Source organism: Mycobacterium sp. NGS18, from assembly GCF_059813185.1.
Genome location: NZ_JCALEC010000002.1, coordinates 230,187 through 287,857, shown reverse-complemented (window position 1 = coordinate 287,857; position 57,671 = coordinate 230,187). Strand labels below are relative to the sequence as shown.

Here is a 57,671-nt window from a genome sequence, read left to right as displayed (position 1 = left end):
AGGCCAAAGAGGTGCTGGAGCTGGTGTGCGACCTGTACGCACTGAGCGTCGTCGAAGACGACAAGGCGTGGTACATCGAGCACCGGTATCTGTCCACCGACCGGGCCAAGGCTGTCACCCGCGGCATCAATGACCGGTGCCGGAAGTTGCGGCCGCACGCCCAAACCCTGGTCGATGGATTCGGCATCCCCGAACAGCTGCGCTACGCCGAGATGCTGCATCCCGAACACTTGGACTAACCGCCGGGTCTCATTCGGCTAACCGCCGGTTGGTCCTGTCACAGGCCGGCTTTATAGGCTGTCCGCATCCACCCCGAACGAAGGAGCATCACTCATGGCGTGGTTCCTCGCGCTGAACGCCACCCCGACCAAGGGTGGCCAGTCGCCGACCTATGAGCTGCAGGAATCCGCTGACATCGAGCGGATCACCGAGGAGATGGCCACCTACGCCGCCGCCGATCGGGCGGTGGCGGTTCCCGCCGTCTTCAACAACGGCCGCCAGCAGGTCACGCTGTATGTGCGCCCGGCCGCGTGGGGCGCGTGGGCGATCTATGAGCTGAGCGAGGAAGAGCGCCGCGAATTAATGGCCGCCAGCCCGCTGGTCAACGCGATCGCTCAGGCCCGCGCCGCCAAACAGCAGCAGGGGACTCAGCAGCAGCAACAGCAGCAGATGTTCGCACCGCCGGCGCAGCCTCAGCAGTCCGGTCCTTCGGTGATTCCCAGGCTGGACTGACGCGGGTAAAACGTGGCTCCCCCGGGTGGACTCGAACCACCAACCCTCCGGTTAACAGCCGAATGCTCTGCCAATTGAGCTACAGGGGACTGCTGTCCGCGTGGACGTGCACGACTCTAGCGCATCCCGACAGCACCCCCGTTCCACGGGGGTCGCAGCGAATAGCCCCACCCGCGGATGGGGCAGGATGGAAGCACCGCACCGCCTGTTAGAGGGAGCAGCATTGATCGGGTACGTCGTCGTGATGGGCGTCGGCTACGTCATGGGGACGAAAGCCGGCCGCCGACGCTACGAGCAGATCGTCGGCACCTACCACGCGCTCACCAGCAGCCCGATGGCCAAAGCGGTGATCGACAAGGGACGGCGCAGTATCGCCAACCGGATCCATCCCGAGCCGACGATGGTGACACTGACCGAACTCGAGGACGGAACCACAGTGGTGCGGCCGCAAGACCCGGACGAACCCGACCTCTAGCTTGCGATCAGGCGGTCACCTCGTCGCCGCTGGCCTGCTCCAGCAGGCTGCGCCGATAAGCCTCCATCGCGACCAGGTCGCCGAAGAGCGCGTGGTATTCGTCGCTGTTGTCCACCGGTGACATGCGCTGCAGTTTGGACTTGACCTCGGCGATCTGCCGGCCCACCCATACCTCCTGCAGCCGGGCCAGCACCCCGCCGATATAGCGCGGCACCTTGTCGTCGTCGACGCGGATGGCCTCCACGCTCAACTCGTGGATGAGCCCGACGGTCAGCGGCGAGGTGGTCTGCTCCCGCACCGTTTCGATCCACTGAGCACCGGCGGCCGCGGCGGCGGTGCCGCCGGTCCCCCCGGCCGCGTCGATCGCCGAGCGCACCGCCGCGTAGCCGGGATGGGTGAAACTCTCCACCGTCAGACTGTCGAACACCGGCCCGGCCAGCGCCGGAAACTGCAGTGCCGCCTTGAGCGCCTCGCGCTGCGGCCACAGCGTCGGATCGGTCGGGTTGGGCCGCGCCACCGGCGCTTGCGGGGCCGCGGTGGCGGTCGCGGTGGGCACCCGGGTGGCGCCGCCCCGCGGGTCCTTGGCCTCTTTCTTGGCCGCAGCGCGCACCCGGCCGATCACCTGCCCGACGTCATCCCAGCCCACCCAGCCGGCCAGCTGGCGCGCGTATTCGTCGCGCAGCGTGCCGTCCTTGATCTGGGCGACCATCGGCACACAGCGCCGCAACGCCGCAACCCGGCCTTCGGCGGTGTCCAGGTCCATTTCGGCCAGCGCGGTGCGAACCGCGAACTCGAACAACGGAGTTCGTCGTGCCACCAGATCGCGCAGCGCCTCGTCGCCGTGTGCCAGCCGCAGGTCGCAAGGGTCCATGCCGTCGGCGGCCACCGCGACGAACGACTGTCCGGCCAGCTGCTGCTCGCCGTCTAGAGCTTTAAGCGCGGCCTTTCGTCCGGCCGCGTCGCCGTCGAAGACATAGATCAACTCACCCCGAAAGAACTTGTCGTCCATCATCAGTCGGCGCAGCATCGCCAGGTGCTCGTCGCCGAAGGCGGTTCCGCACGACGCGACCGCGGTGGTCACCCCGGCCAGGTGCATCGCCATCACGTCGGTGTAGCCCTCGACCACGATCGCCTGGTGCCCGCGGGCGATGTCGCGCTTGGCCAGGTCCAGACCGAACAGCACGTTGGACTTCTTGTACAGCGTGGTTTCGGGGGTGTTGACGTACTTGGCCTCCATCGGGTCGTCGTCGAACAACCGGCGCGCCCCGAACCCGATCACCTCCCCCGCCGAGGACCGGATCGGCCACAGCAGCCGGCGGTGGAACCGGTCCATCGGACCGCGCCGCCCCTCCCTGGACAGGCCCGCGGCTTCCAGTTCCTTGAACTCGAAACCCTTGCGCAGCAGGTGTTTTGTCAAGCTGTCCCAGCCGGACGGGGCGAACCCGCAACCGAACCGCTGCGCGGCGGCGGCATCGAAGTTGCGTTCGGTCAGGTATTTGCGCGCCGGTGCGGCCTCGGCGGTGCCCAGCGCCGCGACGTAGAACTCGGCGGCCGCCGCGTTGGCCGCGATCAGCCGGCTGCGGCCGCCGCGCTCGCGCTGGATATTGGTGGCCGATGCCCCGGTGTAGGTGATGGTGTGCCCGACCCGGTCGGCCAGCAACTCGACCGCCTCGACGAAACTGGCGTGCTCGATCTTCTGCACGAAGGCGTAGACGTCGCCGCCTTCCCCGCAACCGAAGCAGTGGAACAGGCCGTGGTTGGGCCGGACGTGAAACGACGGCGACTTCTCGTTGTGAAACGGGCACAGGCCCTTGAGCGAGTCGGCCCCGGCACGTCTGAGCTGCACGTAATCGCCCACGACGTCCTCGATGCGGACACGTTCGCGGATGGCGGCGATGTCGCGATCGGAGATACGGCCGGGCACCGGCTCAGTCTAGAGCGCACAGCGAGTCTCAAGCCGCCATGTTTTAAGCTCGGTTCGTCAACGTCGACGTCAGGGAGCGCGCATGAGTCAGTCCGAGCAGCCACCGGGGGCGAAATCCAGACGACCTCGGCTCCTGCTCGTGCTGGCCGTCGTCGCCCTGACGGTGCTGGGCGTGGTGACCTGGATGAGCCTGCCCGACCGGTCACGCGGCGCCTCCGGCATCACCGGCGAGACCGTCAAGCAGGTTCTGCTCGACGGCGCCGAACTGTCGAAGATGCTGGATCAGCCCTTCACCACCGTCACCGGTCCGCCGGCCTACGGCGACCTGGATGCGATGGAGGACTCGTCATCGCCCGGCGAATGTGTCGGCGTCGTCGACGTCGCACCCAAGAGCGTGTACGCCTCGGCCGACGTACAGAGCTACGCCCGTGAGACCTGGATCGACTCCGAGCCCAACCGGGACGGCTATAAGCCGCTCACCACCCGGGTGATGTTCGTCAAGGAGGCCGTGGTCGCGCTGCCCAGCGCGGCGGACGCCCAAGCGCTGTTCGCCGAGTTCACCGAGCAGTGGAAACGCTGCGACGGACGTCCGGTCAACGCCGACTCGAATTCGGGCGGGCAGCCGCACCTGCAGGGCACCGAAATGCACATCACCGGCGTCCGGGTCACCGATGACGTGTTGGCGGCCTCCATCGTGCTCGACAAGAGCCCCAAGGCCCCGGACACCCGCGCCGTCGGCGTGCGGGGCAACTGCATCGTCGGGGTGCTGATCGCGTTCACCGGCACCGAGAACGCCACCGGCTCCGGCGATCCTCAGACCAGCAGCATCCAGGCCGTGCAGGCGATGATGGACAAGGTCACCAAGCTCGGCTGAGTCACTCGACGAGGCGCTCCAGCCGGCCCTCGGTGAACGACGCGATCTGGTCGATGACAATTCGCAGCCGCACGCCGTCATCGGCTGCAGCGGCGAACGCCGGGACGAAGATCGGATCCAGGGTTTCCGGTGCCCCGGCGAGCAGCCGCTCGGCCACCGCGTGCACCCGCTCACGTTGGGCGGCCTGAATCTTGCGGTGCTGATCTTCGGACATGATGAACTGCACCGCAAGGGTTTTCAGCACGGCGACCTCGGCCCGCACCAGCTCCGGCACTTCCAGGTCGGCCTCGTAGCGACTCAGCGGCCGGCGGCCGGCGACGGCATGGGTGGCGGTGATCGCCGCGGAGGCAAACCGGCCGACCAGTTCGCTGGTCAGGCGCTTCAGCGCAACCGATGCCGACAGCGTCGCGTCGTAGGCGGCGACGGCGGCCACCACCGGCAGTTCGGTGAGTCGATGAGCGGCCGCCGCCAGATCGTGGACCCCGTCGGGATCGCCGAGGCGCGCCAGTTCGGCCACCGTCGAAGCATCGCCGAGCACCCGCAGGTCGATACGGCCCGCGACGACACCGTCTTCGACATCGTGCACCGAGTAGGCGACGTCGTCGGCCCAGTCCATGATCTGCGCTTCCAGGCAGACCCGGCCCTCCGGCGCTCCCCGACGCATCCATTCGGCAGCGGCCCGGTCCTCGTCGTAGAAGCCGAACTTGGTCCGGGCCGGGCCGGTTCCCGACAGCCGGGGCCACGGATATTTGGTGACCGCGTCCAGCGCCGCCCGGGTCAGATTCAGTCCTGCGCTTGCCCCGTGCGGCCCCACAACCTTGGGTTCCAGGCTGGTAAGGAGGCGGAAATTCTGCGCATTGCCTTCGAATCCCCCGCACTGCGAGGCGATTTCGTTGAGCGCCTGTTCGCCGTTGTGCCCATACGGCGGGTGTCCGATGTCGTGGGCCAGCCCGGCCAGGTCGACCAAGTCGGGATCGCAGCCCAGCCCGATCGCCATCCCCCGCCCGATCTGCGCCACCTCCAGCGAGTGGGTCAGCCGGGTGCGCGGGGTGTCGCCGTCGCGAGGGCCGACGACCTGGGTCTTGTCGGCCAACCGCCGCAGGGCGGCACTGTGCAGCACCCGGGCCCGGTCGCGGGCGAAGTCGGTGCGGTGCTGACCGCCGGTCCCGGGCAGGCCGGCCGTTTTCGACGACTCCCCCACGAGACGGTCGCGGTCGTGCGCGCCGTAGTTGTCGTACTCGTTGATGGCCACCGCCGCCAGTCTATTTTGACCCTGTGCGCATGGGCGGTACCGGCCGCAGGATTCCGGCGATCAGCCGCCGAACGCATATACATTGGCGAGCATGCGAATCACTCGCCTGATCAGCGCCGCCCTGGCGATTCTGGCCGCCGTGCTGCTGGTGGCGCCGGGCGCCGCGGCGCAACCCCCGCTGCGGCTGCCCAGCTCGATCACCGACAGCGCCGGGGTGCTCTCGCCCTCCGATCGCGCCGGAGTGCAGGCCGCGCTCGACAAGCTCTACGCCGATCGGCACGTCCGGCTGTGGGTGGTCTACGTCGACGTCTTCTCCGGGCAGACCGCCGACGACTGGGGCCGCAGCACGGCCCGGCTCAGCGACCTCGGCAGCAACGACGCGATGCTGGCGGTGGCCACCGCCGACCGCAGCTACGCGTTCCTGGTGTCCAGCGGCATCTCCGAGATCAGCACTGGCAAGGTTGATGCACTGCGCCGCAACCAGATCGAGCCGGCCCTGCACCGGGGCGATTGGGCCGGAGCGGCCACCGTCGCCGCCAGCGGACTGGACGCTGCGGCAGCACCGGCGGAGGTGAGTTGGGGGCCGATCCTGATCGCGCTGGGCGCGGTGGCCGCCGCCGGCGTGGTGGTGCTGTTGGTTGCACGTCACCTGCGGCGGCGCCGGCACAACGCGGCGCTGGTCGCGGCCCGGCGGGTCGATTCGACCGATCCGAATGCGCTGGCCGACGTGCCGGTGTTCGCCCTGGATGCGCTGTCCGGGGAGAAGGTGGTCCAGGTCGACAACGCGGTCCGCACCAGCACCAACGAGTTGCAGCTGGCGCTCGAGGAATTCGGCGAGGAACGCACCCGGCCGTTCGCGCAGGCGGTCGCCAGCGCCAAGTCCGCCATGGAGCACGCCTTCACGGTGCGCCAGCAACTCGACGACGACATCCCCGAGACACCGGCCCAGCAGCGCGAGCTGCTGACCGGGGTCATCGTCACCGCCTCGAAGGCCGACCGCGAATTGGAGACCCAGCGCGCGTCGTTCGAGCAGTTGCGCGACCTGGTCCTCAACGCACCGGCGCGCCTCGACGATCTGACCCGGCAGCTCGTGGAGCTGACCGGGCGCATTCCGGCCTCCGAGCAGCACCTGGTCGAGTTGCACCGCGAATTCGACGCCACGGCACTCAGTTCGGTGGCCGGCAACGTCAAGACCGCGCAGGACCGGGTGGCCTTCGCCGAACGCAACATCACCCGGGCCCGCGGGCTGGCCGACCACCCGGTGACCGGCGGGCAGAGCGAACTGGTCGACGTGCTACGGGCCGCCGAGTCGGGGTTGGGTCAGGGCCGGGCCCTGCTCGACGCGGTGGACAACGCCGCCCGCGACATCCGCCACGCGGTGGCCACGCTGCCGGAGGCCATCACCGACGCCGAGACCGGTATCGAGCAGGCCAACACGCAACTGCGGCGCGGGGCGGGCGCACACCGCGCCGAGCTGACCGCAGCCCGCGACGCCGCGGTCAAGGCCGTCGCCGCCGCCCGGGCCAGCGGTGACCCGCTGGGGACGTTCACCGCGTTGACCAAGGCCGACTCCGACTTGGACCGGCTGTTGGACACTGTGGCCGAAGAACGCGCGGCTGCCGAGCGATTGGCCCGAACCCTGGAACAGGCGTTGTTCACCGCGTCGTCGCGGATCCGCGCGGTGTCGGATTACATCGACACGCGCCGCGGCAGCGTCGGCCCGGAGGCGCGCACCCGGCTCGCCGAGGCCCGCCGCCGGCTGGACGCCGCACAGGACATGCGCGGCACCGACGTCGCCGGCGCCATCAGCCAGGCCAACGGCGCGGCCACGCTGGCGGCCGCGGCGCAGTCCCTGGCCAAGGCGGACGTGCAAGCTGCCCAGCGAGCGTATTACGGGCGCTACGGCGGCCCCGGCGGTGGCAACGACACCGGCGCCATGCTCGGCGGCATCATCATCGGCAACATCCTCAGCGGCGGCCGGATGGGCGGCGGCGGCTTCGGTGGCGGCGGAGGCGGGTGGAGTCCCACCTCGTTCGGCGGCTCCTCCGGTGGCGGCGGCTTCTTCGGCGGCGGTGGCCGCTTCTAGCCGCGCACGGTTCAGCGCCGGACGAACGCCACAACGGAAAGTGCCCGCACGCCGAAGCGTGCGGGCACTTTTACTCCGAGGCGGGTCAGGGAGTGGTGCTGGTCGGTCCGTCCGCGCCCTCCTGGCCGGTCTCCCCGGGCTTACCGGCCGTACCGTTGATCTCGGTGCTGCCGTTGCCGGTCGCAGACGCGGTGCCGCCAGCGCCGGGCGCGCCGCCCGGGCCGCCGGCCCCGCCGGCAGCGCCGGCGCCCCCGGTGCCGCCGTTGCCGCCCGCGCCACCGTCGCCGCCATTACCGGCGGTCGAGACGCCCCCGGAACCCTTGGTGGTGGCGTCGCCACCGGCCCCGCCGTTGCCGCCGGCACCGCCGGTCCCGCCGGGCTGGCCGGCCGCACCGGTGGCACCCTGGGCACCGACACCACCGGCGCCACCAGCACCAGCGGTCGCGATGCCGCCGGAGCCGTTGGACCGGGCGTCGCCGCCTGCGCCGCCGTCACCACCGGTGCCGGCGATGAGGCCCTGGCCGCCAGTGCCACCGGTCCCGCCGTCACCGGCGGTCGCGACACCGAGGTGACCGTTGGACCGGGCGTCGCCGCCGGCTCCGCCGTCCCCGCCGGTGCCACCGTGTCCGTTCTCGGCGGTACCGCCGGTACCACCCGTACCGCCGTCGCCGCCGGTCGAGTTGCCCTCGGAGCCGTTGGCGGTGCCGTCGCCGCCGCCACCGCCAGCGCCACCGGCACCGCCTTCACCGCCATTGCCGATGGGGGCGAACGAGTTCCCGCCGGTGCCACCGGCACCACCGTTGCCGCCGACGTCGGTGCCGCCCGCGCCGTTGGCGGTGGCGTCGCCGCCGTTACCGCCCGCACCACCGGCCCCGCCGTTGCCGAAGATCAAGCTGGCGGCATCGCTGGTGTTGCCACCGTCACCGCCGGCGCCACCGTTGGAGCCGGTCGTGACGCCGCCAGCGCCGTTGGCCGTACCGCCGTACCCGTCACCACCGGTACCGCCGACTCCGCCGTCGCCCATGATCGTGCCGCCGGTACCGCCGTTGCCGCCGGCGCCACCGTCGATCCCGGCCTCGGTGGAGTCCCAACCGTCGCCGCCGTCGCCGCCGTTACCGAAGAACCCGGCAGCACCACCGTCACCACCGACCTCACCCTGAATGGTGGAGTCCCAGCCGTCGCCGCCGTCGCCGAACCACAACCCGCCGGCGCCGCCGTCCGGGTTCTCCGCGGTGCCGTCGACACCGTTGCAGATCAGGCCGCACGCGCCATCGAGGCTCTCCAAGCCGTTCATCTGGATGTAGGCGGTGTTGATGGCATTGTCGATCTGCTGGCCGAAGTCACTGGTGATCCAGGCCTCCATGGCCGTGTGCCACGGGTCATACATCCACGAGTCGATCACGCTCGCCGGGTCAAGACTCGGGTTGGCCAGCAGCAGTTGGTCCCAGAACGGCGAGTCGCCGAACACGTCGTCCACCCCGGTGGTGTCCGCGGCCGAGCCGGCGACCATGCCGGGGTCGAATAGGTCCATCAGCCACTCGAGACCGTCGGCGTGTGCGTCGGGCGCGGTGGCCAATGGGGCCATCCCGAACGCCAAGAATGCGGCTGCGGTGCTTGAAACCCCGATCACGCGACTGCGGCGGCGTGCCCCCACGGCACGCGAATCATGCGGTTTCCCTACGTACTTACTGTTGGCCATCTGCCACCCTCCCTTGTTCAACCCAATTCTGCGGCGTAAGAATCTGTCTCGTTTCTTAGCTATCGTTGAGCCAACCGGGACGCGGCGCGGCTGTCAACCTGACCCGCAACAGTCTCAGGAATGCCTGCCCGTCCTGTTGCCCTTGCAGGACAACAGGTTACGGAATCACTCCTACAGTCGACATTTTGAGCCGCATAACCCGTTGGAGCGCACTCGGTTTTGACCGCTGGGTCGTTCAGCAGCCCTTGAGGCGCACGGCCAGATAGTCGGCCACCGCGTCGATGGCCACCCGCTCCTGGGCCATGCTGTCGCGTTCGCGCACCGTGACGGCGTGGTCTTCGAGGGAGTCGAAGTCGACCGTGATGCAGAACGGGGTGCCGATCTCGTCCTGGCGCCGGTAGCGCCGGCCCACCGCCCCTGCGTCGTCGAACTCGACGTTCCAGGATTGCCGCAGCTCGGCGGCCAGATCCCGGGCCTTGGGCGAAAGGTCGGCGTTGCGGCTCAGCGGCAGCACAGCAGCCTTGACCGGCGCCAGTCGCGGGTCCAGCCGCAGCACGGTGCGCTTGTCCACCCCGCCCTTGGCGTTGGGGGCCTCGTCCTCCTGGTAGGAGTCGACCAGGAAGGCCATCAGCGAGCGGGTCAGGCCGGCTGCCGGTTCGATCACGTACGGCACGTAGCGGGTGTCGGATGCCTGGTCGTAGAACGACAGGTCCACACCGGAATGCTCTGAGTGCGTGGTCAGATCGAAGTTGGTGCGGTTGGCGATGCCTTCCAGCTCACCCCACGGGTTCCCGGCGAAACCGAACTTGTACTCGATGTCGGTGGTGCCGGCGGAGTAGTGCGACAGCTTCTCGAGCGGGTGTTCGTAGAGGCGCAGGTTCTCACGCTTGATACCCAGGTCGACGTACCACTGCAGGCGCGCGTCGATCCAGTACTGGTGCCACTCGGGCGCGGTGGACGGCTCGACGAAGAACTCCATCTCCATCTGCTCGAACTCACGGGTCCGGAAGATGAAGTTGCCGGGGGTGATCTCGTTGCGGAAGCTCTTGCCGATCTGGCCGATTCCGAACGGCGGCTTGCGACGTGCCGTGGTCACCACGTTGGCGAAGTTGACGAAGATGCCCTGCGCCGTTTCGGGCCGCAGGTAGTGCAGGCCCTCTTCAGACTCGATCGGGCCCAGGAAGGTCTTGAGCATCATGTTGAAGTCACGGGGCTCGGTCCACTCGCCCTTGGTGCCGCAGTCCGGGCAGGAAATCTCGCTCATCGGCACGTCGTCGGGGTTACCACCCTTTTTCAGTGCCACCGCTTCCTGCATGTGGTCCTGGCGGTGCCGCTTGTGGCAGTTGAGGCACTCCACCAGCGGATCGTTGAACACCGCGACGTGACCGGAGGCGACCCACACCTGCCGCGGCAGGATGATCGCACTGTCCAAGCCGACGACATCGTCTCGCGACGTCACGACCGAGCGCCACCACTGACGCTTGATGTTCTCCTTGAGCTCCACCCCGAGTGGCCCGTAATCCCACGCCGACTTTGTGCCGCCGTAGATCTCGCCCGACTGGAAGACCAGGCCACGTCGCTTGGCGAGGTTGGCAACGGTGTCGATGATGGACGCCACGAGGGGGTGCTCTCCTGTCTTGACGGGACGCGCCGGCAACGCCGACACACAAAATCTCAGTCATCGTATCGACACCGCCGAGGTTCTTTGACATGCGTCATTACGCATGGAACAGTGGAGCCAGCTGAAAACGATTTCCAACATGGGCGGAGGTGGTGGTATGTCGCCCACAGCATCGGGGCTGGTAGCCGACGACCACCAGCACCACGGCCCCGCCTTCCCCGCCACGCCGCCGCGGGAGATCCTCGACGCCGCCGGCGAATTGCTGCGGGCGCTGGCCGCTCCGGTGCGCATCGCGATCGTCCTGCAGCTGCAGGAATCGCACCGCTGCGTGCACGAGCTCGTCGACGCGCTCGGGGTGCCCCAGCCGCTGGTCAGCCAGCACCTGAAGATCCTCAAATCCGCCGGGGTGGTCACCGGGGAACGGTCGGGCCGCGAAGTGCTCTACCGGTTGGCCGACCACCACCTGGCGCACATCGTCATCGACGCGGTGGCCCACGCCGGTGAGGACCGTTGACCGCCCCGGGAGTGCGCTCCACCCGGCAGCGCGCAGCGATCTCGGCGCTGCTGGAGACCGTCGACGATTTCCGTTCGGCCCAGGAACTGCACGACGCGCTGCGTGAGCGCGGGGAGAACATCGGACTGACGACGGTCTATCGCACGCTGCAGGCGATGGCGTCGGCCGGACAGGTCGACACGTTGCGCGCCGACACCGGCGAGTCGGTGTACCGGCGCTGCTCGGAGCACCATCACCACCATCTGGTCTGCCGCCACTGCGGTGCCACCGTCGAGGTGGGCGATCACGAGGTCGAGGAGTGGGCGGCCCAGATCGCCGCCGAGCACGGCTTCTCCGACGTCAGCCACACCATCGAGATCTTCGGTACCTGCGCCGACTGCAGGCAGTAAGTAAGCCCGCCGGTCGGATCAGCCCGGCGAGCCGTTGCTGGCGCCGCTACCTCCTTCGCCACCTTCACCGCCCCGGCCCAGGTTGCCGCCGTTGCCACCGTTACCGCCGTTGCCGCCGGAGGCGCCGGTGTTGGTCCCCGACGGGTCGTAACCGTCGCCGCCGTCGCCACCGTTGCCGGCCGGCAGTGGCGCCGGGTTGCTACCGGCCGCTCCGGATGTGCCGGCCGTTCCCCCGCCACCGGCGCCACCGCTACCGGCGTCGCCGCCGGAGCCCCCGGCGCCCCGCAAACTGGTGGTACCGCCATTGCCGCCGTTGCCGCCGGCACCTTCGTTGTCGCCAATCGCCGCGCCGACGCCGCCGCCGGCCACCCCGGCTGCGCCCTGGGCCCCGTTACCGCCATCGCCGGCGAGGGCGCCGTTGCCGCCGGTGCCACCGGCACCACCGTTGCCGTTGGTGCCACCGGCCCCGGCGGTGGTACCGCCGCCGCCACCGTCGCCGCCCTGGCCGCCCCCGCCGGCGGTGCCGGCGTTGCCGCCGGTGCCGCCGCCGCCCTTGGCCGCGCCGGTGTCGCTGCCGCCGGCGATGCCCGACTGGCCGGCGCCGCCGTTGCCGCCTGCTCCGGCGTTGCCACCGGTACCGCCCTGGCCGCCTTGGCCACCGTTGCCGTTGGCGCCGATGGTGCTTCCGGTCCCGCCGTTGCCGCCGGTACCGCCCTGGCCTCCGATGCCGCCGGTGCCGCCCGCGCTTCCGGACTGGCCATTGGCGGTGACGCTCGAGGTGTTGACGCCGTTGCTACCGGTGTATCCGGCGCCGCCGGTGCCGCCCTGTCCACCGGTTCCGCCGGTTCCGGCGTTACCACCGGTGCCGGTGGCCGCCTGGGCACCGGTGCCGCCCAGCAGTTTGCCGCCGGCTCCGCCGTTGCCACCGTTGCCACCGTCACCACCGGCACCGCCGACGCCGCCCTGGGTGCCCGCAACCGTGCTCGAGGTGCCGACCGAGCCGACGGTTCCCATTCCGCCGCCGCCACCGATCGCACCGGTACCGCCGTTGCCGCCGGTCCCAGCTGCCCCGGAGATCGAGCCGCCGTTGCCGCCTTGACCGCCATTACCGCCGGAGCCGCCGTTGCCGCCGTCCAAGCCGGTGGTGTTCGCGGAGTTGTCGGTGCCCGCGGTTCCCGAGCCGCCGGTACCGCCGTTGCCGCCCTTACCGATGTTGCCGCCGTCGCCGCCGGCACCGCCGTTGCCGCCGGAAGTTCCCGCCGGTGCCCCGCCCGCTGACGGGTCATACCCGGCACCACCGGCGCCACCGTTGCCGGCCGGCCCGGCCACGCCTTCGCCGTCGGCAGCCGTATCGCCGGCGCTGCCGGTGCCCGCCGCCCCGCCGGTTCCGGCCGCGCCCGCGGTGCCGGCGGCCCCGCCCTGGGTGGAATCGCCGCCGGCGCCACCGTTGCCGCCACCGCCGGCGCTGCCGTGCATGGTCTGTCCGGCCACCCCGGCTTTACCGGCTCCACCGTCACCACCGGTGGCACCGTTGCCACCGGCTCCGGCGTTGCCGCCATCACCGTTCGCCCCGAGAGCGCCACTCCCACCGGCAGTGCCGCCGCCGTCACCGCCGTGGCCGCCACTGCCACCGGTCCCGACGCCGCCGGCGTCGCCGCCGGCCTGGCCGTCCATATCATTGACGCCGGTCCCGCCGGTGGTACCGGCGAAGCTGTAGCCGGCGCCGGCATTACCGCCGACCGCGCCGTTACCGCCGGCGCCGCCTCTACCGCCGGCGCCGGAGATCGAACCACCGAGTCCGCCGTTGCCGCCCGCGCCGCCCGAGCCGCCGTTGAGGCCGGATCCGCCGTCGACGACGGTCGACGTCCCCGCGGCTCCGTTGCTGCCCGCCGTGCCGGAGCCACCGGCGCCGCCGTCACCGCCCTTGCCGATATTGCCGCCATTGCCCGCGGCGCCACCGTTGCCGCCGTTAGTCCCCGCCGACGCCCCGGAACCCGCCGCTGACGGGTCATAACCGGCACCGCCGTCACCGCCGTTGCCGGCCGGCCCGCTCACCCCGGTGCCCGCATTGCCCTCATTGCCCGGAGTCGTCGTGCCGTCGCCGTTCGTCCCGGCAGCACCACCGGCACCGGCGATCGCCGAATCCCCGCCGTTACCGCCGTGCCCGCCCGAACCGGCGACACCATCGAAACCGGCATCGGTGGCGGTGCCTGCCGCACCCGTGCCGCCGCCACCACCGGCGGCCCCGTCGCCGCCATTCCCGCCGTGCCCGCCGGCACCGTCGGCACCCGCGGCGGTACCGGCCGTCGAGCCACCCGCACCGCCGTTGCCGCCGGCACCGCCGACACCTGCGGTGCCCGCAGCACCACCGTTGCCACCGCCGCCGAGCGCCGCACCGGTGTCACCACCACCGGCGGTTCCCGCCACGCCCAGCGCGCCGGCCCCGCCGGCACCGGCGTTACCACCGGCACCGCCTTGGCCGCCGGAGCCACCCGTGCCGTTGGTGCCCACCGAACCGGCCGCCCCGTTGGTGACGCTGCCCGCCGCACCGCCGTCACCGCCGACGCCACCGTCGCCGCCGCGACCACCTACGCCACCGGCGGTGCCGGCGCCACCGTTGCCGAGCGTCGTCCCGGCAGCACCACCGTTAGCACCCGCGACACCCGCAAGCCCACCACCGCCGCCGCCACCATTGGCGCCGCTACCGGCGTTACCACCGCTACCCGCGGCCCCGGAGGTCGATCCACCATTGCCGCCGTGGCCACCGTTACCACCGGCGCCGCCGGATCCACCGGCCAAACCGTTGACGCCGCCGGCCTGCGCTACCCCGTTGACGTCCGCTCCGCCCTGGGTGGCGGAGTTGTCGGCTCCGGCGATGCCGGAGCCACCGTCGCCGCCCAAACCGCCGGCGCCGATATTGCCGCCGTTACCGCCGTTGCCGCCGTTGCCGCCGTTGGTTCCAGCGGCCGCCCCGGAACCAGCTGCGGTCGGGTCGTAGCCGTTGCCGCCGGCACCGCCGTTGCCGGCCGCTACCGAAAGGCTCTGTCCACCGGTGCCGGAGCCGCCGGCCGTGCCGGCCGTGCCGGTGCCGCCGGTGCCGGCGTTGCCACCGCCGCCGGCGGCCCCGCCTTGGGCTGAGTTGCCGCCGTTCCCGCCGTCGCCGCCGGCGCCGAGTGCTCCGTCCGAGCCGGCTACTCCGGCCAGCCCCTGCGCGCCGACGCCACCGTTGCCGCCGCCGGCCCCGGCGCCGCCGTCACCACCCTTGCCGCCGGAGCCGTTGTTGCCGGCCGTGCCACCGGCGGTCGACCCGCCCCCGCCACCGTCACCGCCGCGACCGCCCGCCCCGGCGGTTCCGGCCGCGCCGCCACTGCCGCCGGCACCTTGGTTGACCGCCAGCGTCGCGTCGCCAGTCGCACCCTCACCGCCGGAGCCGGCGGTACCACCGTTGCCGCCTTGGCCGCCGTTTCCGCCATTGCCGTTGACTCCCACCGTGGCATTGGCGCCGGTGCCGGCGTTGCCGCCGGTGCCGCCTGCGCCACCCTGCCCGCCCTCGCCACCCTGGCCGCCAGCCTGACCGGCGCCGTCGTTGGTGGACAGCACGCCCTGCTGACCGATGTAGCCGACCCCACCCTGGCCGCCCTGGCCGCCCTGGCCGGCGTCGCCACCGTTGCCGGCGGTGCCCGGCGCGCCCGCGTCGAGACTGGACTGGTCGCCGGTCCAGTTGCCACCGGCGCCGCCGTTGCCTCCGGCCCCGCCCGCGCCGCCCTTTCCGCCGGCGGCAATGGAACTGCCCTCCCCGCCGGCACCGCCCTTGCCGCCGCTGCCGCCGGTACCGCCGTTGCCGGCCGCCCAGCCACCGGACCCGCCGGCACCGCCGGCACCCCCGGAACCACCGTTGCCGCCGTCACCGCCGACGCCGGCGTCGAAGGCCGCGCTACCGCCCAACCCGCCGTTGCCACCGGCCAGCCCGGTCCGAGCACCGTCGGACATGAGGGTGGCGGCCTGCCCGGCGAAGCCACCCTGAGCAACTGGCGTCTGGTTGAAGCCGTTGCCGCCGTCGCCCCCGTTGCCGCCCAGCAGTCCCTTAACGCCGTCGGCGCCGTCGGATCCGGCCACGCCGGTGCCGGCCAGCCCGCCGGTCCCGGCGGCACCCCCGAGGCCGCCGGCGCCGGCCACACCGGCATTGGCACCGGCGCCCCCGTTACCGCCGTCGACGTGGCCGGCGGTGCCGTGGGCGGCATCGCCGCCATTGCCACCGGAACCGGCGTCACCGCCGAGGCCGCCGATGCCACCGTCACCGTTGGCCCCGGCGCTGCCGGAACCGCCCGCGGCCACACCGCCACCGGCACCACCGGCACCACCGTTGCCGCCCTGGCCGCCGTTGCCGCCGAGTGCGGCGTCACCGCCGTTGGCGCCACCGGCGGCATGAGCGTCGGTCGCCGCGTCGTAGCCGTCGCCGCCGAGCCCGCCGCGACCGCCGGCGCCACCGACACCTCCGGCGCCGCCTTCGCCGCCGTCACCGGCGATCGATCCGCCCAGCCCGCCGTTGCCGCCGGCCCCGCCGTTGCTGCCGGCGCCGCCGACCTCACCAGCGGTGCTGAGCTGCCCGGCCGATGTCGCTGCTGTGCCGTCGTCGCCCTGGTCGCCGGCTGCTCCGGCGCCGCCGGCGCCACCGTTTCCGCCGTTGCCGTAGCTGCCGCCGTTGCCGCCGGCACCACCGTTTCCGCCGTCGAGGGCGGAAGCGGTCGATGTCCAGCCCGCTCCGCCATCACCCCCGTCACCACCGCTGGTGGCCGTCCGGCCGGCGGCTGCCAGCCCGGTCGCGCCCAGCCCGCCGGCACCGGCCTTGCCGACCTCACCGCCGTTGCCGCCGGCACCACCGTCGGCGTGGTCGGCGGTACCGGCGGCTCCTGCGCCGCCATCCCCGGCGGCACCGGAGTTGCCACCGGACCCGCCGTTGCCGTCGGCCCCAGCCAGGCCCGCACTGCCGAAGTGCGCGCCACCGCCACCGGCGCCGGCTTGGCCGCCGGCGCCACCGACGCCGCCGTTACCGCCGTCGCCACCATCGCCGCCGGCACCAGTCGCATGAGCAGCGAAGTCACCGGTAGCGCCCAGGCCACCGACGCCGCCGTTGCCGCCGGTAGCGCCGTTGCCAGCACTGCCGCCGCGGCCACCGTCACCGAACAGCAGCGACGAACTGGAGCCTCCCGCGCCGCCGTTGCCGCCGGAGCCGCCACCGCCGCCCACGCCGCCCAGCCCGCCGGTACCACCGCCCACCGACCAGATGCCCTGGGCGCCGGCGACTCCCGCGGTGCCCAGGCCGCCGTCACCGCCGAGCCCCCCGGCGCCACCGCTGCCGAATAGCCAGCCCATTCCGGCGCCACCGGCGCCGCCGTTGCCTCCGGTGAATCCCGCGCCCCCGTCGCCGCCGGCGCCACCGCTGCCGCCGACACCCATGAACGACCCACCGTCGCCGCCGGCGCCCCCGACGAAGCCGCCGCCGCTGGCGCCGCCCGCCCCACCGTTACCGAGGAAGCCTGCGACGCCCCCGGCGCCGCCGGCGGTGCCGTCGGCACTGCCGTCGTAGCCGGCACCACCGTCACCGAAGAGCCAGCCGCCGGCCCCGCCGTCCGGGTTGGCCGCGTCGCCGGCGGCGCCGTTGCCGATCGCGAAGGAACCCAGCAGACCGTTGATCGCGGTGTCGACCTGGATGCCGAACGGGCTGTTGATCCAGTCCTGCAGCCCGGCATACAGCGGGGTGTAGATCCACTGGTCGAACAGCGCGGTCCAGTCGGTCGGTGAACCCGAGGCCAGGCCGGGCAGCTGGTCGTCCCAGGCCGCCGGGTTGAACCAGTCCTGCAGGTCATAGGCGCCGGCTGGTGCGCCTGGGTCGACATCGGACAGCGGCGCGGCCCCGAACAGGTCGGTCAGCCAGCTGAAATCCAGGTCCGCGTGCGCCGGCGGTGCGCTGGCCAGTGGTGCCATACCCAACGCGAGGAATGCCCCGACAGCGGTTCCGGCACCCAGTGCGCGGCGATGCTGACGCTTTCCTGTGCGAAGTGCGACCAGCTGTCCCGTGCCACGGCGCCCACCAGACATCGAGAGTCTCCTATCCAGACCCCCAGTCCGGTTTTTTGATTCACTTATTCCTCGCCCAGGCGCGAGTCTATGTTTTTGGAGCAGAATTTCCAAAAGAAATTTGAGAAAGCGCTCATGTTCTTTTCATCTTGGTGGAGCTGTCGCTGATCGAGCAGCCCGGTTCGCTGCATCACGCGACTACTCCACTAGCAGGGTGGTACGCCCGGAGTGCAACCCGTCGCACCGGAAGCGCCCTTCGCGCCTCCCTGCCCGACACCACCTGATCCGCCCGCGGTGCCACCGCCCCCGGTACCGGCGGCGCCACCGGAACCCGCGGTGCCCGCCGCGCCACCGTTCCCGCCGCCGCCTCCGGTGCCCCCTTTGCCTTGCGAATCCAGGCCCAGCAGGTCCCCGGCCAAAGACTGCCCACGGCCGCCATTGCCGCCGCCGCCGCCCGTGCCGCCGACGCCGCCGGTGCCGGCGGTACCCCCGACACCGCCGTTGCCGGCGCTGCCCGCCGCCCCATTCGTCGCCGTGCCCGCGGCCCCGCCCTGCCCGCCTGCTCCGCCAAGCCCGCCGGTGCCGCCCAACCCGCCGGTGCCTCCAATACCGCCGTCACCGCCCCGCGTGGTGCTGGCGGCCAAAACGTTGGCGGCTTGTCCGCCGACGCCGCCGGTGCCGCCCACCAGGCCTGCGGCGCCGGTACCGCCCTTCCCACCGGCACCGCCGAGACCGCCGGCGCCGCCGTCGCCCGAGATCGAACCGCCGGCACCTCCGGCACCGCCGGCACCGCCGACGCCGCCGATGCCCCCGGTGGCGCCGATACCGCCGTTGCCGCCTTGTCCACCGTTTCCGCCGATGGCGCTCGCGATACCCACGCCGACGGTGGCGGCGCCGCCTGTCCCCCCTACCCCGCCGGGCGCGCCGGTTCCGGTCGGCGCGCCCGCGGCGCCGGGGCTGCCGTTGCCGCCAATGCCGCCGTTGCCCCCGCGGTACTCGCCCACGGCGATCACGCCGGTGGAGCTGCCGCCAGTGCCGCCCGTCCCACCGGTCTGGACGCTCGTGGTGCTGCCATTGGTACCGGCACCACCGGTGCCGGCGGGGGTGAATACCCCTTGGGACGAGCCGGCCTTTCCTCCAGCGGCCGTTCCGGTCGGTGTCGGATTCACCCCCGTCGTTCCCTGACCCCCATTTCCGCCGGCGCCGCCCTGACCGCCGTTGCCGATATTGCCGCCGTCGCCGCCGCGGCCGCCCTGTCCTCCGGCGGCACCGCCGATGGGCTGGTTATAGCCGCGTCCGCCGTTGCCGCCGTCGCCGCTGTGCCCGCTCGGCAGCCCGCCGGCGGCGCCGGCGGTCCCGGCAGTGCCTCCGCCTCCCGCGGTGCCGCCGGCCGCACCGCCGTTACCGCCGCCACCACCGGTCCCGACGTCACCGCCACGACCGCCCGCCCCGCCGATGCCGCTGTTGGCCCCAGTGGTGTTGTCAGCACCGGTCCCGCCGTTGCCACCCGCACCGGCGAGGCCCCCGGTACCGCCGGCACCGCCGTTTCCGTTGACGCCGACTGCGCCGGTGGCGAGATTGGTGCCGGCATCACCGCCGCGGCCGCCGGCACCGCCCTGGCCACCGACACCGCCGTTGGTCCCATTACCGCCGACACCGTTGTTGGCGCTCAGCACCCCGGCGGCACCGGCCGCTCCCACGCCGCCGGCGCCGCCCTTGCCGCCGGCACCGCCCTGGCCTCCGGCGCCGATGCCGCCGGCACAGTTGGCGCCGGGCAGATCCAGGCAGTTCCCGCCCGCCCCGCCGGCGCCGCCGTTGCCGCCGCGGCCGCCGGTGCCCGCGGCCCCGGTCAGGCTGCCCGCCCCACCGGTCCCGCCGGCTCCGCCGTCGCCGCCCTTGCCACCGGCTCCGCCCTGATACCCGCCGCTTCCGCCGAGGCCCCCGGCCCCGCCGTTGCCGCCGTCGCCCCCGGCTCCGCCGACCCCGTTGAGCGCGGCGGCGTTGCCGCCGAGGCCACCGGCGCCCCCGGTCGCGGCGCCACCCGAGGCCAGAACGGCGAACCTGGCCACCGAACCCGTCCCCGAATAGTCGTAGCCGCGTCCACCGATACCGCCGTTGCCGCCACCGGTGGCCATCTGCCCGTCGGCACCGGCCGTACCGGCACTACCGCTGCCGGCCAGCCCGCCGCTGCCCGCCGCTCCGGCGGCGCCGCCGGCTCCGACCGCGCCGGGGTCGGCGCCGTCGCCGCCGTTGCCGCCCGCGGTGTGCGCCGCGGTGCCGGCGCCGCCGTTACCGCCGTTGCCCCCGGAACCGGAATTCCCACCGGCTCCGCCGTTTCCGCCATCGCCGTTGGCGCCGGCCAGCCCGTGGGCGGCCGCCCCGCCGTCGCCGCCCCGGCCACCGGACCCGCCGTCACCGCCGGCCCCGCCCAGCCCGGCATTGCCGCCGTTGCCGCCGAATACCCCGTCGCCGCCGTCTGCGCCGACACCGCCGACACCGCCCCGGCCACCGTCACCGCCGCGGCCGCCGGCGCCACCATTGCCCGCGATCGCGCCCCCGGCCCCGCCGGCGCCGCCATCACCGCCGGCACCCCCGGCCTGACCGGCCTGTCCTGCCGCGCCGTCGGCGCCGCCGGTCACGGTGGGTTCGGCATCGGCTCCGTCCGCGCCCCCAGCGCCGTTACCGCCGTTCCCGCCGGCGCCGCCGTCGCCGTGATCGCCGCCGGCACCGCCGGCGCCCCCGTTGCCTCCGGTCGCGCCGTCCACGCCGGCGTCCATGCCGTTGCCGCCGGCGCCGCCGTTACCGCTGATCCCGTCGACCGCATCGCCGGTCGCCCCGCCGGACCCAGTTGCCCCGAACAGACCGGCGATACCGCCGCGCCCGCCGGCGCCGGCCAGCCCGGCATTACCGCCGGCACCGCCCGCCCAGCCATCGAGGTGCCCGTCGGCGCCGTCGGCACCGGTACCACCGCTACCCCCGGTTCCGGCCGCACCACCGGAACCGCCCCGGCCGCCGACGCCGAACACCAGCCCGCCCGCGCCGCCGCGGCCACCGGCGCCACCGTTGCCACCGTCGGCACCGTCGCCGCCGGCGGCATTGATTCCCGCCGCGCCGTCCGCCCCGGCGATTCCGGCGCCACCGTCCCCGCCGTCGCCGCCTCTGCCCAGCAGCCAGCCGCCGGCACCGCCGTCGCCGCCGGCCAAGCCGTCGCTTCCGGCGCCGCCCGCCCCGCCGTTGCCGAACATCCCGGCATCGCCGCCGTTGCCGCCGTCGTACCCGGCACCGCCGTCACCGAGCAGCCAGCCACCGGCGAACCCGTCGAGGTGATCGGCGGTACCGGCCGCGCCGTTGCCGATGGCAAAGCTGCCGAGCACCACGTTGACCGCGTCGGCGATTTGCTGGCCGGCGGCGCTGTCGAGCCACTCCGCCACCCCGGCGTGCAGCGGGGTGTAGAACCACTGGTCGAACAGGTGACTCAGGTCGACGGGGTCGAAGGCGACCGCCGGAGCCGGCTCGGGGGCCAGCAGATCGAGTAGCCAGTCGGTATCGACGACGTCGGCCCGTACCGGCGGGACGGCTGCCGGGGTCATGCCGAATGCCAGCACGGTGCCGACGGCGGTGACCGCGGCCCGGCCGCCGCGATGCTTGGCGATCACGTCGCCCCCAATCTCCCGCCTTTGGGGACAGATCAGCGAACCCTCAGATCACGTTAAGCTAACGCCTCGGAGAGGGGCCGTCAAAGAAGCCCGGGTCAGGACGTGAGCGCCTGGCGGATGTCAACGCCTTTGGCCAGCACCAGCAGCACCAGCGTGCACAGCGCGTCGTCGGTCAGGCCCGAGCCGGGAAAGTTGTAGCGCAGCAACACATCTGCGGTCTTGGTGGTGCCCTTCTCGACCACCGTGACGGTCCCCAGTTGGCTGAGCCGCGCCTGCTCGGCCGCCCGCTCGCGAAGTTTCTTGGTCAGCGCCAGATCCCAGCCCAAGATCTGGGTCAGCGACACCAGCTCCAGCTCGTCGGTGATCGGCACCACCCGCAACGAGGCCAGGGTGCCCTCGTGGTGGACAGTCAACGCGCCGTCGGGCTCGGCATCGGTGGTCAGCACGGTGGCCAGCACCGTGGCGAGGCGGTCGGCCAGCCCTGTCATCACGCCGTCCCGAATCGGCGCTGGCGTGAGGCGTACTGTTCGCACGCCTCCCACAAGTCGCGGCGGTCGTAGTCCGGCCACAGTTTCTCTTGGAAGATGTACTCCGCGTAAGCGGCCTGCCACAGCATGAAGTTGGACGACCGCTGCTCCCCGGAGGTGCGGATCAACAGGTCGACATCAGGCATGTCCGGCCGGTGCAGATGCCGGGCGACGGTGGCCTCGGTGATCCGGTTCGGCTTGAGCTTGCCCGCAACGGCTTCGGCGGCGATCGCCTGCGCGGCTTCGGCGATCTCGGTGCGCCCCCCGTAGTTGACGCAGTAGTTGATGGTGATGACGTCGTTGCCGACGGTCATGTCCTCGGCGATCTCGAATTCCTTGATGACGCTGCGCCACATCTTCGGCCGCGAACCAACCCAGCGCATCCGCACCCCCATCGCGTTGAGGTTCTCCCGGCGGCGGCGCACCACCTCACGGTTGAACCCCATCAGGAAGCGCACCTCTTCGGTGGAGCGCTTCCAGTTCTCCGTGGAGAACGCATACACCGTCAGCCACTTGACGCCGAGTTCGATTGCGCCGCAGGTGATGTCGATCAGCACCGCCTCGCCCATCTTGTGCCCCTCGGTGCGGCTCAGCCCGCGTTGAGTGGCCCAGCGGCCGTTGCCGTCCATCACCACCGCGACGTGGTTGGGCAGCGCCTCGGCCGGGATCTGCGGGGCCACCGCCTTGGAGGTGTGCTGCGGCGGACGGCACGGCCCACCTCCCGGCGGCGCCGGCAACGCCGGAAAGACCACCGGCCAGGTGGACTTGTCCGGGAACACCGGATAGTCGTCGGGGGCCGCGGGAAGCTGCGGGAACGCAGCCTTGCGCCCAGCCCGATTCAACACCATCTGCCCTATCCTGCCCGACCGGTACCGCGCCGCCCGCGGCGATCACGTATTCGCCGCGGCGGCTTACCTGTCAGCGCGACGATCAGGAATCGGCACTGAGGTCCATCGCGACGAAGTCCAGCCGCCACAGCGACTGGAACAGCCTGCGCCCGAACTTCTCCAGGTCCGCCGCGCTCGCCCGCACCGAACCGCCGGCCTGCGCCAGGTTCGCCGCGATCTCCCGGATGCTGCGGCGGCCGTCGATGCTCTGGACGAACGGCAGCTGGGTGGCGTTGAGCGGCATTCGCCAGCCCGGCCGGAAGATCTCGTTGCCGTTGAGGCCGCACTTGAAGCGGTACAGCGGCACGTAGTCGAGGCTGTCGGCCGTGGCGAAGTCGATCACGTAGCTGTTCTTGGGACGCTCGGGGCGGGTGGCAATGAAGAAGTGCCGCGCGTTGAGGGTGTGGATGCGCTCCATCACCGACCAGATCTTGGCCTCCGGCAGCGCATTCACCTTCTCGTAGAAGCCACCGCCCGGCGCGGCCACATCGTGGGCGTAGTACGGCGCCTTGAGCAGCCAGCCCTGGAAGTCGAGTCCGGCCGAATTGGCCAGGTCGATGCAGCCGTCGACGTCGTAGCTCTTGGCCCGACCGTGCAGGAAGGTGTCCACCAGACCCGAATCGGAGGCCAGGTCGCCGGCGATCTTGAGGTACGGCTGGACGGGATGGTCCTGCGACAGCATCCGGATGGCCTGGCGAACGGTCTGGATCGACTCGTCGCTCTGTTCCAACCCGAGGTCCTGGAAGACGCCCTCGAGGATCTCGATGCCGATCCGGCCATAGCGCGCGTAGAGCATGATGCCGGCGACGCCGTCGGGTCGCAGGCAGTCCGCCACCGCCTTCATGCCCACCTTCGGGTCGGCCATGTGGTGCAGCACCCCGGTGGAGACCGCCAGGTCGAAGTCCTGGCCCAGCGTGGACAGCTCCTCGATCGGCAGCTGGTGGAGCTCCAGATTCCACAACCCGTGCTTGTCCTTGAGGTACTGCTGATGCCCCAGCGACGACGCGCTGATGTCGACGGCCACCACCCGGGCCTTGGGGTTGTTGTAGGCGAAGACCGCCGCCTGGTTGGTGCCGCAGCCCGCGATCAAGATGTCGAGGTCGGGCCGGTAGTCCCGGTCCGGCCACAGCACCCGGTGCGCATGGCTCGGGTCGAACCACTCCCAGTTGCCGGCCGACCACGCCTGCAGGTCGTGGATCGGCGGCGGGTACGTCCACCGCTCGTACTGACGGGAGACGACGTCGGCGCGTGGGTTCTCGGTCACTTCGTTGTGGCTCCTTGTTGCGTTGCCCCCGGCGATCGAATCAGACTCTAGCGGGGGTTATTCGGGCCGGCGCGACGGGTGCGGCTCACATCGGAGCGGCGTGCCAGACGCGTCGGTTGATTCTGTTTTGCGATCTCAGCGGGCGTGTCCGGGGTGGCCGGGTTGGCCCGGCTGACCGGGCTGGCCGGGAGTTCCGCCCGGTCCGGCGGCACCGCCCGCGCCACCGGCACCGCCCGCGCCGGGTTTGCCGCCGACACCACCGGCGCCCCCGGCACCGCCGTGTCCGCCGGCGCCGCCCTTGCCACCGTCGCCGCCCTTGCCACCCTGACCGCCTTGGCCGCCCTTACCACCCTGGCCGCCCTTGCCACCTTGGCCGCCCTTGCCACCCTGACCGCCCTTGCCGGCAGCACCCGGGGCGCCGTCAGCACCGTCGGCCCCGTCAGCGCCGTCGGCTCCATCAGCGCCGGGGGCATGCGCCGGCAGTGGGGCCATGATCCCGACACCGGGGACGGCTCCGATGCCCGCCTGCGCGACCGGGACGACCACCGGGACCATTCCCGCGACCAGCAGGGCGCCCGCCGCGGCGCCGAGCCCGGCCACGTAACGCGGCGCAGTGTAGTGCGCCCAGCGCCCCCACCCGGTGTCGTGAATCATTCGGCCTGCCTTCCACATTGAGCGTTCGGATCGTGAAGTCGCATCAGCCTACCGCCGACGCGTGGGCGGTCCACCGAAACGGACACAAATGCCAGGTCGGTCGGGGTGAGTCAGCCGTCGCTGCCGGCCGCCTTGGCGTCCGTATCCGCCGCGGCGCCCTGTCCCGCTGCCCGCTGAACCCGCTCCACCAGGGGCAATGTTCGCAGCCGGCGCTCCAGGTGCCACTGCAGATGGGCGGCCACCAATCCGCTGGCGTGGCTGCGGTGCGCCGAGGTCGAAGCCTGTGCGGCCTCCCAGTCCCCGTCGTGCAGCGCCGACATCAGGTCCAGCACCCCCAACGGCGGGGTGGTCGCGCCGGCCGGGCGGCAGTGGCCGCAGACGCTGCCGCCGGCAGCGACGTGAAAGGCCCGGTGCGGGCCGGGGGTGGCGCAACGGGCGCACTCGGTCAGCGCCGGCGCCCACCCGGCCACCGACATCGCCCGTAACAGGTAGGCGTCCAACACCAATTCGCGGGGGCGGCTGCCGTCGGCCACCGCCCGCAGCGCACCGACCGTGAGCCGGTGCAGCGCCGTCGCCGGAGCCCGCTCGGCGCCGGCGAGGCGTTCGGCGGTCTCCAGCATCACGCAGGCACAGGTGTAGCGGCCGTAGTCGCTGACGATGTTGCCGGCGAACGAGTCCACCGACACCACCTGGGTGACGATGTCGAGGTTGCGGCCCGGATGCAGCTGCACGTCGATGTGGGCGAACGGCTCCAGCCGGGCGCCGAACTTACTGCGGGTACGGCGCACTCCCTTGGCCACCGCGCGGACCAGCCCGTGGTCGCGGGTGAGCAAAGTGACGATCCGGTCGGCTTCGCCGAGCTTGTGCTGGCGCAGCACCACCGCCCGGTCCCGGTACAGCCGCATCGCACCAGTTTCGCATCACCACAGGGACGTTTCGAGGACGGTCACCGGCGTGGCACGCCGGATACTCTCGTCACCGATGACCCACCCGCCCGCGGCGCCCGGCACCCGCTTTCCCACTCTCACCGAGCAGCTCTACCAGCTGGCCAGCGGCGAGGTGACCTCGGTCGACCTGGTCCGCCGCTCGCTGCACGCCATCGACAACAGCCAGTCCACGCTGAACGCCTTCCGGGTGGTGTTCACCGAGTCGGCGCTGCGCAGTGCCGCCGACGCCGACCGGCGCCGGGCTGCCGGCCACCGCGCCCCGCTGCTGGGCGTCCCGATCGCGGTCAAAGACGACACCGACATCGCCGGCGTGCCAACCTCGTTCGGCACGATCGGCTACGTCGAACCCGCCAGCGGCGACGCCGAGGTGGTGCGGCGGCTCAAAGCCGCCGGCGCGGTGATCGTCGGCAAGACCAACACCTGCGAGCTGGGCCAGTGGCCGTTCACCAGCGGCCCCGGGTTCGGCCACACCCGCAATCCCTGGTCGCGCCGGCACACCCCGGGCGGCTCGTCGGGGGGCAGCGCCGCCGCGGTCGCCGCCGGCCTGGTCGCCGCGGCGATCGGATCCGACACCGCCGGCAGTGTGCGTATCCCCGCCGCATGGACACATCTGGTGGGCATCAAACCGCAACGCGGCCGCATCTCCACCTGGCCGCTGCCCGAGGCGTTCAACGGCCTCACCGTCAACGGGGTGCTGGCCCGCACGGTGGCGGACGCGGCGCTGGTGCTGGACGCGGCCGCCGGCAACGCCGAGGGCGATCGGCACAAACCGCCGCCGGTCACCGTCTCCGATTACGTGGGAAGCGCGCCGGGCCAATTGCGGATCGCGCTGTCGACCCGGTTTCCTTATACCGGGTTCCCGGCCCGGTTGCACCCGCAGATCGGCGCCGCCCTGGAGCACGTCGCCGGACAGCTGCGGTTACTGGGGCACGTCGTGCTGCGGGGCAACCCCGACTACGGGGTGCGGCTGTCGTGGAACTTTTTGTCCCGCTCCACTTCGGGTGTGTTGGCCGCGGCGAGCAACCTCGGCGGCGGCGTCACGCTGGACCCGCGGACGCTGGCCAATATGCGCACCGGCCGACTGCTGTCGCAGGCCGTACTACGCAAGGCCCGCTCCCACGAGTCGAAGGACCAGCGCCGGGTGGGGTCGATCTTCCGCATCGTCGACGTGGTGCTGGCGCCGACCACCGCCCAACCTGCGCCGCTGGTGCAGGCCTTCGACGACCTGAACGCCCTGGAGACCGACCGCGCTATCGTCGCGGCCTGCCCGGTGACCTGGCCGTGGAACCTGCTGGGATGGCCGTCGATCAACGTGCCGGCCGGGTTCACCTCCGAAGGACTGCCGATCGGGGTGCAATTGATGGGACCGGCCCACAGCGACGGTCTGCTGGTTTCGCTGGCCGCGGAGTTGGAGGGCATCGGCGGCTGGGCGGCGCGACAACCCACGCCGTGGTGGCGCACCGAGCCCGATTCCTGCCGGTAACGCACCGAAAAGCCCGTCACCTTTGTCTTCTGCGTGGTATTCGACTCTCCGCTAAGCTGACACGGTCGTTTTGGACTTCGTAAATCACGTAACAGTCCAACAGGTGAAAGGCGTCTTCGAAATGGCCTCTCTGTCGTTGACCAGGATCGCTGTCGCAGCCGGCAGTCTGGCTTTGTCGCTGTCCGCCGGAGCCGGGTTGGCTTCCGCGAGCCCGGACCTCGGCCCGATCATCAACACGACCTGCAGCTACTCGCAGGTGGTGGCTGCCCTCAATGCGGAGAACCCCGCAGCGGCCGCGGAGTTCAACGCGTCCGGCAACGCCAGTGGCATGTTGCAGATGTTCCTGAACTCGCCTCCTGCCAAGCGGCAGCAGTACGCCACCATGATCCAGAGCATGCCCGAGGCGCAGCCGTACATCGGCACCATCACCTCGGTCGCCGGTTCCTGCAACAACTACTGAGCGGATCGTCGCCGTGGGCCTGCGTGACAAGGTCCTGATCAGCGCCGCCGAGCTCGCTGAGCTGCTGCGGGCCGGTGATCCCGTGACCGTCCTGGACGTCCGCTGGAGCCTGGAGGTTCCCGACGGGCATCCCGCCTACCTGCAGAGTCACATCCCGGGTGCGGTATACGTCTCGCTCGAGGACGAGCTGTCCGACCACGACGTCTCGGACCGCGGTCGGCATCCACTGCCGACCGGCCGCAATCTGGAAGCCGCCGCCCGCCGGTGGGGGGTGCGGCGCACCAAGCCGGTGGTGGTCTACGACGACTGGAACCGCGCCGCATCCGGGCGCCTGTGGTGGCTGCTGACCACCTCCGGCCTGCGCGACGTGCGCATTCTCGACGGGGGCCTGGCGGCTTGGACGGCGGCCGGGGGCGAGCTGGAAACCGGCGACGTCAGTCCCGAACCGGGCAACGTCACCGTGTTGCCCGAAGACCTCTACGACGGCATCCGGCCCACCCTGACCGCCGATGAGGCCGGCTCCGGCGCCGTGGCATTGCTCGACGCCCGCGCCCCCGAGCGGTTCCGCGCCGACAACGAACCGGTCGATGCGGCCGCCGGCCACATCCCCGGCGCCAAGAACCTGCCGTTCACCGCCCTGCTGGCGCCCGACGGAACCTTCCTGCCCGACGATGATCTCGCCCGGCTGCTCTCCGAACGCGGCGTCGGCGCCGACGACACGGTGGGTGCGTACTGCGGTTCGGGAATCAGCGCCACGGTGATCGTGGCGGCACTGGCCGCAGCCGGCCGATCGGCCGCGCTGTTTCCGGGGTCGTGGTCGCAGTGGAGTTCGGACCCGTCCCGCCCGGTTGCCCGCGGCGACGACTGAGAACTCCGATCAGCCCAGATGGAAATCCGCCGGGTCCGGGCTGCCCAGCATGGCGTCCATCGTCGCCCGGTCGAACGGCCACAGGTCAACCGCGCCGCCCTCGGTCAGGTACCACGAGTTGCAGCCGGTGTTCCAGACCGTCGGGCCCATCGCGGTGGCGACGTCGTCGTTGAACCGCGTGGTCGCCTGTTCGGTGACCTCGACGGTGCTCAGCTCCCCTGCCCGGAACTTGTCCAGCCACTGCGCGATGTAGCGCGCGGTCAGCTCCGAGGTGTACTGCAGCGAGATCGAGCCGGTGGGTGAGTTCGGGCCCAGCACGGTGAACAGGTTGGGGAACCCGGGGATCGCGGTCATCCGGTAGGCGCGCGGCCCCTTGGCCCAGGCGTCGTCGATGTCGATCCGCTCCCGGCCGATCAGCCGCATGGGGCGCATGTAGTTGTGGGCGTGGAATCCGGTCGCCAGCACGATGATGTCGGTGTCGCGGTGGGTGCCGTCGGCGGTGCGGATGCCGCGCGGGGTGACTTCGGCGATGGCGTCGGTGATCAGCTCGGCGTTGTCGGCGCGGATCGCCCGGTAGTAGCTCCCGGAGATCACTTGGCGCTTGCACAGCGGCTGGTAGTCGGGTTGCAGTTCGGCACGTAATGCCTTGTCTCGCACCTGCAGTCGCAGGCACGCCCGGGCATAGGACTGCACCACCCGGCGCCGCCACGACTCCCGGGTGGTGACATCGGTCAACAGCGCCGACCCGCCCAACGCCAGCAACCGGTAGAGCGCCCGGTGCATCTTGGGCAACCGCGCCAGCACCGCAGCCGCACCCGGCAGCTGCCGCAGCGCCGTGGGCGCCCACAGGATCCACTGCGCCGACCGCACGTAGTGGTCGATCGACGCGGCGTCGGGCTGCAGTGCGGATACCACCTGCACACCGGTCGACCCGGTACCGATCACCGCGACCCGCTTTCCGGCGGTGTCGAGATCGTCGTCCCAGCGCGCGGTGTGCACCACCGGCCCGGCGAAGTCCGCCAGGCCGGGAATGTCAGGGGTGAACGGGTGGTGCAGCACGCCGGTCGCACAGATCACGAAGTCGGCGGTCAACTCCTCACCGGTGGCGGTGGTGAGGGTCCAATGCCGGTGCTCATCCCACTGCGCGGCGGTCACCTCGGTGTCGAGCCGGATCAGCGGGGCCAGTCCGAGCCGATCGACGACATCGCGGTGGTAGCGCTGGATCGTCGCGCCGGTTGCCCAGGTGTCGCGCCAGTCGGGCTTCGGCGCGAACCCGAACTGGTAGGCCTGCGACGGAACATCGCAGCGCAGTCCCGGATAGTGATTCCAGTACCAGACGCCGCCGACATCGGAACCCTTCTCCAGCACGCTGACGTCGGTGAAACCGCGCTCCCGCAGGACATAGGCGGTGGTGATACCGGCTATGCCCGCGCCGATCACGATCACTCGGGGCTCGCGTGCGGTCATGATGCCGGCTGGTCGGTATCGGCGCGATGAGCCAGGGCCTGCCGGTTCACCCGCTCGATGTAGGCGCTGCGCGCCGTGGTGTCGAGGGAGGTCAGCGCCCGTCGATCGTCGAGCAGTCGCCGGGCCAGATTCTGCAGCCGCTCCGGCACGAACGCCGTCGCCGACCAGGCCGGGGCCAGCCACCGGGGCACCGACCGGCGCGCGGCGCGTGACCCGAGCACGGCAAGGATCGCCGCCGCCACGTCGTCCGGGTCGACCGTGGGCATACCGCGGCCCAGCGGCGCTCCGGAGGTCAACTCGGTGCGCACCGCCGAGGGCAGCACAGCCGACACCGCGACCCCGGTGCCGGCGTACTCGCGCCGCGCGGCCAGCGACGCCCCCACGACAGCGAACTTGCTCGCGTTGTAGGTGACCATGCCGGGCAGCGGAATCATGCCGGCCATCGAGGCGACGTTGACGACGTGACCGTGGCCCCGTCGGGCCATCCCGGGCAGCACGGCCTGCATCCCATTGAGCACGCCGCGAACGTTGACGTCCAGAATCAGATCCCTGACCTGCTCTGTCTCGTCCTGCAGCGCCCCCAGCGGCATCACCCCGGCGTTGTTGACCAGGATGTCCAGCGGGCCCCCGACAGCGGAGTCCCGCTCGATGCCCTCCAGTATCTGCCGCCAGGACGCCACGCTGGTCACGTCCAGCGGGCCGGCACTGACACCGAGCTGGTCAGCGGTACGGCGGCAGGCGTCCTCGTCGACGTCACCGATCCACACCCGCGCGCCGCGGGCGGCGAACAGTGCCGCGGTGGCCGCCCCGATCCCGCGGGCGCCGCCGGTGATCAGTACCCGCAGATCCCGCACCGACGACGTGGGCATGGGCTAGCTGCGCAGCGCCGACACCGCATCGACCAGCAGCTGGCGGGCCCGGTCGGCATCGACCATCGCCAGCGGCTGCCCGCGCACCGGCTGCGGGTTCGCGGTGACCTGCACCAGCGCGGTGCCGAGGTAGGCGGTGAAGGTGTAGGACTCACGGGACTGCTGTTGGCCGTCCTTGCCGGTGATCTCGATCTCCGAGTGCGAACCCGTCGTCTGGGCGCGGTCGATGTGTGGAGCGTCCGTCTCGTCCAGGTAGCCCGTGAGCTTGCCGGCCTGGAACGAGACGTGCTTGCACTTCTCGGCGGCCGCGGCGTCGAACGGCAGGTCCTGGTCGGCTTGCATGGCGATCGCGACGAACTGGTTGCCGTTGCCGACGACCGACACCATCGACATCTTGCCCCGGATGCCCTTGGGCGGCCGACCGCTGCTGGCCGCGTAGTCGGCGCAGTCGGACGGGTCGAAGGTCACCCCGGGCGGCATCTTCTGCGGCCCGAGGATCTTGGGATCGATTTCGTTGGGACCCTTGGTCTGCGTCTTGAAGTCCGAGCCGAACGTCGACTCGACGTTGAACAGCTTGGTGGTATCGAACGGCTTGTGGGATCCCCCGCAACCGGTCAGTGCTTGCGCGCACATGATCAGGGCAACAGAGGAGACAACCAAAGACTTGGGTTCCAGCACCCCTGGAATGTACCCAATGGCTGTCTGCGGCGCTGGGCGGCACACCCCTATTAGAAACCCAGCCGGCCCAGCTGCTTGGGGTCGCGCTGCCAGTTCTTGGCCACCTTGACCCGCAGGTCGAGAAACACTTTGGTGCCCAAGAGTTTTTCGATCTGGGTGCGCGCGGCGGTGCCCACCTCGCGCAGCCGGGCGCCGCCTCGGCCGATCACGATGCCCTTCTGACTGTCCCGTTCGACGTAGAGCAGCGCGTACACCTCGATCAGATCGTCACGGTCCTCGCGCTGGCGCACCTCCTCGATCACCACCGCCAGGGAATGCGGCAGTTCGTCGCGCACTCCTTCCAGGGCGGCTTCGCGGATGAACTCGGCCATCAGGGTCTCTTCGGGCTCGTCGGTCAACTCACCGTCGGGGTAGAAGGCCGGGCCGACCGGCAGCGCCGCGGCCAGCACGTCGATCAGTACGTCGACCTGCTCGCCGCTGACCGCCGAGACGGGGATGATCTCGGCCTCGGGGGCCAGTTCGCCGACGGCGACGAGTTGCGCGGCGATTTTGTCGCGGCTGGTCTTGTCGATCTTGGTGACGACGACGACCAGCTTGGTTTTGGGCGCGACTGTCCGGATCTGCTCGATGATCCAACGGTCCCCCGGGCCGATCGCCTCGTCGGCGGGGATGCACAACCCGATGACGTCGACTTGCGAGTAGGTGTCTTTGACCAACTCGTTGAGCCGCTTGCCCAGCAACGTGCGTGGGCGGTGCAGGCCCGGGGTGTCGACCAGGATGATCTGAAAGTCCTCCCGGTGCACGATGCCGCGAATGGTGTGCCGGGTGGTCTGCGGCCGGTTGGAGGTGATCGCCACCTTCTGGCCGACCAGGGCGTTGGTCAAGGTGGACTTGCCGGTGTTGGGCCGGCCGACGAAACACACAAAGCCCGAATGGAACTCGGTGTCACTGCTCACTTACGGTCTCCTCACCGGCGGGTTGCGCCGGACTGATCAGAACGGTGCTGATCCGCACCCGCCCCCGACTGTCGCGGCTGCCCTCGGCGTGCAGTCGCAGCCCGTGTGAGGTTACCTCGACACCGGGCAATGGAACCCGGCCCAGCTCCAACGCCATCAGGCCGCCGACGGTGTCGACGTCGAGAGCGGAGTCGAACTGCACACCGTACAGCTCGCCCACGTCCTCGATGGGCAGCCGAGCCGAAACCCGAAATACGTTGGCGCCCAAATCCTCCACCGGGGCCACCTCGCCCTGGTCGTACTCGTCGGCGATCTCCCCGACGATCTCCTCCAACACGTCCTCGATGGTGACCAGCCCGGCTATCGCGCCGTACTCATCGACCAGCAGCGCCATGTGGTAGCGGCCGCGCTGCATGTCGTGCAGCAGCGCGTTGAGCGCCTTGGAGTCCGGCATGAACACCGCCGGGCGCATCACCTGCGCGACCGTGGTGTCCCGCCCACCGTTCGTCGAGTAATAAGTTTGTTGGACAAGGTCTTTCAGGTAAACGACACCGAGGATGTCGTCGACGTTCTCGCCCACCACCGGGATGCGGGAGTGGCCGCTGCGCACCGCCAGCGACGTCGCCTGGCCCGCGGATTTGCCGCTTTCGATCCACACCATCTCGGTGCGCGGCACCATCACTTCGCGGGCCGGGGTGTCGGCGAGTTCGAAGACCGACTGGATCATGCGCCGTTCGTCAGCGGCAACCACTCCGCGCTGCTGCGCCAGGTCGACCACCTCGCGCAACTCGACCTCCGAGGAGAACGGCCCGTTACGGAAGCCCCGCCCGGGCGTCAGCGCGTTGCCCAGCACCACCAGCAGCCGGCTGATCGGGGTGAGCAACACCGAAAGCACGTGCAGCGGAAGCGCGGACGCCAACGCGATCGAATAGGCGTTCTGCCGGCCCAGGGTGCGAGGCCCCACGCCGATCACCACGAAGCTGACCACCACCATGACCGCGGCGGCGGCGAACAGTCCCCAGTCCAGGCCGAGCACCGCGTGCAACAGGAACACCAGCAGCGCGGTGGCGGTGATTTCGCAGGTGATGCGCAGCAACACCACCAGGTTGATGTAGCGGGGCCGTTCGGCCATCAGCGTGGCCAGCCACACCGCGCCGGGACGTTTCGCCCGGACCAGTTCATCGACGCGGGCCGGCGAGACGGTGTTCATCGCGGCGTCGATCGCCGCGAACAGTCCACCCAGACCGATCAGCGCGATCACGCTGACTAACAGCGGTGTTCCGGTCACAGTTCGTCGAAGTACCGGGACTTGTCGAGCAGCCGGCGGTCTTTCTCGGTCTGGGTCTCCGCCCGGTAGCTCTCTACCTGGTCGGCGACCCATTCCTCGAGCAGCCGGCGCTGCAGGGCGAACATCTCTTTTTCCTCGTCCGGCTCGGCGTGGTCGTAGCCCAGCAGATGCAGTACGCCGTGCACGGTAAGCAGTGCCAGTTCCTGGCCGAGCGAATGGCCTGCGGCCGCGGCCTGTTCGGCGGCGAACTCCGGGCACAGTGCGATGTCGCCGAGCATCGACGGGCCGGGCTCGGGCGCATCCGGGCGGCCGCCGGGCTCCAGCTCGTCCATCGGGAAGCTCATCACGTCGGTGGGCCCGGGCAGGTCCATCCAGCGCATGTGCAGGTCGGCCATCGCGGCGGTGTCCAGCAGCACCATCGACAGCTCGGCGCCGGGGTTGACGTCCATCTTGGCCAGCACGAACTTGGCGACGCTGACCAGCTCGACCTCGGAGACGTCCAAGCCGGACTCGTTGGAGACCTCGATGCTCACCGGCGCGACCTACCCCCCGACGCGCGCCTGGCCGCCCGGTTCATCGTCAGACCCGGCCCGTTGCTGTCGGCTTCGTGGCGGGAGTAGGCGTCGACGATCTCGGAGACCAGCCGGTGCCGCACGACATCGACGCTGCTCAGCTCGGCGACGCAGATGTCGTCGACGTCGTCGAGGATGTCCACGGCGGCCCGCAGACCCGACCTCGCACCACCGGGCAGATCGATCTGGGTGACATCGCCGGTGACCACCATCTTGGAGCCGAACCCCAATCGGGTCAGAAACATCTTCATCTGCTCGGCGGTGGTGTTCTGCGCCTCGTCGAGGATGATGAAGGCGCTGTTGAGGCTGCGGCCGCGCATGTAGGCCAGCGGCGCCACCTCGATCACCCCGGAGTTCATCAGCTTGGGAATCAGCTCCGGGTCCATCATGTCGTAGAGCGCGTCATAGAGCGGGCGCAGATACGGGTCGATCTTCTCGCTCAGCGTTCCGGGCAGAAACCCAAGGCTCTCACCGGCTTCCACCGCCGGCCGGGTCAAGATGATGCGGGTGACCTGCTTGCTCTGCAGCGCACTGACCGCCTTGGCCATCGCCAGATAGGTCTTTCCGGTGCCGGCCGGACCGATGCCGAACACGATGGTGTGGGCGTCGATCGCGTCGACATAGCGCTTCTGGTTGAGCGTCTTGGGCCGGATCGTCTTACCCCGCCGGGACAGGATGTCCAGGCTCAGCACCTCGGCCGGTGACTCGTTGCCGGCGCCCACCAGCATGCCGACGCTGTGCCGCACGGTTTCCGGGGTCAGGGCCTGGCCGCGGGCCACGATCGCTACCAGTTCGGAGACCACCCGCTCGGCCAGGGCGACATCGGCCGGCTCGCCGGAGAAGGTGACGGCGTTGCCGCGCACATGCAGATCGGCGGCGAGCAGGCGTTCCAGCGCGCGCAGGTTCTCATCGGCGGAACCCAGCAGACCCACGACCAGGTCAGGTGGAATCTCGACGCTGCTGCGAACCTGCGAGGCCGGTCCGGCAGCGGGGGTATCGCGGGGCGTCACGGGGTTTCCGATACCTGCTTTCTTGGTTTTCGCGGGTTAGCCGCGGGTCAGACGATTGCTGCGAGTCTACCGTCGGGCACTGCCAGGCGGTGTCGGACAAGCGCCACGGCAATAACTGGATCGCGACCATATGCGCATTTGCCCGGCTATCAGCGACAAACCGCGTTGTCGCTCAGAGCCGGGCACGTCGCCAGACCCGTCGCCCCGGTGACACCTGTGGTCCCTGCGACGGCAGTGGCGATTGTGGCGGCTGGCGGCGTCATTCGCGGCAGGGTGAGCGGTTCGTTCAAGACGGGAACACCCGCGGCGCTGAAACTGCGGGTATGAGCGAGGACGCCTTCACCCCTGCCCTGGGCCGCCTGGCACCGGCCCGCTTCTTCGACTATGTGGTCGCCATGACGCGCGAGCGGCTATGGCGCGGATTGACCGTCACGCACCTGGCACCGCAGCCCGACGAGGCGATCCTCGACGTGGGCTGCGGCACCGGATCATTGGCGGTGCTCGCGGCCCGGGTGCAGCCACGGGCCCGGATCACCGGCTTGGACCCCGATCCCGAGGTCTTGGCGGTGGCCCGGCACAAGGACCCCGACGCGCAGGTTCGCTGGCTGACCGGGATGGGCGACAACCTGGTGGAGTCGGTGGGCGCGGAGTCGATGGACGCCGTGATGTCCAGCCTGGTGTTGCACCAGTGCCCAATGCCGGTAAAGCGCACCATCTTGGCGTCGATGTTCGCGGTGTTGCGACCGGGCGGCCGGCTGGTGATCGCCGACTACGGGTGGCAGCGAACGCGGCTGATGCGCACCGGGTTTCGGATCGTGCAGCTGGCCGACGGCAAAACCGACACCCAGCCCAATGCCGACGGCGTTCTGCCGGAACTGATGTCGGCCGCCGGCTTCGCTGACGTGCGAGAGGCAGAAGTAGTTCCGACCATCACCGGGTCGATCTCGATCTATATCGCCGCCAAGCGCTGATCGCTCAGGGCGCGCAGTACCAGCGCCGGTGTCAGGCCCATCATCTCCCGCATCTGGCGGGTGAAGTGGGCCTGGTCGGAGAACCCCGCGATGACCGCGGCATCGGCCAGCGCCCTCCCCGACTGCAACGCCTCGACGGCCCGGCGTAGCCGTGACCACACCCGCCAGCGACTCAGCGGCATCCCCAGATCCTGGCGCGCCAGCGCCCGCAGGCGTTGCGGGGAAACACCCACCGCGGCAGCCAGATTCGGCATCGACATGGTGCCGTCGGCCAGCATGGCCAGCGCCGTGACCAGTCGGCCGTCGAGCTCTCGCGACGGGCGCCGGCACGCGTCGGCGACACCTTGCTCGCTGAGCTCACCCAACTCCGGTGCGGCGGCGATTCCGGCCGGGTAGCGCCGGCGCAGCCGGTCGGCGAACAGGCAGTGCGGCTCGATGAAGTAGGTGACCAGCTGCGGTGCGGCCAGGATGCGGTGCGGCGCCATCGGTGACACCACCAGCGCGGCGGCCTGATGGTGGGTTCCGGAGACGTCCACCATCGCCAGTTCGCCTCGCCCGGCGACCACGATCTGAAACGCGCCGTGGCGGTGAATCGGACCGCCGCCCACCGGGCCGCGATACACCGCGTAGCCGTCGCTGATAAGAAGCGACGGCGCGCTGCTACGCACTGCCCCAGCGCGGGGTGAGGACTCCCAGCGCGCCCAGCGCGACCGCGGCCGCGGTCGAGGTGCGCAGCACGGTCGGTCCCAGCCGCGCGGCGACGGCCCCGGCGCCGGTGAGCGCCGTCAGTTCCGCGTCGGTGATGCCGCCCTCCGGGCCGACCACCACCGCCAGCGCCGGAGCAGCGGCAACGTCGGGCAACCCGGCCGCCGCTGCGTCGTGCAGCACCAGCACCGTCGTGCCGCCGGCGACCTGTTCGGCGACCCACGCCACCAGCGCGGCGGTCCCCCAGACGCCGTCCACCGGGGGCACCCAGGCCCGGCGGGATTGTCCGGCCGCCGCGCGGGCCACCGCCCGCCAGCGCCGCAGGCCCTTGTCGGCCCGCGCGCCGTCCCAGCGGGCCACGCAGCGCTCGGCCTGCCAGGCCACGAACGCGTCGGCGCCGGCCTCGGTGGCCAGCTCCACCGCCAGCTCGGAACGTTCGGATTTCGGGAGGGCCTGCACCACGGTGACCGGCGGCGCGGGCGCCTCGACCGTCCGGCGCTGCAGCACCCGGACCCGCAACCCGCCGCGATCGGCCTCCTCGACCCGGCATTCGGCGACCGCACCGGCGCCGTCACTCAGCGTCAGCTCTTCCCCGGGCCGGATCCGGCGCACCGTGGCGGCGTGAAAGCCGGCGTCGCCGCCGACGTCGGCCGGCTCACCCACCTCGGGCAGCGCCTCGACGTAGAACAGGCCGCCCAAGACTCAGCGGCCGCTGAAGGTTTCGCGCAACCGGCTGAACAGCCCGCCGCTGTGCGGGGCGTTCGCCGAGCGGACCTCGGCGGTCTCGCGTTCCCGGTGCTGCTTGAACGAGCGCAGCAACTCGACGTCGTGGTGGTCCAGACGCTCGGGCACCACGACCTCGATGTGGGCGTGCAGGTCGCCGCGCGCCCCGGACCGCAGTTGCGGCATGCCGTGGCCGCGCAGCCCGATGACGGCCCCCGGCTGGGTGCCGGCCGGGATGGTGATGTCGGTGGGGCCGTCGAGGATCGCGTCCACCGCCACGGTGGTGCCCAGCGCCGCGTCGACCATCGGCACCGAGATGTGGCAGTGCAGGTCGTCGCCATCGCGGGCGAAGATCTCGTGCGGCTGTTCGTGCACCTCGACATAGAGGTCACCGGCCGGGCCGCCGCCGGGCCCGACCTCGCCCTGGGCGGCCAGCCGGACCCGCATGCCGTCGCCGACGCCGGCGGGGATCTTCACGCTGATATCGCGGCGGGCCCGCACCCGGCCGTCGCCACCGCACTGGTGACACGGATCCGGGATCACCTCGCCGACGCCGCGGCAGGTCGGGCACGGCCGCGACGTCATCACCTGGCCGAGCAGCGAGCGCTGCACGCTCTGCACCTCGCCGCGGCCGTGGCAGGTGTCGCAGGCCATCGGGCGGGAATCGCCGTGGGTGCCGCGGCCCTGACAGCGATCACAGAGCACCGCGGTGTCGACCGTGACCTGCTTGGTCACCCCGGTCGCACATTCGGTCAGGTCCAGGCGCATCCGCAGCAGCGAGTCCGACCCCGGCCGGACTCGTCCGACCGGCCCGCGCGAGGTGGCGCCGCCACCGAAGAAGGCTTCGAAGACGTCCCCGAGGCCACCGAAGCCGCCGCCGAACCCGCCGAAGCCGTTACCGGCGCCACCGCCGTTCTCCAGCGGGTCGCCGCCGAGGTCGACGATGCGGCGCTTCTCCGGGTCGGACAGCACCTCGTAGGCGGCGCTGATCTCCTTGAACTTGTGCTGCGCCGCCTCGTCGGGATTGACGTCGGGATGGTATTTGCGAGCCAGCTTGCGGTATGCGCGCTTGAGCTCCGTGTCGCTGACGTCCTTATCGACGCCGAGCAGTCCGTAATAATCGCGTGCCACGCCTGACCTTTCCCAACTTCTGCCGACCGGAGATTATCGGGTTCCGAGCACTTCACCGATGTACATTGCAACTGCAGCGACACTGGCGATAGTTCCCGGATAGTCCATCCGGGTCGGGCCCAGCACCCCCATACCGCCGAACACGGTGCCCTGGGAACCGTAAGCGGTGGACACCACCGACGCCCCGGCCATCTCCTGCGCCTCGGTCTCGTGACCGATGCGCACCGTGACTTTACCGGCTTCCTGCTGCACTGCCAGCAGCCGCAGCACCACGACCTGCTCTTCGAGCACCTCCAGCACGGAGCGCAGCGAGTCGCCGAAGTCGGCGGCGTTGCGGGTCAGGTTGGCGGTGCCGCCCAGCAGCAGCCGCTCCTCGCGGTGCTCGACCAAGGATTCCAGCAGCACCGTCGCCGACCGCCCGACCGCGTTGGCCAGGCCCGGAGAAAGGCCGCTGCGTCCATCGAGGTGCCCGGCGAGCTCGGCCACAGCGGTGGAGGCCGCCGAGATCCGCTTGCCCTCCAAGGCGGCCCCGAGCAGCTCGCGCAGCTGGGCAAGCTGGTGTTCGTCGATGGTGTCCCCGAGTTCGACGAGGCGCTGGTCGACCCGGCCGGAGTCGGTGATGACGACCAGCAGCAACCGCGCCGGGGTGAGTGCAATCACCTCGAGGTGGCGCACCGTGGACACCGACAGGGTGGGGTACTGCACCACCGCCACCTGGCGGGTCAGCTGGGCCAGGGTGCGCACCGCGCGGCGCAGCACGTCGTCGAGGTCGACCCCGGAGTCCAGGAACGACAGGATCGCCCGGCGCTCCGCGGCCGACAGCGGTTTCACTTCGTCGATGCGGTCGACGAATTCCCGGTAGCCCTTCTCGGTGGGCACCCGTCCGGAGCTGGTATGCGGCTGGGCGATGTAGCCTTCGGCCTCCAGTACGGCCATGTCGTTGCGCACGGTGGCCGGCGACACCCCGAGGTTGTGCCGCTCGACCAGGGCTTTGGACCCGATCGGTTCCTTGGTCGCGACGAAGTCGGCGACGATGGCGCGCAGCACCTCGAAGCGACGATCATCAGCCACACTCATAGGCACTAGATTACGTTCTGGGTTATTTCCTGGCGCGAACGTGCGTGTTTGCACGCTGACACGCCGCGATTTCTGTACATCTCCGCACGCTGGCCAAGAAGAGAGGATCGGCATGTCCGACTTTCCCTACACCGACCGCTTCACCGTCAACCGCGTGTTACCGGAGCAGGGCCGGCCGCGCGAGGAGGTGCTGGCCGAGTTGCGGGAGATGGCACGGGCCGAAGATCCCACCTGGGAGACCGGCAAGGTGTCCGGGACCATGTACTGCGGGGACCATGAGCATTACCGCTTCCTGGACGAGGCGTTCGGGCTGTTCGCCCATGTGAACGTGTTGCAGCGCGACATCTGCCCGTCGGCGACCAAGTTCGAGGGCGAGATCATCGCGATGGCCCTGGACCTGATGCACGCCGAGGCCGTCACCGACACCGAACCGGTGGGGATGGTCACCACCGGCGGCACCGGCAGCATCATCCATGCCCTGCTGGCCTACCGCGAGCATGCCGCGGGACACCGGGGCATCGCTCGACCCAATTTCATCAAGCCCGAGACCGGCCACCCGGCGTTCGACAAGGGCTGTCACCTGTTCGGCATCGAGATGCGCACAGCGCCGATCGACCCGCAGACCACCGAAGTCGACGTCGACTGGGTGGCCGACAACATCGACGAGAACACCATCGCCATCATGGGCTCGGCCTGTAACTACGGCTATGGCACCGTCGACCCGATCCCGGCGCTGGGCGAGCTGGCCTTGTCGCGCGGGGTGGGGTTGCACGTCGACGGCTGCCTGGGCGGGTTCGTGCTGCCCTTCGCCCAGGAGCTGGGTTATGACGTCCCGCTGTTCGATTTCCGGGTGCCCGGGGTCACCAGCATTTCGGCGGACAACCACAAGTACGGCTATGCGTTGAAGGGCGCCTCCACCCTGCTGTTCCGCGACAAGACCTACCGCAACGCCCAGTACTTCTATCTGCCGGAATGGAGCGGCGGGAAATACCATTCGCCGGGCATCGAGGGCTCGCGCTCGGGTGGTCTGATCGCGGCGGCGTGGGCCTCGATGGTGCAGCTGGGCCGGGAGGGCTACCGGTCGTATGCCAAGGCCATCTTGGAGACCGCGTTCACCATGCAGGACGCGGTGCGCAGCCACCCGGAGCTGACGATCATGGGTTCGCCGACGTTCTGCTTCGCCTTCCGCTCCGACGAGTTCGACATCTACCACGTCGCCGACGCCATGAAGCCCAACGGCTGGCGGTTCAACGGCCAGCAGTACCCCAACGCCATCCATATGGCGGTGACCCGGCCGCAGACCCAGCCCGGCGTGGCCGAGGCCTTCGCCGCCGACCTGGCCGACGCGGTGGAGTACGCCAAGAAGCAGACCGCCGCCGGCGAGGCGCCGATCAGCGCCGCGATCTACGGCGGCGTGCCCGGCGGAATGACCGATGAAGCAGCCCAATTCATCGAGGGCTTCATGGAGCAGATGCTCGACACCCAGCAGTCACTGCCGCCTCTGTGACCGGAGCCGAGCGCCGGCGGAGTGATGAGGAGGAGCGGCGCCCTATGACCCGCGCTGACCGCGTCGTCCTGGCCGTCGACCTGGGCACCGGCGGCCCCAAAGTCGGCTTCGTCGCCCTGGACGGCACCTTGCTGTGGTCCGACCTCGTCGCGGTGCCGACTTCCTACGGGCCGGGCGGGGCGGCAACCCAGGATGCCGGTCTGTGGTGGGCGATCGTCCGCGACGCCACCCGCCGCGGACTCGCCGAAAGCGGGGTGTGCGGCGATCAGGTGACCGGGGTGTCGATCACCGGGCAGTGGGCCAGCACGGTCGCGGTCGACGCCGACGGCCATCCGGTGGGCCCGTGCGTGATGTGGATGGACACCCGTGGAGCGCCCCACAGCCGCAAGGCATTCGGTGGGCGCCTGGCCGGCTACCGGCCACGGGCGCTGCTGCACTGGCTGCGGCGCAATGGCGGCATCCCGAGCCCGAGCGGCGACGACCCGGTCGGACACATGCTGCATCTGGCGCACGGCGATCCGGCGGTGTTCGGTAGGGCCCGTTGGCTTCTGGAGCCGGTGGACTACCTGAGCATGTGTTTCACCGGGCGCGCCGCGGCATCGCGCGCCTCGATGATGGGGGCCTGGCTCACCGACAACCGCCGGTTGGGTGTGCTCGACTACGACGACGTGCTGGTGCGGCTGTCCGGCGTCGACCGGTTCCGGCTGCCCCCGCTGGTTCCGACCGGTTCGATCATCTCGCCGGTAGCTCCGGCGGTCGCCGCGGAGCTGGGTATTTCGCCTGCGGCACAAGTGGTTACCGGAACTCCCGACCTGCACAGCGCGGCGGTGGGTTCCGGCGCGGTGCGCCTCGGCGAGTTGCACATGACCATCAGCACCACCTCATGGATCAGCTGCCCGGTGGCGGTCAAGAAGACCGATGCGCTGCACCAGCTCGCGACGGTGCCCGGCCTCGACCCGTCGAGCTACCTGCTGGTCAACAATCAAGACACCGCCGGCCGGGCGTTGCAATGGTTGCGCGACAACATTTTCGGCGATCTGGATTACGACGCGCTGACCGCTTTGGCCGCCGGCGCACCGGCCGGTTCGAACGGGGTCATCTTCACCCCGTGGCTCAAAGGCGAACACTCCCCCATCGACGACCGCAACGCCCGAGGCGGCTTCCATAACCTGTCGCTGGACACCACCCGCGCCGATCTGGTGCGCGCGGTGCTCGAAGGGGTGGCCTACAACAGCCGCTGGCTGCTCGACTGCGTAAACCGATTCACCAGCAGTAACGGGCCGATCCGGATCGTCGGCGGCGGCGCCCGCTCAGATCTGTGGTGCCAGATCATCGCCGACGTGAGCGGGCGCACCTGCGAACGGGTCGCCGACCCGCTCAACGCCCAATTGCGCGGCGCCGCACTGTTCGCCGGCATCGGGATGGGCGAACTAGACCGCGACGAGTTGCGCGATCTGATCCCGCTCGACGGCGTCTTCGAGCCGGCCGCGGCGAACCGGGCGGTCTATGACCGGCTCTTCGCCGAGTTCCCCAGGCTCTACAAGACGCAGAAAGGCATGTTCGCGCGGCTCAACCGTCGTTGATCCTGCCCGACTCAGTGTGGCAGCCGGCCGACGACCTCTTCCATCAGCTCATCGGCGCCGTTCTGGGACAGCATCCAGCCGTTCTCGTTGGTGAAGGTCACCGGCTTGATGATCGGAGCCGGCAGCGTGGGCCCGGTCGCGGTGACGTCGGCGGTGACGGTGTCGGGCCCGGTGGAGGCGATGTCGGACGCGGTGAACGTCAGCGGAAGCCCACCGTGGTGTCCCAATCGGCGCAGCTGATGGTCCAGCACGTCGGCTTGGTGCCGCTGTAGGCCACCGGCCACCAATCCACTTTTCACCTCATCGGAAACACGCGGATCGACCAGATCGTCCAGAATTCCGGTGAGCTGCTCGGCGCTCGGCAAGCCAGCTGCCGGCGGCGGCTCCTGCGGATGCGGCGCGTGAAACACCGTCAGCGGTGGCTGACTCGGCGTTTCAGCGATTGCGGTGCCAGGTGCGGCGATCGCAGCCACTGCGCCCAGACCGATGATGAGCAGCTTCACGGACATAACGACGCCTTTCGGGTTGTCGTAACGGCAGTGCCGCCAGGCTAACCCCGGTCGGCCGCCATGGCATCCCGAAGGCTCTTGGGCCGCAGGTCGTTCCAATGCTGTTCGACGTACTCCAGACACGCCGCGCGGTCGGCACCCTGTTCGCCTCCGTAGACCACTCGCCAGCCGGCGGGCACGTCGGCGAAGATCGGCCACAGGCTGTACTGGTCCTCGTCGTTGACCAGCACGTAGAAGGTGCCGGTGTCGTCGTCAAAGGGGTTGGTGCTCATGAGTTCTCCTCGTTATTTTGACCGCGAGCAGTCGCCAAAGCCCCCTCAGACGGCGCCGAAAGGGGGCTTTGGCGGCTGCTCGCCGGGATGTGGGTGCCCAGGATTCGGTCGGACAGCAGTCCCAGACAGCTCAGGTTCGGAAAACCCGGCCCCTGGGTGAGTCCGGCCAGGTTGGGCAGGAACAGCTTCGGGGCGACGCCGGCGACGGCCAGGTCGTGGCCGATCGCCTCGGCCAGCCGGTCCCCGGACAGCGGGCCGCCCAGGCCCAGCTCCAGCAGATCCAGGGTGTCTTGGCCGAACAACGGCACGAACCACAGCGGGTCGGCGCCGGACCCGTCGATGACCAGGTCGAAGCCGTGCACGGTCTCGAAGTTCTCCCCGCCCCGGTTCGTGCTCAGCGTCAAGCGGATTCGACTGTCCCGGGCTACCGCGTGCGCGACCCGGCCCCGCAGATGCCGGATCCGGTCATCGGCCAGCAAGGCGTCCTGCACTCGCGCCGAGAACACCCCGCGGTCGGTGCGGGCCAGCGCATCACGCCGCTCGGAGAGGGTGAGCGCGGTCCAATCGGTCGGGTCGGAGAACAGCGAGTTCTCGAAGAACCCTTCCCCGCGGGTAAACAGCGTCACCTGCGGGGAGATCACCGTGATCGTCGAAACCCGGTGGCGGAACAACTCATTGAGCATCGATGCGGCGGTTTCGCCGCCGCCGATAACCGCGACGCGCTCGGCGCTGATCCGGTCGGCCGCAGCCCGGTGCCAGAACTGGGCGATCGACAGCACCAGCGGGTTGCCGGGCAGGATCGACTTCTCGGCCTGGCCGGGGCCGGTGATCATCACCGCGTCGGCGGCCACCTCGGTCTCCCGGGTCCGCAACGACCAGCCGGTGCCGTCGACCGACAGCCGGTCCACCTCACCGGGGATCACGTGCAGCTGCACCGCATCGGCGACCCAGCGCAGATACTTACTCCACCGCAGATGGGTGGGGGCGGGCCGGCCCCGATCCACCCACTCGGCGAATTGGCCGGTGGCGATCAGGTAGGCCTGCCAGCTGTAGCGCGTCATCCGCTCGTCGATCTCGGCGTTGCGGCCGGCCACCACCGCCGACCGGTAGGGGAAGCCGACGTCTTTCTCCGGGCTGGTGCCCAGCCGGTGCGCGCCGTCGGTCCAGCCGCCGGAGGCGCGCCAGTTGGCGGCCACCTCGGTGCGTTCGACGGCGACGACGTCCGGTGCGGCGACTCCCATCTCGCGCAGCACGGCGGCTTTGGCGGCCACCGCGACGGCTTTGGCCCCGGCGCCCACCACCGCCAAAGTACTCATCGCAGCTCCTCCACCAGGTCGCCCAAGCTTTCGACGAAAAGTTCTTGCAGTGCGCCGATTTCTTCGGCGCTGAGAACATCGGGCAGCGCGCGCCACTGGGTGATCAGCGCCGGGCCGGACCCGAGATCGGCCACCGCAGCGAAGATGCTCAGCTCGTGGCGTACCGCCTGCTCGGGTTCGGGCACCGACGGCAGGCCGGCGATCAGATCGGGTGCCACGGCGGGGCCGCCGCCGGCCCGGTCGACGCGTCCCAGGTAGTTCAGCAGGACCTGCGGTCCGGGTGCGGCGGCCAGCCTGGCGGCGGTGTCGGAACGCAGGTAAGACAACAGGCCGAAATCAATGCCGCTACCGGGGATCTGGGCCAGCGCACGGGCAACGCCGGCCGGATCAGGCTGAGGCACCCGCAGCGGGAAGATGGCGGTCAGCAACCCGGCGATGTCGGCGGTGTCGACGTCGGGGATGACGTCTTCGGCGCGGCCGTGGGTCTCCAACGCCAGCAGCGGCGCCGTACTGTCTTGGCCGCGCCGCCCGCGCCAGGCGTTGACCATGCGCGTCGTCGCTGCCACGAGCAGGTCATGCATCGGCACGTGCGAGGCCAACAGCGCAGCGGTGATCGTCGCGTCGGCCGCGGCCACCGACACGGTCAGATCACCGGCGCGGTCGCGGTCAGGACGAACCCGCCGCGCGCCCAGGTCCGGGTCATCGCCGGCCAGTTGAGCAGCCCAGTACTCCACGGTGTCCAGCGCCCGCGCGCGTTCGGTGAGTGCGGTGACCCAGCGCCGGTAGCCGCTGCGTTCCGGCAGCGGGTCGGCACCCGCCAGCGCTGCGTGCAACTCTCCCAAAATCACCTGCCAGGAAACCGGATCCAGCACCAGCACATGCCCGCACAGCAGCAGCACCCCGGCTCCGGTGGGCGGGCGAAGCCATAGCGCACGCAGCAGTATTCCGGCTTGCGGGTCCAGGCTGGCCAGAAGCCGGGTGCCGTGGTCGGTGACCGCCTCCAGATCATCGTTGTCGACGGCGATTTCGGTCAGGACGTCGCCGGGGTCGAGCGGGTGCAGCAGCAGAGTCGCCGGGTCGAGGCGCGCGTGCAGCACAGGATGCGTCGCGACGATCGCGGCCAGCGCAGACCGCAGCCGGTCAGGTTCGGTCCCGGGGGGAAGTCGAACCGCTTCGACCTGCCCGAGCCGGCGCGGGCTGCCGTACTGGTAGAGCCAGCGGCCGGCCGGCAACAGCGGGATCGGACCGACGTCGGCGGCGGCTTCGACGGCTCGTTCGGCTTCGGCAGCCTCGTTGTCCAACGCCGCAGCCAGGTCGCGGATGGTGGTACAAGTCAGGGCGGTCCGCGGCCGCATCGGAAGTCCGCGCCGGCGTGCCGCCCGCACCATCGACAGCGCGACGATGCTGTCCAGGCCAAGATCTCGCAGATCGGTCTCGACACCGGGGGTCGCGCCTACTAGACCTTCTGAGCCTTCGATGTTCCCGAAGACCTCGGCCAGGATCTCCACTAGAGCCCGCTCGGTGTCGGTGGCCGGTTCGGCACCACCGCCGACGATGGGGCCGGTCAAGGCGAGCAGCGCGTCGGCGTCGAGTTTCCCGTTGGTGGTCAACGGCATCGACTCCACCGCGGTGATGCGGGCCGGCACCAGATAGGTCGGCAACCGGGCGCCGATCTCGGCGCGCACCCGGATGACGTCCACACCGGGGCCGGTGACGAAGCCGGCCAGTTGGGTTCCGGTCGGTCCCTGCACCGGCAGCACCGCGGCGCCGGTGACGCCGCTCGCCGCGGCCAGGGCGGTCTCGACTTCGGCGATCTCGACCCGGTAGCCGCGCACTTTGACCTGGTCGTCGGCGCGGCCCAGGTACACCAACCGGCCATCGGCGCGGCGCCGGACCAAATCCCCGGTGCGATACATCCGTCCGCCGACGGCAAAGGGATCGGCGACGTAGCGGGCCGCGGTCGCACCGGCCCGGCCCAGATACCCGCGGGTGACCTGCTCACCGGCCAGGTACAGCTCGCCGGCCACCCCGTCGGGCACCTCGCGTAGCCCGGAGTCGAGCACGTGAGCGGTCATGGCGCGGACCACTTCTCCGATCACCGGCACCTCGGTGTCCGCGACGTCGGCGACGACGGCCTCCACGGTGGTCTCGGTGGGCCCGTAGCAGTTGTGCACCGCTGTCGCGGGCACTGCGCGCAGCTTCGCCCAGGTGTGCGGGGCGATGGCCTCTCCGCCGAGCGCCAGCACGCTGAGGCGGTGGGCGGCCTTCGCGTCGAGCAGGCCGGCGTCGAACAGCTGAGTGAACATCGACGGTGAGGTGTCGATCATGTCCAGCCGGTGGCGGCGGATGCCCTCGATGATCGCCTCGGCGTCGCGCATCTCCTCGGCCGAGAACAGGTGCACGCTGTGCCCGCCCAACAGGCCGACCAGCGGCTGCCAGCTGGCATCGAAGCTCAGCGACCAGGCGTGCGCAATGCGCAATGCCCGGCCTAGCCGGGCCACCGCGGGTGCATACATGCGCTGCTGGTGGTCAGCGAAGTACGACGCGATCGCCCGGTGGGTGCCGACGACGCCCTTGGGTTCCCCGGTGGAACCGGAGGTGAAGATGACGTACGCGGCGGAGTCGGGGTGGATCGTCGGCGGCGGGCGCTGCTCGGTCTGCTCCGAACGCAATTCGGCCAACAGAGCGGCGGTCAGCGTCAGTTTCGGATCAGACTGGCGCAGAATGGATTCGATACGCGTTTGCGGCAGGCTGACATCGATCGGGACGTAGGCGGCGCCGGCCTGCAACACCGCCAGAATCGCGATGACCGAATCCAGCGAGCGCGGCACCGCGATCGCGACCCGGTCTTCCGGACCGACTCCCCGTCCGACTAGGACGCCCGCCAGTCTGGCCGTTTCGGCGGCCAGCTCGGCGTAGGTCAGGGTGTGGTTTTCGTCGGTAACCGCCGGACTGTCCGGGTGGGCGGCGGCAGCGGCGGTGAACAGGGCCGGCACTGATGTGGCGGACACGTTCTCCGATGCCACCGGTTCGGCGCGACGGGCCTGCTCGGCCGGCAGCAGCACCTCCAAATCGGCGATGCGGGTCCGCGCCGGGTCGACCAGCTGGCGCAGCACCTGCAGAAGCCGCTGCCCCAGGTCCGCAACCGACAGCTCACCCAGTGCGTCCGGAACCGCCTCCAGCAGCACGGTGAGGCGGCCGTCGCGGGGCGGGGAGCTGACGAGTGTCAGCGGATAGTGGGTAAGGCTTTCCACCGTGACCGGGATGAACCGCACTCCGTCGGGAGTGGTCACCCCGGCGGCCGCCGAGCCGATCGGAGCGTTCTCGAACACCAGCAGGGTGTCGAACACCGCGTTCGGACTGGCTCGCTGCACCGTGGCCAGGCTCACGTAGCCCAGGTCCCGCATGGCTGCGGCATCACGTTGCAGCGCACGGCAGGTCGCGGCGACCTCGGCACGCGGCGGCGTCGATGCGACCACCGGAACGGTGTTGATGAACAGCCCGACCATGGACTCGACGCCGGTGAGCTGCTGGGGCCGACCGGAGACCACCGCACCGAACGCCACCTCGTTGCGATCGGTGAGCCGGCCGAGCAGCACCGCCCAGGCGAACTGCAGCACGGTGTTCAGGGTCAGGCCGTGCCGCCGAGCCCACTCGGTCAGCTGGGCGGTGTCACCGGGTTCCAGCGCCACCTCGTGGGTCTGCGGTAGGACGCTGCCCAACTCGGCCCGCTCGCCGTCGGCCAGGATGGTCGGGGCGCTCAGCGAGGCCAGGTAGTCGCGCCAGGCGGCGACCGCGTCATCAGTGTCTTGAGCGGCCAGCCAGCCGATGTAGTCGCGGTAGGGGCGCGGCGGGGGCAGCGGGTCGACGCCGCCGGCCCGATAGATCGCCACAAGTTCGTCGAAGAACACCGCCATCGACCAGCCGTCGAGCAGCAGGTGGTGCACGGTGAGGATCAGCCGGTGCCGGTCGGTGCCGGAGTGGGCCAGCACGAAGCGCAGCAGGGGCCCGCGCGCCAGGTCGAAATTGGTGGTACGTTCGGTGCGTGCGAGACCATCGAATTCGCTTGGCGACGAATCGATTTCGCGCCACGGTAGACTGACCTGCGCTGGTATGATCTGCACCGGGTGCGGCAGGTCGACATCCCAGAAAGACGCCCGCAGGTTGGCGTGCCGGGCCAGCATCGCTTCGGCGCTGCGGCGCAGCAGCGCGGGGTCGACGGCGCCGACGATATCGATGACGAACTGCACGGTGTAGACGTCCACCCCGTCGTCGACTTCGGCGGCGAGCTTGGCCAGTGAGAACAGTCCCTGCTGCAGCGGGGACAGTGCCAGCACGTCCTCGATCGATGACGCGGTGTTGCGCTGTGTTGAGGTCTCGGTCACGGCGAATCGCCCCAGGACGCAGTCAGATCCGCCAGTGCCTCGCCGCTGAGACCCGAGACGCTCATCGGGGCGAACGCCGTGTCGTGCGGCGCGCTGTCGTCGGCGGTTCGACTGTCAGCGGCAGCGGCGAGGTCGGCGAACGTCGGGTTCTCGAAGATCATCCGCGGGTCGATATCCACTCCGGCCGCACACGCCCGGGCGGCCAGTTGCACCGAGAGGATGCTGTCGCCGCCGAGTTCGAAGAATCCGTCGCTGCGCCCGATCCGCTCGACGCCCAGCAACTCGGCGCAGATGCCGACCAGGGTCTGTTCGGTGGCGGTGACCGGCGGGTCGGCTTCCCCGCGGGTGGCCACCGCCGGCTGCGGCAGTGCCGGCCGGTTCAGCTTCCCGGAGTCGGTCAGCGGCATCGTCTCCAGCACCGTCAGCGACGACGGCACCATGTAGCCGGGCAGAGTCGCGGCCACCGCGGTCCGCACCGACGCGATGAACTCCGCCGCATCGGCGATCGGACCGGCCGGCACCACATAGCCGGCCAGCGTGGTGCCGCCGCGCTGTTCCCAGGTGCGCGCGGCCGCCGCCGCAACCCCGGGGGCGCCCCGCAGCGCCGCCTCCACCTCGGCCAGCTCCACCCGGAAACCGCGCACCTTGACCTGATGGTCGGTGCGACCGACGAACTCGAGTACGCCGTCGCTGCTCCAGCGGGCGCGGTCCCCGCTGCGGTAGAGCCGATCACCGGGATTGAAGGGGTTGGCGACAAACCGGGTGGCGGTCAGCGCGGGGCGCTTCCAGTAGCCGAGCACGACCTGCGGGCCGGCGTAGTAGACCTCGCCGACCACCCCGGGCGGCACCGGCTGCAGCGCGTCGTCGAGCAGGTAGGCCTGCGCGCCGGGCGTGGGGCGGCCCAATTTCGGGGTGGGTGGTGCCAGTTCGCCGCGCACCACCGCGCCGGAGGTCTCGGTGGCGCCGAAGTTGTTGAGCAGCTGCGTCTTCGGCCCGAGCGCCGCGGACAGCCGGGCCAGCAGGTCCGCCGAGACCGGCTCACCGCTGCACACCAGACGACGCAGGCCGGCCACCGCCTGGGGCGCGGAGTCCACCAGCACCGAGATCAGGCTGGCGACCGCGGTCACCTGGGCCACCTGCTCGTCGACGATCAGCCGGGCCAGCGCCTCGGGGTCGCGGAACTCGTTGTCATCGGCCAGGATCATCGTGGCCCCGGCGGCCAGCCCGGCCAGCAGCTCCATGCCGCCCTCCAGGAACGTCATCGACGACTGGGCCAGCCGGATGTCGCGCCCATTCACCGGATAGTGGGCCAGTTGCCAATTCAGCCGGGCACTCATCGACCGGTGGGTTCCCACGACGCCCTTGGGCACACCGGTGGAGCCGGAGGTGAACACCAGATACATCGGGTCATCGGGGTGCGGCACCGGAAGGTCGGCCACGGCGGCGTCTTCCGACAGTTCCGCCTGCACGTCGGCATCATCGGGGCACACCAGCGTCACGCCGGCCGGCGCCGGCATCGCGTCACGCATCGCCGCGCTGACCACGATCACCTTCGGTGCGACATCGGCGACCATGAATTCCAGCCGCTGACGCGGGTAGCTCGGGTCCAGCGGGAAGTAGCCGGCGCCGGCCTTCATGATGCCGACCAGCGCCACCGCCAGGTCGAGGTCACGTCGCACCGACAGGCCCACCAGCGTTCCCGGCTGCACGCCGGCCTTGATCAGCAGTTCGGCGAACCGATCTGAGCGGTGGTGCAGCTGCGGGTAGGTCAGCTCCACACCGGCGCAGCGCACTGCGACGCCGTCGAAGCTTCGGCTCGGGGCCAGCACCTCGGCGATCGTGCGCGGATCCCCCTGGGGGATCTCGGCGCCGCGGCTTTGGGTGAGGATCCACTCGCGCTGCTCGTCGTCGACGAGGTCGATGTCCCGCAGGGTTCGCTCCGGGGCGGTGGCCATCGCGGCCAGCACCCGGCCCAACCAGTCGGCCAGGCGCTGCACGGTGGTGCGCTCGTAGAGGTCGGTGCGGTAGATCAGATGCCCGTCATACCCAGCGGCCTCGCCGCCCTCGGTGGCGAACAGGTTCACCGACAGGTCGGCGTGCGCGATGTCGAACGTCGGCATCACGGTGCGGAACACCAGGTCACCCTCGGCGCTGCTGTTCACGACGTGGCTGACTTCGGCGGCGTCGCGGACGTGGACCACCACCTGGAACAGCGGGTTGCGCGACAGCGTCCGGACCGGGTTGAGCGCCTCCACCAGCCGGTCGAACGGCAGGTCGGCGTGCGCGTAGGCGCCCAGCGCGGCCTCGCGTGCGCGGAGCACCACCTCGCGCAGTGTCGGGTTGCCCGACAACCGGTTTCGCAGCACCACGATGTTGACGAAGAACCCGACCAGGTTGTCCAGTGCGTTGTCGTCGCGGCCGGCGACCGGCACGCCGAGCGGGATGTCGTCGCCGCTGCCGGCCAGGTGCAGCAGCACCGCCACCGCGGCCTGCAGCACCATGAATTCGGTGGCGCCGGTCTCGCGGGCCAGGTTCGCCAGTCCGGCCCTCACCTGCGGGGTGATCGTGAACGCGACGGAGTCGCCGGAGCCGTTCGCGGTGGCCGGGCGCGGGAAATCCGGTCGCGGGCCGGTGTCGTCGGCCAGGCCGGCCAACTGCTCCATCCAATAGCGGCGCTGCGCATCGATCAGTCCGGACTCATCGCGCAGCAGTTCGCCTTGCCAGTGCGCAAAATCCGCGTACTGCAACGCCGGTGGGGCCCAGGAGGGCTCGGCGCCGGTGGTCCGGGACCGGTAGGCGATCAGCAGGTCGGTGAAGAGCACCTCCACCGACCAATGGTCGGCGGCGATGTGGTGCACCACCAGGGAGAGCACCCGCTCATCACCGGGCAGGTGCAGCAGCGCCGCCCGGATCGGCCACTCGTGTTCCAGGTCGAATCCGGCGCCGCGCTGCTCGTCGAGGCGCGCCCGGGTCCACTGCGCCACCTCTTCGGGACCGGTTGCCGGGCAGCGCAACTCGTTCACCTGCACCGGAGCGGCTGGGTTGATGATCTGGTGCGGCAGTCCGTCGATTTCGCAGAAGGTGGTGCGGAGGCTGTCGTGGCGGGCCACCACATCGTTGATCGCCAACGCCAGGGCCGCGGTGTCGCAGGGTCCGGTGAGCCGGGCCGACAGCGGGATGTTGTCGCCGGTCGCGTCCGGGTCCAGCCGGTAGGCGAACCAGGTGCGCAGCTGTGACGCCGACACCGGAAGCGGACCCGACCGCGGCACCGCGACCAGCGGCGGGCGGCTCGGCCCGTTCTCACCGGCCAGCGCCCGCTCTATCGCGGCGGCCAGCCGGGCCACCGTGCTCGCTTCGAAGATGTCGCGGATACCGATCTCCGCCCCGCACCGGTCGCGGATCGCCGCCACCAGCTTGGTGGCCAGCAATGAGTGACCACCCAGGTCGAAGAACGAGTCGTCCGCGCCGACTCGTTCGCGGCCGAGCAGTTGCGAGAACAGCTGCGCCACCGTGTGTTCGGTGTCGGTCTCCGGTTCCCGATAGGCCGCGGTCTCGATCGGCTGGGGATCGGGCAGGGCCGCGCGGTCGATCTTGCCGTGGGCGGTGATCGGAATGTCGTCGACCACCACGTAGGCCGCCGGGGCCATGTATTCCGGCAGTGCGGCGGCGACCCGGGCCCGAATCCGTGGGATCTCGACTTCGGACCCGTCGCCGGCCGGGGTCAGGTAGGCGACCAGGCTGCGACCGAGCGCAGGCAGCTCGGAGACCACGACCACGCACTGCCCGACACTGGGATCCACCGAAATAGCCGCGGCCACCTCGCCGAGTTCGATGCGGAAGCCGCGGACCTTGACCTGGTCGTCGGCGCGGCCGATGAATTCCAGGTCGCCGGCGGCGTTGCGGCGGGCCAGGTCACCGGTGCGGTACATCCGCTGCCCGAGCGCCCACGGGTCGGCGACGAAGCGTTCCGCGGTCAGGCCGGGCCGGTCGAAGTAGCCGCGGGCCAGATGCGTTCCACCAATGTAGATCTCACCGATCACACCGACCGGTACCGGTTGCAGGGCGTCGTCGAGCAGCCGGATGGTGGTGTTGATGTTGGGGCTGCCGATCGGCACGATCCGGTTGCCCTGGGTGCCTTCGACTTTGTAGCGGCTGGAGTTGACCACGGTCTCGGTGGGGCCGTAGAAGTTGTGCAGCAGCGCATCGAAGATGGCGTGGAACTTGTCGGCCAGCTCGCCGGGCAACGGTTCGCCGCCGATCGGGATGCGTCGCAGGGTGCGCCACTGGTTGACTCCGGGCAGCGACAGGAACAGGCCGAGCAGCGAGGGCACGAAGTGCATGGCGGTCACGCCTTCGCGCTGCAGCAGGTCGGTCAGGTAGCCGATGTCACGCAGCCCGTCGGGACGTGGAATGACCAACCGCGCACCGTTTCCCAGGGTGCCGAACAGTTCTCCGATCGAGACGTCGAAGCTCGGTGAGGCGACCTGCAGCAGCACGTCGGTGTCGTCGATGCCGTACTCCTGGCCGAACCATGTCAGGTATTCGGCGATCGGGGCGTGCGCGACCTCCACGCCCTTGGGCAGCCCGGTCGAACCCGAGGTGTAGATGAGGTAGGCCAGGCTTTCCGGCCGCAGTGGGCGTACCCGATCGGCGTCAGTCGGGTCGGTGTCGGGCCGGCCGGCCAGCTCCTCTGAGGTGAGCGGTTCGCGTATCACCAACTTCGCCCGGGCATCGCCGAGGATGAATTCGATGCGGTCCGGCGGATATTCAGGGTCGACGGGCACATAGGCGGCGCCGGCCTTGGCGATGCCCAGCGCGATGACCACCAGGTCGAGCGAGCGGCCCAGCAGCACGGCGACCTTGTCCTCGGTGCCGATGCCGGCCGCGATCAGGTGGTGGGCGATCCGGTTGGCGCGGGCGTTGATCTCGGCGTAGCTGTAGCGGCCGTGATCGTCGACCACGGCGATGGAGTCGGGGGTCAGCGCCGCTCGGTCGGCGACCAGCGCGCCCAGCGTGATCGGCGGGCCGGCGAAGTCCGGTCCGCAGGAGACCGTGTCCAGCCAGGAGCGGTCCTCTTCGCCGAGCATGTCCAGTTCGCTGATGATGGTGTCCGGTTGTGCGACCACGGCGGCCAGCAGCTGCACCAGGTGCCGCAGCAGTTGGTCGACCAGGCCCTCGTCGAGCACATCGTGCAGATATTCGGCTTCGATCAGCGCACCGTCTTCACCGGTCTCGACCATGATTCCCAGCGGCAGCTGGGCGATCTTGCCGCGGTAATCGGCACGCGCGCAGGTGATTCCGGCCGGGCGGAAGCCGCCGGAGTGCACACCGTCGCCGGCGCGGAAGCCGAAGCTGAGCCGGGTGAGTCGTTCCACTCCCCCGTTGCGCCGGTCCGGGTTGAGTTCGCGGACCACCCGGTCGAGGTTGATGCCCTGATGCGCGAACGCACCCAGCGCGGTGTCACGGGTTTGAGCCAGCAGTTCGACGAACCGGGCAGCGGCGTCCACCTTCGCGCGCAGCACCACGGTGTTGCCGAAGTAGCCGATCGCATCCTCGGTGCCGGCAGTGCGGTTGAGAACCGGTGAGGCGATGAGGAAGTCGTCGGTGGCGGTGTAGCGGTAGATCAGCGCGGACAGTGCCGCGGCGATCACCATGTAGGCCGTGGCCCCGTTGCCGCGTGCCAGCTCGGCGATGCCGTCCATCAACTCGGCGGGCACTGCGCGATTGCATATTCCAGCGCGCAGCGTGTGGGGCACCGCCGAGCCGCGCGGGCCGGGCAGTTCCAGCGGGTCGGGCGGATCGGCCAGCAGGGTGCGCCAATAGTTCAGGTCGGCCTCGTGATCGGCGCCGGGCGTGGATGCGACAGCGCGTACGGGGGGCACGGCGGCGAAGGCATCGGGGTCTGTGTACGCGGCGGTCAGGTCTGCGAAGAAGACCGCCCAGGAGGCGTCATCCCAGGCGATGTGGTGGGCCACCAGCAGCAGGATGTGTTCGTCGGGCCGGACCCGGATCAGGGTGAGCCGGAGCGGGGCATCGGATTCCAGCCGGAACGGGGTGGCGAATTCGCGCTGAGCCAGCACTTCCAGCCTCAGCGCCCGGGCTTGCTCGGCCAGGTCGGTGAGGTCGTGTTCGGCGAACCCGGGTGTCACGTCGCCGATCACCGCCCGGGGTTCCCCGTTGTCGTCGACGGCATAGGTGGTGCGCAGCACCGGGTGTCGGGCGGCCACCGCGGCCAGGGCGGAGCGCAGCCGGGCCGGCGCCAGCGGGCCGGTCAATCGGTAGGAGACCGAGATGTTGGCGACGGTGCCGTCCGGATCGAGGGTCTGCACGAACCACATCCGGCGCTGACCGTCATTCATCTCCGGCTGCGCGGGTTGCGCGGGTTCGGTGGCCGGCGCGGACGCGCTCAGCCCGCGTTCGGCGAGCCGGCGGCGCAGCAACTCCAACCGCGCGTCGGTCGACTGGTCGACGGTGTCAGTCATGGGTGAAAACAGTCCTTTCCGTCACCGCGGCCGGCGTGGTGTCGTCCTGCAGCGTGGCCGTCAGCTGGGCGGCGGTCATTCCGGCCAGCAGCGGTCCAAGCGCTACCCGCCGGCCGGTGGCCCGGCCCAGTCGCTTGCGCAGGTCCAGGGCGAGCAGTGAGTCCAGGCCGAGATCGACCAGGGCCCGGTGCATGTCGATGTCGTCGGGTGAGTCCAGGCCGAGCACCGTCGCGAGTTCGACGGCCACCACCTCGCCGACCGGGCGGCCGGTGTCGGGGGCCGCCGATGACGCGGTCAGTGATTCGGCGAACGGGCTACCCACCCCTTGGCTGTCGAAGAACACGGCCAGCCGGTCGAAGTCGGCGGTCAGGATCGCCGGGTTGTTCGGCGCGGCCAGCAGTCCGGCGGTGATCGCCGCTTCGGGCGGCATCGGTGTCAGGCCGGTCCGCGCGATTCGGTTCTTCTCGTCGCCGCTGACCACGGCGACGTTCTGCCACAGCCCCCAGCGGATCGCGTTCGCGTTCACGCCCTCTGTCCGGAGCCGCTCCGCCAGGATGTCGGCCATCCGGTTGGCCGCCGCGTAGAGGCCGTGGCCCGATCCGCCCCACAACGCCAGCACCGACGAGCAGACCAGCACCTGCGCGTCGGCGTGCCGCGGCCAGTGTCGCACCAGGTTGTCCAGTCCGATTACCTTGGCGCCGAAGGCGTCCCGAACAGCACCACCGCTGATTTGTTCGGCGGCGATGGCTTCGGCCGACGCGGTGTGCACCACGAGCCCGGCCGGCGTCGGCTGGTGCTCGGCGATCAGCGCCGCCAGCGCCGCCTCGTCGGTGATATCGCACCGCAGCGCGCTGATGTTTGCCCCGGTGCGTGCGCGCACTGCATCCAGCTGCGCCGCAGTGGCACCGGCGGCCCCGCTGCGGCTGAGCAACACGATGTTGCGGGCACCCCGTTCCGCGCAGAACGCCGCGAAGGCCATTCCGATGGCGCCGGTGCCACCGGTGATCACGACGGTCTCCGGAATCGCGGGCACTCCCGGCGCGGTGGAAGACTCGACCAGTCGTCGCGCCCACAGCCGCCCGGAGCGCACCGCGACCTCGGTGTCGGTCAGGGTCAGTGCGGTGATCGCGGCCCGGAGGTCGGCGGCGCTGAGCTGGACCGGCAGATCCAGGTGGGCGAACGTCTGGTCGGGGTAGCCGAATCCGGTGCTGCGGTGCAGCGCCGCCAGTGCGGCGGCCCCGGGCCGCGGCAGCGGGTCACTGTCGAGCCTTTCGGCGCCGCGGGTGATCAGCCACACCCGTCGGCAGTTCGGGCCCGGTGCCGGCGGTGTCTGTCTTCCCGCGTGACCAGCGAAGGCTCTTGCGGCCGCGGTGATCTCAGCATCGTCGGCGGGCGGGGCGATGAGCACCAGCAGTTCGGCGTTCGCTGGGGCGACCGCACCGGCGTCCAAACCGGCCGCCAGCCGGGTGGCCAGTTCAGCGGATTCGCCGGTGTAGTCGATGACGGCTACCCCGACCGGCCGGTCGGCGGGTTCGTCGACCGGCGCCCACTGTTCGGTCATGACGACCGGCTGCCGGTGGCGCTGCGCGGACGGCTCGACACCGGCCCACAGCCTGGTGGTGTGCATCGGCGCGTGCGGGAAGTGCCGCAGCGGTGCACCTGCGTCGGGTGCGGCGAAGTCCCGCCAGCGATAGCCAGGGTCGGCGATCGCCGCAGCAGCGATGTTGGCCGACAGCGCCTCGTCGGCCGGGCGATCGCGGTCGGCGCTGGCCAGCACCTG

At 70.8% G+C, this 57,671-nt stretch carries 41 protein-coding genes and 1 tRNA gene (2 of these 42 cut by a window edge); 13 read left to right on the top strand and 29 right to left on the bottom strand.

Annotation, left to right across the window (positions count from 1 at the left end; translation table 11 throughout):
- Positions 1-239: the 3' portion of an acyl-CoA dehydrogenase family protein gene (locus AC5Y31_RS04875; RefSeq protein ID WP_499978485.1), read on the top strand. The gene continues 1,681 nt to the left of window position 1, outside the view; the window shows 239 of its 1,920 coding nt (coding positions 1,682-1,920); the start codon falls outside the window, past its left edge; it ends in the stop codon at positions 237-239.
- 94 nt (positions 240-333) lie between these two features.
- Positions 334-732: a hypothetical protein gene (locus AC5Y31_RS04870; RefSeq protein ID WP_064855234.1), complete on the top strand. Its 399-nt coding sequence runs from the start codon at positions 334-336 to the stop codon at positions 730-732.
- A gap of 13 nt (positions 733-745) precedes the next feature.
- On the opposite strand, the gene AC5Y31_RS04865 is transcribed toward AC5Y31_RS04870, so the two are convergent.
- Positions 746-821, bottom strand: a tRNA-Asn gene (locus AC5Y31_RS04865).
- 134 nt (positions 822-955) lie between these two features.
- Between AC5Y31_RS04865 and AC5Y31_RS04860 the strand changes: the two genes are divergently transcribed.
- A complete protein-coding gene (locus tag AC5Y31_RS04860; protein ID WP_064855235.1) occupies positions 956-1,207 on the top strand; it encodes a hypothetical protein in 252 nt (83 codons plus the stop codon).
- A gap of 7 nt (positions 1,208-1,214) precedes the next feature.
- Here the strand turns inward: AC5Y31_RS04860 and dnaG are convergent, their stop codons facing one another.
- Entirely contained in the window at positions 1,215-3,131 is a 1,917-nt protein-coding gene (gene dnaG, locus AC5Y31_RS04855) for a DNA primase (RefSeq protein ID WP_499978484.1), read from the bottom strand.
- Between the two features lie 82 nt (positions 3,132-3,213).
- Here dnaG and AC5Y31_RS04850 point away from each other — a divergent pair, with 82 nt between their 5' ends.
- Positions 3,214-4,005 carry a sensor domain-containing protein gene (locus tag AC5Y31_RS04850; protein WP_301636712.1) on the top strand — a complete coding sequence of 264 codons (792 nt, stop codon included), beginning with the start codon at positions 3,214-3,216 and terminating at the stop codon, positions 4,003-4,005.
- Position 4,006: 1 nt separating this feature from the next.
- Here AC5Y31_RS04850 and AC5Y31_RS04845 read toward each other — a convergent pair whose 3' ends face one another.
- Positions 4,007-5,257 carry a deoxyguanosinetriphosphate triphosphohydrolase gene (locus tag AC5Y31_RS04845; RefSeq protein WP_499978482.1) on the bottom strand — a complete coding sequence of 417 codons (1,251 nt, stop codon included), beginning with the start codon at positions 5,255-5,257 and terminating at the stop codon, positions 4,007-4,009.
- 91 nt (positions 5,258-5,348) lie between these two features.
- Between AC5Y31_RS04845 and AC5Y31_RS04840 the strand changes: the two genes are divergently transcribed.
- On the top strand, positions 5,349-7,343 hold the full coding sequence (locus AC5Y31_RS04840; protein WP_499978481.1) for a TPM domain-containing protein: 1,995 nt from the start codon (positions 5,349-5,351) through the stop codon (positions 7,341-7,343).
- A gap of 85 nt (positions 7,344-7,428) precedes the next feature.
- Here the strand turns inward: AC5Y31_RS04840 and AC5Y31_RS04835 are convergent, their stop codons facing one another.
- Both AC5Y31_RS04835 and AC5Y31_RS04830 read right to left on the bottom strand, forming a co-directional pair.
- Positions 7,429-8,928 carry a PGRS repeat-containing protein gene (locus AC5Y31_RS04835; RefSeq protein WP_499978479.1) on the bottom strand — a complete coding sequence of 500 codons (1,500 nt, stop codon included), beginning with the start codon at positions 8,926-8,928 and terminating at the stop codon, positions 7,429-7,431.
- A gap of 349 nt (positions 8,929-9,277) precedes the next feature.
- Complete coding sequence (locus tag AC5Y31_RS04830) at positions 9,278-10,699, bottom strand: glycine--tRNA ligase (RefSeq protein ID WP_499978968.1); 1,422 nt, start codon at positions 10,697-10,699, stop codon at positions 9,278-9,280.
- Between the two features lie 121 nt (positions 10,700-10,820).
- On the opposite strand from AC5Y31_RS04830, the gene AC5Y31_RS04825 reads away from it, so the two are divergent.
- Together AC5Y31_RS04825 and AC5Y31_RS04820 are read left to right on the top strand one after the other, a co-directional pair.
- A complete protein-coding gene (locus tag AC5Y31_RS04825) occupies positions 10,821-11,177 on the top strand; it encodes an ArsR/SmtB family transcription factor (protein ID WP_301636708.1) in 357 nt (118 codons plus the stop codon).
- The gene (locus AC5Y31_RS04820) at positions 11,174-11,566 is read left to right on the top strand and encodes a Fur family transcriptional regulator (protein ID WP_499978477.1); all 393 of its coding nucleotides are present in this window, start codon (positions 11,174-11,176) and stop codon (positions 11,564-11,566) included. Before AC5Y31_RS04825 ends, AC5Y31_RS04820 begins: the two co-directional genes overlap by 4 nt.
- Positions 11,567-11,584: 18 nt before the next feature.
- Here AC5Y31_RS04820 and AC5Y31_RS04815 read toward each other — a convergent pair whose 3' ends face one another.
- From AC5Y31_RS04815 to recO, 7 genes are all read right to left on the bottom strand, one after another.
- Positions 11,585-17,665 (bottom strand): PGRS repeat-containing protein, encoded by a 6,081-nt coding sequence (locus AC5Y31_RS04815; protein ID WP_499978475.1) that lies wholly within the window; start codon positions 17,663-17,665, stop codon positions 11,585-11,587.
- Between the two features lie 185 nt (positions 17,666-17,850).
- Complete coding sequence (locus AC5Y31_RS04810) at positions 17,851-21,300, bottom strand: PGRS repeat-containing protein (protein WP_499978473.1); 3,450 nt, start codon at positions 21,298-21,300, stop codon at positions 17,851-17,853.
- 95 nt (positions 21,301-21,395) lie between these two features.
- Positions 21,396-21,788, bottom strand: a complete 393-nt coding sequence (locus AC5Y31_RS04805) for a hypothetical protein (RefSeq protein WP_065024066.1) — start codon at positions 21,786-21,788, stop codon at positions 21,396-21,398.
- Positions 21,788-22,675, bottom strand: coding sequence for a decaprenyl diphosphate synthase (locus AC5Y31_RS04800; RefSeq protein ID WP_301636701.1), 888 nt, complete (start codon positions 22,673-22,675; stop codon positions 21,788-21,790). The genes AC5Y31_RS04805 and AC5Y31_RS04800 overlap by 1 nt, the downstream gene beginning before the upstream one ends.
- An 82-nt stretch (positions 22,676-22,757) precedes the next feature.
- Positions 22,758-23,978, bottom strand: a complete 1,221-nt coding sequence (locus tag AC5Y31_RS04795; RefSeq protein ID WP_065024064.1) for a class I SAM-dependent methyltransferase — start codon at positions 23,976-23,978, stop codon at positions 22,758-22,760.
- Between the two features lie 135 nt (positions 23,979-24,113).
- Positions 24,114-24,632: a hypothetical protein gene (locus AC5Y31_RS04790; protein WP_499978470.1), complete on the bottom strand. Its 519-nt coding sequence runs from the start codon at positions 24,630-24,632 to the stop codon at positions 24,114-24,116.
- A 110-nt stretch (positions 24,633-24,742) separates the two neighbouring features.
- Positions 24,743-25,537 carry a DNA repair protein RecO gene (recO, locus tag AC5Y31_RS04785; protein WP_065024063.1) on the bottom strand — a complete coding sequence of 265 codons (795 nt, stop codon included), beginning with the start codon at positions 25,535-25,537 and terminating at the stop codon, positions 24,743-24,745.
- 76 nt (positions 25,538-25,613) lie between these two features.
- On the opposite strand from recO, the gene AC5Y31_RS04780 reads away from it, so the two are divergent.
- The 3 genes from AC5Y31_RS04780 (at position 25,614) to AC5Y31_RS04770 (ending at position 28,390) form a co-directional block, all read left to right on the top strand.
- Entirely contained in the window at positions 25,614-27,062 is a 1,449-nt protein-coding gene (locus AC5Y31_RS04780; RefSeq protein ID WP_499978468.1) for an amidase, read from the top strand.
- Between the two features lie 121 nt (positions 27,063-27,183).
- On the top strand, positions 27,184-27,522 hold the full coding sequence (locus tag AC5Y31_RS04775; protein WP_065024088.1) for a hemophore-related protein: 339 nt from the start codon (positions 27,184-27,186) through the stop codon (positions 27,520-27,522).
- Positions 27,523-27,535: 13 nt separating this feature from the next.
- Positions 27,536-28,390, top strand: a complete 855-nt coding sequence (locus AC5Y31_RS04770; RefSeq protein WP_499978466.1) for a sulfurtransferase — start codon at positions 27,536-27,538, stop codon at positions 28,388-28,390.
- A 9-nt stretch (positions 28,391-28,399) separates the two neighbouring features.
- On the opposite strand, the gene AC5Y31_RS04765 is transcribed toward AC5Y31_RS04770, so the two are convergent.
- Genes AC5Y31_RS04765 through AC5Y31_RS04735 form a run of 7 tightly spaced genes read right to left on the bottom strand, consistent with a single transcriptional unit; the run spans position 28,400 to position 35,230 of the window.
- Positions 28,400-29,857 carry a flavin-containing monooxygenase gene (locus tag AC5Y31_RS04765; protein ID WP_499978465.1) on the bottom strand — a complete coding sequence of 486 codons (1,458 nt, stop codon included), beginning with the start codon at positions 29,855-29,857 and terminating at the stop codon, positions 28,400-28,402.
- Positions 29,854-30,726 carry an SDR family oxidoreductase gene (locus tag AC5Y31_RS04760; RefSeq protein WP_499978463.1) on the bottom strand — a complete coding sequence of 291 codons (873 nt, stop codon included), beginning with the start codon at positions 30,724-30,726 and terminating at the stop codon, positions 29,854-29,856. Before AC5Y31_RS04760 ends, AC5Y31_RS04765 begins: the two co-directional genes overlap by 4 nt.
- A gap of 3 nt (positions 30,727-30,729) precedes the next feature.
- Positions 30,730-31,404 carry a DUF5642 family protein gene (locus tag AC5Y31_RS04755; protein ID WP_165607311.1) on the bottom strand — a complete coding sequence of 225 codons (675 nt, stop codon included), beginning with the start codon at positions 31,402-31,404 and terminating at the stop codon, positions 30,730-30,732.
- Between the two features lie 50 nt (positions 31,405-31,454).
- Positions 31,455-32,360, bottom strand: a complete 906-nt coding sequence (gene era / locus AC5Y31_RS04750) for a GTPase Era (RefSeq protein ID WP_499978461.1) — start codon at positions 32,358-32,360, stop codon at positions 31,455-31,457.
- Positions 32,350-33,648: a hemolysin family protein gene (locus AC5Y31_RS04745; RefSeq protein WP_065024057.1), complete on the bottom strand. Its 1,299-nt coding sequence runs from the start codon at positions 33,646-33,648 to the stop codon at positions 32,350-32,352. Before AC5Y31_RS04745 ends, era begins: the two co-directional genes overlap by 11 nt.
- On the bottom strand, positions 33,645-34,181 hold the full coding sequence (gene ybeY / locus AC5Y31_RS04740) for an rRNA maturation RNase YbeY (protein ID WP_301636689.1): 537 nt from the start codon (positions 34,179-34,181) through the stop codon (positions 33,645-33,647). Before ybeY ends, AC5Y31_RS04745 begins: the two co-directional genes overlap by 4 nt.
- Positions 34,178-35,230: a PhoH family protein gene (locus AC5Y31_RS04735; protein ID WP_499978457.1), complete on the bottom strand. Its 1,053-nt coding sequence runs from the start codon at positions 35,228-35,230 to the stop codon at positions 34,178-34,180. Before AC5Y31_RS04735 ends, ybeY begins: the two co-directional genes overlap by 4 nt.
- Positions 35,231-35,553: 323 nt before the next feature.
- Between AC5Y31_RS04735 and AC5Y31_RS04730 the strand changes: the two genes are divergently transcribed.
- Entirely contained in the window at positions 35,554-36,201 is a 648-nt protein-coding gene (locus AC5Y31_RS04730) for a class I SAM-dependent methyltransferase (protein WP_499978454.1), read from the top strand.
- Here the strand turns inward: AC5Y31_RS04730 and AC5Y31_RS04725 are convergent.
- The 4 genes from AC5Y31_RS04725 to hrcA are packed head-to-tail and all read right to left on the bottom strand — an operon-like array spanning position 36,180 to position 39,837.
- Positions 36,180-36,869, bottom strand: coding sequence for a helix-turn-helix domain-containing protein (locus tag AC5Y31_RS04725; RefSeq protein WP_499978452.1), 690 nt, complete (start codon positions 36,867-36,869; stop codon positions 36,180-36,182). The two genes, AC5Y31_RS04730 and AC5Y31_RS04725, sit on opposite strands and share 22 nt — an antisense overlap.
- Positions 36,862-37,605 (bottom strand): 16S rRNA (uracil(1498)-N(3))-methyltransferase, encoded by a 744-nt coding sequence (locus AC5Y31_RS04720; RefSeq protein ID WP_499978450.1) that lies wholly within the window; start codon positions 37,603-37,605, stop codon positions 36,862-36,864. Before AC5Y31_RS04720 ends, AC5Y31_RS04725 begins: the two co-directional genes overlap by 8 nt.
- A gap of 3 nt (positions 37,606-37,608) precedes the next feature.
- Positions 37,609-38,760 carry a molecular chaperone DnaJ gene (dnaJ, locus tag AC5Y31_RS04715; RefSeq protein ID WP_065024051.1) on the bottom strand — a complete coding sequence of 384 codons (1,152 nt, stop codon included), beginning with the start codon at positions 38,758-38,760 and terminating at the stop codon, positions 37,609-37,611.
- A gap of 33 nt (positions 38,761-38,793) precedes the next feature.
- Positions 38,794-39,837, bottom strand: coding sequence for a heat-inducible transcriptional repressor HrcA (hrcA, locus tag AC5Y31_RS04710; RefSeq protein WP_499978446.1), 1,044 nt, complete (start codon positions 39,835-39,837; stop codon positions 38,794-38,796).
- A gap of 112 nt (positions 39,838-39,949) precedes the next feature.
- Here hrcA and AC5Y31_RS04705 point away from each other — a divergent pair, with 112 nt between their 5' ends.
- Together AC5Y31_RS04705 and AC5Y31_RS04700 are read left to right on the top strand one after the other, a co-directional pair.
- Complete coding sequence (locus AC5Y31_RS04705; RefSeq protein WP_499978444.1) at positions 39,950-41,344, top strand: pyridoxal phosphate-dependent decarboxylase family protein; 1,395 nt, start codon at positions 39,950-39,952, stop codon at positions 41,342-41,344.
- Between the two features lie 44 nt (positions 41,345-41,388).
- Positions 41,389-42,927, top strand: a complete 1,539-nt coding sequence (locus AC5Y31_RS04700) for a xylulokinase (RefSeq protein WP_499978442.1) — start codon at positions 41,389-41,391, stop codon at positions 42,925-42,927.
- Between the two features lie 11 nt (positions 42,928-42,938).
- Here the strand turns inward: AC5Y31_RS04700 and AC5Y31_RS04695 are convergent, their stop codons facing one another.
- The 6 genes in view from AC5Y31_RS04695 to AC5Y31_RS04670 are tightly spaced (at most 41 nt apart) and all read right to left on the bottom strand, a layout consistent with a single transcriptional unit that may run on beyond the window.
- Complete coding sequence (locus tag AC5Y31_RS04695) at positions 42,939-43,436, bottom strand: MTB12 family secreted protein (RefSeq protein WP_499978439.1); 498 nt, start codon at positions 43,434-43,436, stop codon at positions 42,939-42,941.
- A 41-nt stretch (positions 43,437-43,477) separates the two neighbouring features.
- Positions 43,478-43,708 carry an MbtH family protein gene (locus AC5Y31_RS04690; RefSeq protein ID WP_065024046.1) on the bottom strand — a complete coding sequence of 77 codons (231 nt, stop codon included), beginning with the start codon at positions 43,706-43,708 and terminating at the stop codon, positions 43,478-43,480.
- On the bottom strand, positions 43,705-45,024 hold the full coding sequence (gene mbtG, locus AC5Y31_RS04685; protein ID WP_499978435.1) for an NADPH-dependent L-lysine N(6)-monooxygenase MbtG: 1,320 nt from the start codon (positions 45,022-45,024) through the stop codon (positions 43,705-43,707). The genes AC5Y31_RS04690 and mbtG overlap by 4 nt, the downstream gene beginning before the upstream one ends.
- The gene (locus AC5Y31_RS04680; RefSeq protein WP_499978434.1) at positions 45,021-49,409 is read right to left on the bottom strand and encodes an amino acid adenylation domain-containing protein; all 4,389 of its coding nucleotides are present in this window, start codon (positions 49,407-49,409) and stop codon (positions 45,021-45,023) included. The genes mbtG and AC5Y31_RS04680 overlap by 4 nt, the downstream gene beginning before the upstream one ends.
- The gene (locus AC5Y31_RS04675; protein ID WP_499978432.1) at positions 49,406-55,891 is read right to left on the bottom strand and encodes an amino acid adenylation domain-containing protein; all 6,486 of its coding nucleotides are present in this window, start codon (positions 55,889-55,891) and stop codon (positions 49,406-49,408) included. The genes AC5Y31_RS04680 and AC5Y31_RS04675 overlap by 4 nt, the downstream gene beginning before the upstream one ends.
- Positions 55,884-57,671 carry the 3' portion of an SDR family NAD(P)-dependent oxidoreductase gene (locus AC5Y31_RS04670; RefSeq protein ID WP_499978429.1) on the bottom strand. Its footprint extends 1,140 nt past the window's final position, so the window shows 1,788 of its 2,928 coding nt (coding positions 1,141-2,928); the start codon falls outside the window, past its right edge — the gene reads right to left on this strand; the stop codon is at positions 55,884-55,886. The genes AC5Y31_RS04675 and AC5Y31_RS04670 overlap by 8 nt, the downstream gene beginning before the upstream one ends.

What these genes read in the sequence shown, in the direction of transcription:
- AC5Y31_RS04775 (WP_065024088.1), top strand. Translation starts at nt 27,184, where the DNA reads ATGGCCTCTCTGTCGTTGACCAGGATCGCTGTCGCAGCCGGCAGTCTG.
- AC5Y31_RS04815 (WP_499978475.1), bottom strand. Translation starts at nt 17,665, where the DNA reads ATGTCTGGTGGGCGCCGTGGCACGGGACAGCTGGTCGCACTTCGCACA.
- AC5Y31_RS04835 (WP_499978479.1), bottom strand. Translation starts at nt 8,928, where the DNA reads ATGGCCCCATTGGCCACCGCGCCCGACGCACACGCCGACGGTCTCGAG.
- mbtG (WP_499978435.1), bottom strand. Translation starts at nt 45,024, where the DNA reads ATGAGTACTTTGGCGGTGGTGGGCGCCGGGGCCAAAGCCGTCGCGGTG.
- AC5Y31_RS04705 (WP_499978444.1), top strand. Translation starts at nt 39,950, where the DNA reads ATGTCCGACTTTCCCTACACCGACCGCTTCACCGTCAACCGCGTGTTA.
- AC5Y31_RS04825 (WP_301636708.1), top strand. Translation starts at nt 10,821, where the DNA reads ATGTCGCCCACAGCATCGGGGCTGGTAGCCGACGACCACCAGCACCAC.
- AC5Y31_RS04870 (WP_064855234.1), top strand. Translation starts at nt 334, where the DNA reads ATGGCGTGGTTCCTCGCGCTGAACGCCACCCCGACCAAGGGTGGCCAG.
- AC5Y31_RS04675 (WP_499978432.1), bottom strand. Translation starts at nt 55,891, where the DNA reads ATGACTGACACCGTCGACCAGTCGACCGACGCGCGGTTGGAGTTGCTG.
- recO (WP_065024063.1), bottom strand. Translation starts at nt 25,537, where the DNA reads ATGCGGCTGTACCGGGACCGGGCGGTGGTGCTGCGCCAGCACAAGCTC.
- AC5Y31_RS04730 (WP_499978454.1), top strand. Translation starts at nt 35,554, where the DNA reads ATGAGCGAGGACGCCTTCACCCCTGCCCTGGGCCGCCTGGCACCGGCC.
- AC5Y31_RS04700 (WP_499978442.1), top strand. Translation starts at nt 41,389, where the DNA reads ATGACCCGCGCTGACCGCGTCGTCCTGGCCGTCGACCTGGGCACCGGC.
- AC5Y31_RS04800 (WP_301636701.1), bottom strand. Translation starts at nt 22,675, where the DNA reads ATGGTGTTGAATCGGGCTGGGCGCAAGGCTGCGTTCCCGCAGCTTCCC.
- AC5Y31_RS04760 (WP_499978463.1), bottom strand. Translation starts at nt 30,726, where the DNA reads ATGCCCACGTCGTCGGTGCGGGATCTGCGGGTACTGATCACCGGCGGC.
- AC5Y31_RS04790 (WP_499978470.1), bottom strand. Translation starts at nt 24,632, where the DNA reads ATGATTCACGACACCGGGTGGGGGCGCTGGGCGCACTACACTGCGCCG.
- AC5Y31_RS04690 (WP_065024046.1), bottom strand. Translation starts at nt 43,708, where the DNA reads ATGAGCACCAACCCCTTTGACGACGACACCGGCACCTTCTACGTGCTG.
- AC5Y31_RS04850 (WP_301636712.1), top strand. Translation starts at nt 3,214, where the DNA reads ATGAGTCAGTCCGAGCAGCCACCGGGGGCGAAATCCAGACGACCTCGG.
- AC5Y31_RS04805 (WP_065024066.1), bottom strand. Translation starts at nt 21,788, where the DNA reads ATGACAGGGCTGGCCGACCGCCTCGCCACGGTGCTGGCCACCGTGCTG.
- AC5Y31_RS04840 (WP_499978481.1), top strand. Translation starts at nt 5,349, where the DNA reads ATGCGAATCACTCGCCTGATCAGCGCCGCCCTGGCGATTCTGGCCGCC.
- AC5Y31_RS04780 (WP_499978468.1), top strand. Translation starts at nt 25,614, where the DNA reads ATGACCCACCCGCCCGCGGCGCCCGGCACCCGCTTTCCCACTCTCACC.
- AC5Y31_RS04765 (WP_499978465.1), bottom strand. Translation starts at nt 29,857, where the DNA reads ATGACCGCACGCGAGCCCCGAGTGATCGTGATCGGCGCGGGCATAGCC.
- hrcA (WP_499978446.1), bottom strand. Translation starts at nt 39,837, where the DNA reads ATGAGTGTGGCTGATGATCGTCGCTTCGAGGTGCTGCGCGCCATCGTC.
- AC5Y31_RS04695 (WP_499978439.1), bottom strand. Translation starts at nt 43,436, where the DNA reads ATGTCCGTGAAGCTGCTCATCATCGGTCTGGGCGCAGTGGCTGCGATC.